This window comes from Acinetobacter sp. SWBY1, assembly GCF_002946595.1.
Classification (GTDB): domain Bacteria; phylum Pseudomonadota; class Gammaproteobacteria; order Pseudomonadales; family Moraxellaceae; genus Acinetobacter; species Acinetobacter towneri.
On sequence record NZ_CP026616.1, the window covers coordinates 2651234 to 2708904 of the forward strand.

Annotated in this window: 47 protein-coding genes and 2 pseudogenes (1 of these 49 cut by a window edge); 22 read left to right on the top strand and 27 right to left on the bottom strand. The window is 42.2% G+C overall.

Annotated features, from left to right (window positions below):
- From smc to ligA, 3 genes are all read left to right on the top strand, one after another.
- Nucleotides 1-3400, top strand: the 3' portion of a protein-coding gene (gene smc, locus C3Y93_RS12775; protein ID WP_104853103.1) for a chromosome segregation protein SMC. Its footprint begins 65 nt before the window's first position; the window shows 3400 of its 3465 coding nt (coding positions 66-3465); the start codon falls outside the window, past its left edge; it ends in the stop codon at nt 3398-3400.
- A gap of 1 nt (nt 3401) precedes the next feature.
- The gene (locus C3Y93_RS12780) at nt 3402-4451 is read left to right on the top strand and encodes a cell division protein ZipA C-terminal FtsZ-binding domain-containing protein (RefSeq protein ID WP_104853104.1); all 1050 of its coding nucleotides are present in this window, start codon (nt 3402-3404) and stop codon (nt 4449-4451) included.
- Between the two features lie 184 nt (nt 4452-4635).
- Nucleotides 4636-6672, top strand: a complete 2037-nt coding sequence (gene ligA, locus C3Y93_RS12785) for an NAD-dependent DNA ligase LigA (protein ID WP_004972359.1) — start codon at nt 4636-4638, stop codon at nt 6670-6672.
- An 86-nt stretch (nt 6673-6758) separates the two neighbouring features.
- On the opposite strand, the gene C3Y93_RS12790 is transcribed toward ligA, so the two are convergent.
- Complete coding sequence (locus tag C3Y93_RS12790; RefSeq protein ID WP_104853105.1) at nt 6759-7820, bottom strand: SDR family oxidoreductase; 1062 nt, start codon at nt 7818-7820, stop codon at nt 6759-6761.
- A gap of 324 nt (nt 7821-8144) precedes the next feature.
- Here C3Y93_RS12790 and ftn point away from each other — a divergent pair, with 324 nt between their 5' ends.
- The 6 genes from ftn (at nt 8145) to bioD (ending at nt 13515) form a co-directional block, all read left to right on the top strand.
- On the top strand, nt 8145-8609 hold the full coding sequence (gene ftn, locus C3Y93_RS12795) for a heteropolymeric bacterioferritin subunit Ftn (RefSeq protein ID WP_104853106.1): 465 nt from the start codon (nt 8145-8147) through the stop codon (nt 8607-8609).
- Nucleotides 8610-8781: 172 nt separating this feature from the next.
- Entirely contained in the window at nt 8782-9513 is a 732-nt protein-coding gene (locus C3Y93_RS12800) for an alpha/beta fold hydrolase (RefSeq protein ID WP_096902085.1), read from the top strand.
- A 99-nt stretch (nt 9514-9612) separates the two neighbouring features.
- Nucleotides 9613-10896 (top strand): adenosylmethionine--8-amino-7-oxononanoate transaminase, encoded by a 1284-nt coding sequence (gene bioA, locus C3Y93_RS12805; RefSeq protein WP_104853296.1) that lies wholly within the window; start codon nt 9613-9615, stop codon nt 10894-10896.
- Nucleotides 10893-12050 (top strand): 8-amino-7-oxononanoate synthase, encoded by a 1158-nt coding sequence (locus C3Y93_RS12810; protein ID WP_104853107.1) that lies wholly within the window; start codon nt 10893-10895, stop codon nt 12048-12050. The genes bioA and C3Y93_RS12810 overlap by 4 nt, the downstream gene beginning before the upstream one ends.
- An 8-nt stretch (nt 12051-12058) precedes the next feature.
- The gene (gene bioC, locus C3Y93_RS12815; RefSeq protein WP_104853108.1) at nt 12059-12868 is read left to right on the top strand and encodes a malonyl-ACP O-methyltransferase BioC; all 810 of its coding nucleotides are present in this window, start codon (nt 12059-12061) and stop codon (nt 12866-12868) included.
- On the top strand, nt 12865-13515 hold the full coding sequence (gene bioD / locus C3Y93_RS12820) for a dethiobiotin synthase (protein ID WP_096902081.1): 651 nt from the start codon (nt 12865-12867) through the stop codon (nt 13513-13515). The genes bioC and bioD overlap by 4 nt, the downstream gene beginning before the upstream one ends.
- Before the next feature lie 368 nt (nt 13516-13883).
- Here bioD and rluB read toward each other — a convergent pair.
- The 5 genes and pseudogenes from rluB to C3Y93_RS12845 all read right to left on the bottom strand — a co-directional run.
- Nucleotides 13884-14804 (bottom strand): annotated as a pseudogene (rluB, locus tag C3Y93_RS12825) (23S rRNA pseudouridine(2605) synthase RluB); the annotation flags it as partial.
- A 41-nt stretch (nt 14805-14845) separates the two neighbouring features.
- Entirely contained in the window at nt 14846-15439 is a 594-nt protein-coding gene (gene scpB, locus C3Y93_RS12830) for an SMC-Scp complex subunit ScpB (protein ID WP_104853109.1), read from the bottom strand.
- Nucleotides 15436-16230, bottom strand: a complete 795-nt coding sequence (locus C3Y93_RS12835; protein WP_104853110.1) for a segregation and condensation protein A — start codon at nt 16228-16230, stop codon at nt 15436-15438. The genes scpB and C3Y93_RS12835 overlap by 4 nt, the downstream gene beginning before the upstream one ends.
- A 233-nt stretch (nt 16231-16463) precedes the next feature.
- Nucleotides 16464-17081 (bottom strand): L-threonylcarbamoyladenylate synthase, encoded by a 618-nt coding sequence (locus C3Y93_RS12840; protein WP_104853111.1) that lies wholly within the window; start codon nt 17079-17081, stop codon nt 16464-16466.
- 91 nt (nt 17082-17172) lie between these two features.
- Nucleotides 17173-17835, bottom strand: a complete 663-nt coding sequence (locus tag C3Y93_RS12845) for an elongation factor P hydroxylase (RefSeq protein ID WP_104853112.1) — start codon at nt 17833-17835, stop codon at nt 17173-17175.
- Nucleotides 17836-17933: 98 nt separating this feature from the next.
- On the opposite strand from C3Y93_RS12845, the gene C3Y93_RS12850 reads away from it, so the two are divergent.
- From C3Y93_RS12850 to lysM, 6 genes are all read left to right on the top strand, one after another.
- Nucleotides 17934-18491 (top strand): YceD family protein, encoded by a 558-nt coding sequence (locus C3Y93_RS12850; RefSeq protein WP_104853113.1) that lies wholly within the window; start codon nt 17934-17936, stop codon nt 18489-18491.
- Between the two features lie 76 nt (nt 18492-18567).
- Nucleotides 18568-18753, top strand: coding sequence for a 50S ribosomal protein L32 (gene rpmF / locus C3Y93_RS12855; RefSeq protein WP_000290730.1), 186 nt, complete (start codon nt 18568-18570; stop codon nt 18751-18753).
- A 204-nt stretch (nt 18754-18957) separates the two neighbouring features.
- Nucleotides 18958-19944, top strand: a complete 987-nt coding sequence (gene fabD, locus C3Y93_RS12860; RefSeq protein ID WP_096902067.1) for an ACP S-malonyltransferase — start codon at nt 18958-18960, stop codon at nt 19942-19944.
- Entirely contained in the window at nt 19941-20675 is a 735-nt protein-coding gene (fabG, locus tag C3Y93_RS12865; RefSeq protein ID WP_019837736.1) for a 3-oxoacyl-ACP reductase FabG, read from the top strand. Before fabD ends, fabG begins: the two co-directional genes overlap by 4 nt.
- Before the next feature lie 83 nt (nt 20676-20758).
- Nucleotides 20759-20995 carry an acyl carrier protein gene (gene acpP / locus C3Y93_RS12870; protein ID WP_001279871.1) on the top strand — a complete coding sequence of 79 codons (237 nt, stop codon included), beginning with the start codon at nt 20759-20761 and terminating at the stop codon, nt 20993-20995.
- Between the two features lie 255 nt (nt 20996-21250).
- Nucleotides 21251-21724: a peptidoglycan-binding protein LysM gene (gene lysM, locus C3Y93_RS12875; RefSeq protein WP_070152986.1), complete on the top strand. Its 474-nt coding sequence runs from the start codon at nt 21251-21253 to the stop codon at nt 21722-21724.
- A 558-nt stretch (nt 21725-22282) separates the two neighbouring features.
- On the opposite strand, the gene C3Y93_RS12885 is transcribed toward lysM, so the two are convergent.
- From C3Y93_RS12885 to C3Y93_RS12900, 5 genes are all read right to left on the bottom strand, one after another.
- A complete protein-coding gene (locus C3Y93_RS12885; RefSeq protein ID WP_104853115.1) occupies nt 22283-22774 on the bottom strand; it encodes a pyridoxamine 5'-phosphate oxidase family protein in 492 nt (163 codons plus the stop codon).
- Nucleotides 22775-23055: 281 nt separating this feature from the next.
- The gene (locus tag C3Y93_RS12890) at nt 23056-24339 is read right to left on the bottom strand and encodes a ribonucleotide-diphosphate reductase subunit beta (RefSeq protein ID WP_104853116.1); all 1284 of its coding nucleotides are present in this window, start codon (nt 24337-24339) and stop codon (nt 23056-23058) included.
- A gap of 139 nt (nt 24340-24478) precedes the next feature.
- Entirely contained in the window at nt 24479-24613 is a 135-nt protein-coding gene (locus tag C3Y93_RS14525) for a hypothetical protein (protein ID WP_265087825.1), read from the bottom strand.
- Between the two features lie 36 nt (nt 24614-24649).
- Entirely contained in the window at nt 24650-24964 is a 315-nt protein-coding gene (locus C3Y93_RS12895) for a hypothetical protein (protein ID WP_104853117.1), read from the bottom strand.
- A gap of 106 nt (nt 24965-25070) precedes the next feature.
- Nucleotides 25071-27893, bottom strand: coding sequence for a ribonucleoside-diphosphate reductase subunit alpha (locus C3Y93_RS12900; protein ID WP_104853118.1), 2823 nt, complete (start codon nt 27891-27893; stop codon nt 25071-25073).
- A 589-nt stretch (nt 27894-28482) separates the two neighbouring features.
- Here C3Y93_RS12900 and bfmR point away from each other — a divergent pair.
- Nucleotides 28483-29199: a response regulator transcription factor BfmR gene (gene bfmR, locus C3Y93_RS12905; protein ID WP_004972318.1), complete on the top strand. Its 717-nt coding sequence runs from the start codon at nt 28483-28485 to the stop codon at nt 29197-29199.
- A gap of 62 nt (nt 29200-29261) precedes the next feature.
- Nucleotides 29262-30929 carry a sensor histidine kinase BfmS gene (gene bfmS, locus C3Y93_RS12910; protein ID WP_104853119.1) on the top strand — a complete coding sequence of 556 codons (1668 nt, stop codon included), beginning with the start codon at nt 29262-29264 and terminating at the stop codon, nt 30927-30929.
- A 99-nt stretch (nt 30930-31028) separates the two neighbouring features.
- On the opposite strand, the gene putP is transcribed toward bfmS, so the two are convergent.
- From putP to C3Y93_RS12935, 5 genes are all read right to left on the bottom strand, one after another.
- Complete coding sequence (gene putP, locus C3Y93_RS12915) at nt 31029-32519, bottom strand: sodium/proline symporter PutP (protein ID WP_104853120.1); 1491 nt, start codon at nt 32517-32519, stop codon at nt 31029-31031.
- Between the two features lie 222 nt (nt 32520-32741).
- Nucleotides 32742-33599, bottom strand: a complete 858-nt coding sequence (locus C3Y93_RS12920) for an SPFH domain-containing protein (RefSeq protein WP_004972306.1) — start codon at nt 33597-33599, stop codon at nt 32742-32744.
- 1 nt (nt 33600) lies between these two features.
- The gene (locus C3Y93_RS12925; protein WP_096902094.1) at nt 33601-34086 is read right to left on the bottom strand and encodes an NfeD family protein; all 486 of its coding nucleotides are present in this window, start codon (nt 34084-34086) and stop codon (nt 33601-33603) included.
- Between the two features lie 130 nt (nt 34087-34216).
- Nucleotides 34217-35134, bottom strand: coding sequence for a patatin-like phospholipase family protein (locus C3Y93_RS12930; RefSeq protein ID WP_096902052.1), 918 nt, complete (start codon nt 35132-35134; stop codon nt 34217-34219).
- Between the two features lie 62 nt (nt 35135-35196).
- Nucleotides 35197-35850, bottom strand: a complete 654-nt coding sequence (locus C3Y93_RS12935; protein WP_104853121.1) for a 1-acyl-sn-glycerol-3-phosphate acyltransferase — start codon at nt 35848-35850, stop codon at nt 35197-35199.
- Between the two features lie 227 nt (nt 35851-36077).
- On the opposite strand from C3Y93_RS12935, the gene C3Y93_RS12940 reads away from it, so the two are divergent.
- The gene (locus C3Y93_RS12940; RefSeq protein WP_104853122.1) at nt 36078-37361 is read left to right on the top strand and encodes an MFS transporter; all 1284 of its coding nucleotides are present in this window, start codon (nt 36078-36080) and stop codon (nt 37359-37361) included.
- A gap of 271 nt (nt 37362-37632) precedes the next feature.
- Here C3Y93_RS12940 and C3Y93_RS12945 read toward each other — a convergent pair whose 3' ends face one another.
- Nucleotides 37633-38310, bottom strand: a complete 678-nt coding sequence (locus tag C3Y93_RS12945; protein WP_104853123.1) for a YetF domain-containing protein — start codon at nt 38308-38310, stop codon at nt 37633-37635.
- A 175-nt stretch (nt 38311-38485) separates the two neighbouring features.
- Between C3Y93_RS12945 and C3Y93_RS12950 the strand changes: the two are divergent.
- A pseudogene (locus C3Y93_RS12950) lies at nt 38486-39531 on the top strand (molecular chaperone DnaJ).
- A 216-nt stretch (nt 39532-39747) separates the two neighbouring features.
- On the opposite strand, the gene C3Y93_RS14285 reads toward C3Y93_RS12950, so the two are convergent.
- A complete protein-coding gene (locus tag C3Y93_RS14285; RefSeq protein ID WP_158660402.1) occupies nt 39748-41046 on the bottom strand; it encodes a J domain-containing protein in 1299 nt (432 codons plus the stop codon).
- An 89-nt stretch (nt 41047-41135) separates the two neighbouring features.
- Nucleotides 41136-44030 (bottom strand): valine--tRNA ligase, encoded by a 2895-nt coding sequence (locus C3Y93_RS12960; RefSeq protein ID WP_104853125.1) that lies wholly within the window; start codon nt 44028-44030, stop codon nt 41136-41138.
- Between the two features lie 251 nt (nt 44031-44281).
- Here C3Y93_RS12960 and C3Y93_RS12965 point away from each other — a divergent pair, with 251 nt between their 5' ends.
- The 3 genes from C3Y93_RS12965 (at nt 44282) to C3Y93_RS12975 (ending at nt 46650) form a co-directional block, all read left to right on the top strand.
- Entirely contained in the window at nt 44282-44950 is a 669-nt protein-coding gene (locus C3Y93_RS12965) for a hypothetical protein (protein WP_104853126.1), read from the top strand.
- Between the two features lie 42 nt (nt 44951-44992).
- Nucleotides 44993-45799, top strand: coding sequence for an SDR family NAD(P)-dependent oxidoreductase (locus C3Y93_RS12970; protein ID WP_104853127.1), 807 nt, complete (start codon nt 44993-44995; stop codon nt 45797-45799).
- 116 nt (nt 45800-45915) lie between these two features.
- Nucleotides 45916-46650 (top strand): hypothetical protein, encoded by a 735-nt coding sequence (locus C3Y93_RS12975; RefSeq protein WP_158660403.1) that lies wholly within the window; start codon nt 45916-45918, stop codon nt 46648-46650.
- 27 nt (nt 46651-46677) lie between these two features.
- Here the strand turns inward: C3Y93_RS12975 and C3Y93_RS12980 are convergent, their stop codons facing one another.
- The 8 genes from C3Y93_RS12980 to sdsA form a co-directional block, all read right to left on the bottom strand.
- Nucleotides 46678-47139: a YbjQ family protein gene (locus C3Y93_RS12980; RefSeq protein ID WP_104853129.1), complete on the bottom strand. Its 462-nt coding sequence runs from the start codon at nt 47137-47139 to the stop codon at nt 46678-46680.
- A gap of 31 nt (nt 47140-47170) precedes the next feature.
- Complete coding sequence (locus C3Y93_RS12985) at nt 47171-47527, bottom strand: YbjQ family protein (protein WP_004972285.1); 357 nt, start codon at nt 47525-47527, stop codon at nt 47171-47173.
- A 141-nt stretch (nt 47528-47668) separates the two neighbouring features.
- Nucleotides 47669-49114 carry a multidrug efflux RND transporter AdeIJK outer membrane channel subunit AdeK gene (gene adeK, locus C3Y93_RS12990; RefSeq protein ID WP_104853130.1) on the bottom strand — a complete coding sequence of 482 codons (1446 nt, stop codon included), beginning with the start codon at nt 49112-49114 and terminating at the stop codon, nt 47669-47671.
- Nucleotides 49114-52293, bottom strand: a complete 3180-nt coding sequence (locus C3Y93_RS12995; protein ID WP_104853131.1) for an efflux RND transporter permease subunit — start codon at nt 52291-52293, stop codon at nt 49114-49116. The genes adeK and C3Y93_RS12995 overlap by 1 nt, the downstream gene beginning before the upstream one ends.
- A 13-nt stretch (nt 52294-52306) precedes the next feature.
- A complete protein-coding gene (locus tag C3Y93_RS13000) occupies nt 52307-53569 on the bottom strand; it encodes an efflux RND transporter periplasmic adaptor subunit (protein ID WP_019837049.1) in 1263 nt (420 codons plus the stop codon).
- A 21-nt stretch (nt 53570-53590) separates the two neighbouring features.
- The gene (locus C3Y93_RS13005; protein WP_104853132.1) at nt 53591-54208 is read right to left on the bottom strand and encodes a phosphatase PAP2 family protein; all 618 of its coding nucleotides are present in this window, start codon (nt 54206-54208) and stop codon (nt 53591-53593) included.
- A 134-nt stretch (nt 54209-54342) separates the two neighbouring features.
- Nucleotides 54343-56403, bottom strand: a complete 2061-nt coding sequence (locus C3Y93_RS13010; protein WP_104853133.1) for a site-specific recombinase — start codon at nt 56401-56403, stop codon at nt 54343-54345.
- A gap of 12 nt (nt 56404-56415) precedes the next feature.
- Complete coding sequence (gene sdsA, locus C3Y93_RS13015) at nt 56416-57393, bottom strand: All-trans-nonaprenyl-diphosphate synthase (RefSeq protein ID WP_104853134.1); 978 nt, start codon at nt 57391-57393, stop codon at nt 56416-56418.
- Nucleotides 57394-57671: the final 278 nt, after the last annotated feature.

Genomic DNA, 57671 nt, shown 5'->3' on the forward strand with positions numbered 1-57671 from the left:
TAAAGCCAACCGTACCGCTGTGGTGGGGCCGAATGGTTGTGGTAAATCCAATGTGATTGACGCCATTCGTTGGGTGATGGGCGAATCTAGTGCGCGCCAGTTGCGTGGCGGCAGTATGCAGGATGTAATTTTCACAGGAACTGCCAAACGCAAACCTGTAGGTGTAGCCAGTGTTGAACTGCGTTTTGACAATACCTATGGCAAATTGGGCGGTGCTTATAACGCCTATAATGAACTGTCGGTACGTCGGCAGGTCAACCGTGATGGTAAGTCTGAATATTTTTTAAATGGAACCAAGTGTCGTCGTCGTGACATCACCGACATTTTTCTGGGTACAGGTTTAGGCCCACGTTCTTATGCAATTATTGAACAGGGCATGATCAACCGTTTGGTTGATGCTAAACCTGAAGAAATGCGGGTGTTTATTGAAGAAGCGGCAGGTGTATCACGTTATCAGGCGCGTCGTCGTGAAACTATGCTGCATTTGGATCACACCACACAGAACTTGGCGCGTTTGGAAGATATTGCTTCAGAACTAAAATCGCAATTAAAAACCTTAAAACGTCAGTCAGAAACAGCAATTCAATACAAAGCGCTTGAGAGCGAAATTCGCACCATTAAAGTCGAAGTGTTGTCTTTTCAGTGTGAACAAAGTGCACGTTTACAGCAAGAATATACCCTGAGTATGAATGAGTTAGGGGAAAGTTTTAAATTGGTGCGCTCTGAGCTGACCACTTTGGAACATGACTTAACTGCGACCAGTGAGTTGTTTCAGCGTTTGATTCAGCAATCGACACCGCTACAGCAAGAATGGCAACAGGCAGAAAAGAAACTGGCTGAACTGAAAATGACTTTGGAACAAAAACAAAGTTTGTTTCAGCAAAATACCGCGACTTTATCGCAGCTTGAACAGCAAAAAGCACAAACCAAAGAGCGTTTGCAGTTGATTGAATTGCAGCTAGAGAGTTTGGTCGATCAGCAAGAAAACCAACAGGCAAATCTACAGCAGCAAGATCATTTGGCGCAGCAGCAGAGCCAGCAATTTCAGGATTTAAAAGCACAGCAACAAACCCAAGCTGCACAATATGCCCAAGTCAAAGCGCAAGTAGAACAGCAACAACAAAAGCATGTGCACATGCAGGCGCAAAGTGAGCAGTTAGCCAAAAATATCAGCCGTATTGAACAGCAAAAACAAACCCTGACACAGCAGTTTGCACAAATTCAGCCGCAAGATCAGCAAGAGGGAATGCAACAACTGCAAGACGAAAAGACCCGCTTGCAGGCTGAAATGCTAACACTAGAACAGAATATTCAAGACAGCACTCAGCAACTCGCCACGTTGCAGACCAACTATAATGAGCACAAAGCACAGTGTGCGACCTTAAAATCTGAGATTCAGATTTTGCAGTCAGAACAGAAAAACCTCAATCAATTGCTCATTAAGCAAAGTCCAAAAGCCCAAACCGATGTGGTGCAGTTGATGCAAGTATTACAACTTGCAGATGTGGCGAAACCACATGCCAATTTAATTGAAAAGTTCTTGGCTAAATGGTTATCTGCGCAGGTGGTAGAAGCAGATATTGAATTTCAGGACAGCCGCGCACGTCAGCTAAAAATTCATTTGGCTGTAGATTCAAAAACATCAAAAATACAGCTTTCGGGGTGTGAGTCGCTCAGTGACTGGATTGCTTCACCGCAAAGTAGCTTGTGGCAAAGTGTCGCAATTACAGAAAGTTTATCGCAGGCTTTGGCATTGCAAACGCAATTACAAGCAGGGCAGTCCATCCTCAGTTTAGATGGTTATCATGTGGGAGCAGACTGGGTAATCGGGCTGTTTTATGATGAAGCCGCACAGGCAGGGCAAGGGGCATTAAGCCATCGGATTCGCTTGGATGAAATTGAAAAGGCGTTGGCGCTGCAACTGCCACAATATGAGCAAGCAGAACAGCAACTGCCTGAATTGCAGCAACAGGTAAAACAGTTGCAGCAGCAATTGCAGCAACAACAGCAACAGCTCAAACAGCAACAGCAAGCCTTGCAAACGCTAGATGTGCAAATGGCGAAAGCCGAAAGTGCGGCACAGGCTTTTGCAGTACAGCAACAGCAATTACAGTATCAATTGGCACAATTAGATGAGCAGCTTGAAGAAGATGCCATGCAAAAAGATGATCTGGAAATTGATTTACATGCTTTGGCTTTTAAACTTGAGCAAGCCTTACCGCAGTATAAAATCTTGCAATTTCAGGTCGAGCAGCTGAATGAGCAGCTGGATAGTTCACAGCAACAGTTTCAGCAGCAACAACAAGAAGTGGAGCTGTTACGCCGTCAAGCGGTACAAACTCAGCAGCAAATTGAACTGTTAGAAAAAGATGCCACTTTCTTAAAAGCACAATATCAACAAATTGTGGCGCAAATGGAACAAGCCAAAAAGTTTGTCGATCCTGTTCAGTTGGAATTGCCTGACTTGGAAACTCAGTTTTCAGAGCAGCAGCAGCAGACTGAAAAGCTGCAAAAAAATTGGCAGGAATGGCAAGTGGAATTGAACAGTGTGCAGTCCAAACAGCAGCAACTGACCGAGCAACGGCAGCAGCAACAGCAGCAAGATGAACAATTACGTGCCAAACTCGAAGAAAAGCGCTTGGCATGGCAATCGGCAAAGTCGGACTATCAGCATTATTCTGAACAGTTAAAAGATTTAAACAGCGAGATCATCACAGGTTTACAGATTGATGTCACTGCGCATCAACAAAAACTGGCGAAAGCACAGCAACAGTTTGATAAATTGGGTGCGGTCAATTTGGCGGCTTCGGAAGAATATGAAGAAGTATCTGCCCGTTTTGCAGAATTAAGCCATCAAATTGAAGACTTGGAAAATACTGTTTCTCAGTTGCAGGCGGCAATGAAAAGTATTGATCAGGAAACTCGTAAACTGTTTATGAACACTTTTGATCAGGTGAATACCGAATTGCAGGAGCTGTTTCCTAAAGTCTTTAATGGCGGTGAAGCGAGTCTGAGCTTGGAAGATGACTGGCAATCTGGGGTGAAATTGATGGCGCGTCCACCGGGTAAGCGCAACAGTTCTTTGGCCTTACTTTCAGGGGGTGAAAAAGCACTGACAGCTTTGGCTTTGGTTTTTGCAATCTTCCGTTTAAACCCAGCGCCATTTTGCGTACTCGATGAAGTTGATGCACCGTTAGATGATGCTAACGTGGGGCGCTTTTGTAATTTAGTAAAAGAACTTTCTGAACAAGTGCAATTCATTTACATTACACATAATAAACTTGCTATGACGATGGCAACCGACCTCTTAGGTGTTACCATGCCTGAACCGGGAACCTCAAAATTAGTAACCGTAAATTTAGAAGAAGCCGCAGAATACGGCCTAGTCGCGGAGGCATAATATGGAAATCACCACAATCGTTGGAATTGTCATCGCTATTGTGATCATGGCGTTTGGTTTGAAAATGATTCTAAAAAAACCTGTAGATTCAGCGCCATCCTTAGATTCGGAACTGCAATTTAATGCAGAAAGCCAAAAACCGATTATTCCACGCCATGTACGTGACCAATTGCAAAGCGACGCTACGCCACCGCGTGTGGAGCCGACTTTAACGGTAGATGAAGTTACGCAAGATGCGCCTACCAAGTCTGAACCACAGGCTTTAACGGATGATGTCGTGGCTTCTTCAAGCACAGAAACTGACAAAGTTGAACCGAGTTTGCAGGCAAATACAGAAAATTCTGAGCTTGATCCATCCACAACGATATCGAAGTCTGAAGTTGCACAAGACACGCCAAGCCCGACAGCGACAACTTCAGAATATTCATTATCGGATGAAATTCAGCAAGTGATTGTAGAAACTGAACCGAATGCGCAGACTGTCGAGCAAAACAAAGCTTCGACTGAATACAGCCTGAATCAACACATTGAAACTGCTGAAATTTCAGAATTTAATGAAGAAAGCAGCATTTTAGATTCGCATTTGCATGAACAAAAAATCATGGATGAAGAAAGTGCCTTGGCAACCGCTGAATCTTTTATCGCGCTGAATGTCTTCCCTGAACGTCGCATACTTTCGGGCGATAAAGCCTTAAAAGTCTTGATGAAATATGGTTTACGTTTCGGTGAAATGTCATGTTTCCATCGCTATAACGAAGATGGCACTAAATTATTATTTTCAGTTTTACAAATTAATGATGAAGGCGCAGATGGTTTTGATTTAGAAACTTTATCGAGCGAACAAGTTAAAGGTTTAGCGTTCTTCCTCGCTTTGCCGCACAGCGATGTGCAAAATGCCTTTGATACCATGGTCAGCATTTCAGGACTGATTGCACGTGAAATTGATGGAACGGTCTATGACCAAAACCATTTAGAGTTTACTCCACAATTACGTGAACACTGGCGTCATCAGGCGATAGATTATCGTGCTGGTCAGGCAAGTCATGTCTAGAATTGCGATCTCGTACTGGGTATAAGCTACGTCAAGTGTTTGGCAAATGAACTGAGTGCAGTAGGATAAATTGCAACTTTGCAGCCGCATTTTTATAATGTGCGCAGCAATACAAGCTGTAGCATGCGCTACATAGAAAAAATTGAAGGGCGGAACAAGACCGCCCTTTTTTATGGTGGAAAATATGTCTGTAGATTTAACCGTCGTGGCGCAAATGCGTCAATTGATTCAACTGCTTGCCAAGCACAATCATGCCTATTATGTGATGGATCAACCGACAATTGCAGACAGTGAATATGATCAGCTTTTCCATCAACTAAAAGCGTTGGAACAACAGTATCCAGATTTAGTTCAACCCGATACACCGACCAATAAAGTCGGTGGCACACCTTTGGCAAAGTTCACCACGGTTACACATGCTGTGCCAATGTTGTCTTTAGGCAATGTGTTTAATCAGGAAGAATTATTTGCCTTTGCAAGACGTGTCGAAGAGCGTTTGCCCAACCAAAATATTGAATACGATGTCGAACTCAAATTTGATGGTTTGGCGATTTCACTTTGGTATGAACATGGTGTTTTAGTGCGTGGTGTGACCCGTGGTGATGGGGAAACAGGGGAAGACATTACCCACAACGTCAAAACTATCCGCAATTTACCGAAAGTTTTGAGTGCGACAGAAACGGCTATTCCTGAATTTTTGGAAGTGCGTGGTGAAGTGTTGATGCCAAAACTTGGTTTTGAAAAACTCAATGCGGCCAATACAGCCAAAGGTGAAAAAACCTTTGCCAATCCACGCAATGCAGCAGCAGGCAGTTTGCGTCAGTTAGACCCGAATATTGCGGCTTCACGTCCTTTAGCATTCTATGCTTATGGCATTGCGCAATGTGTGCCGCCTCATGGACAAAGCACCATGTCCGACAGTTTGGCATGGTTGGGGCAGTTTGGTTTTGAAATTGGCGAACGTCATTTTGTCTGCAAGAGCATTCAAGATGTTCAGGCGGCCTATGAGCAAATTAACCTTGAGCGTCCGAATTTAAGCGTTGAAATTGATGGCATGGTGGTCAAGGTCAATGACTTGAAACAGCAACAGCAATTGGGCTTTTTAAGTCGTGAGCCGCGCTGGGCGACTGCCTATAAATTCCCTGCAGTTGCCGCTTTAACCACCATTGAAAATATTGATTGGCAAGTGGGGCGCACAGGTACGTTGACGCCTGTGGCACGTTTAAACCCCGTTGCGGTAGGTGGTGTGACGGTATCCAATGTTACTTTGCATAATATTGGTGAAATTCACCGTTTGGATGTGCGTTTAGGCGATACGGTCAGTGTTTACCGTAGTGGTGATGTGATTCCCAAAGTTGAAAAAGTCTGGCCTGAATTTCGCCTTGCCGATGCGCAAGAAGTGCATTTACCTGAACAATGCCCTGTGTGTGATTCGCCTGTGGTGATGCCTGAAGGTGAGGCTTTGGCGCGTTGTTCAGGCGGTTTGTATTGTGCGGCACAGCGTATTGAAGCGATTCGTCATTTTGTGTCACGTAAAGCCATGGATATTGAAGGTTTGGGTGATCGTTGGGTGGAGTCATTACTGCATCTGAACTTGCTACAAAATGTGGCTGATATTTATCATTTACACGAACACCGCGACACTTTGCTCGGCATTGAAAAAATGGGTGAGAAGTCGGTTCAAAACTTGATTGACTCGATTGAAAACAGCAAAAAAACCACGTTGGCTGCGTTTATTTATGCCTTGGGAATTCGTGGTGTGGGCGAAACCACCGCGCGGATGCTTGCCAATACTTTTCAGACTTTAGAGGCTTTGCGTGAAGCTGATTTAGAAGCGTTAAAGAAAACTCCAGATGTGGGAGATATTACGGCAGAATGGATTTTGGACTTTTTCCAAGCGCCGCATAATTTAGAAGTGTTGGATCGTTTATTAGCTGCAGGCATTCATTGGGATGCTCCGATTGCACCGACACGTCAGCCTTTGAATGGTGAAAGTTGGGTGATTACAGGGACGTTGAGCCAAATGGGACGCGATGAAGCGACTCAGTTGTTGCAGGCTTTGGGTGCACGGGTGAGTGGTAGTGTTTCGGGTAAAACCAAATGTGTCGTGGCGGGTGAGAAAGCTGGCTCAAAGCTGGAAAAAGCCGAGAAGTTGGGTGTGCAGGTCATGAATGAAGCTGAGTTTATTCAGCTGATGCAGGAATATGGTGTGCTTGAATAAGCATCATCCTACATTTTATCCACTAATAGGTACAAAGGCACTTCAACGATGAAGTGCCTTGGTTTTTACTGAGAGAAGTCGAAGGTTTAACGTTTCTTCACAATGCCATCATCAATCAATTGCTGAAAGTGCTCTACCAAGCTGGTTTCAATATTGCGGTAGCGCATGTTTAATTCACGCTGACTTTTTTCCGCATGAAAATAAATCGGGTAGCCCATATTCAGTTCCACAAATTTACGGGAAAAACCAAGTAAAGGGCCAAAGGCTTTAAAGGCAAATTTAGGCAACTGATTACGTGGGAACGGATATTTACGGCCAAAATGCAGCGCTAAAATTTTGCCCATTTCCAGCAAGCTGAATGTACCACCACTAATAATATAGCGACCTTGCGCTGCAGGGTTAAAAGCGGCTTGAATGTGGGCATCGGCAACATCTCGTACATCTACAATACCATTCCACATGGCTGGCACACCTGCTAGCGTTAAGCCATTGGCAAATTGCAAGAGAACCTCCACGCTGCCCGATTGCGTGTTTTTGGTTAAGGATGGCCCGAGCACCAAAGCAGGGTTAATACAGACCAAATCCCAGCGTTGCTGTGCTTGTACCATTTCCCAAGCTTTACGTTCTGCTGCTACTTTTGAATAAGGATAAGGCTGATGTTCAGGACTACTGGTCGTATTCCAATGGCTTTCATCAAAGCGATTATTGGCCGTATTTAAAATATCAATCGCATCGCCATAGGTTGCAGCAATACTTGAAGTCACCACTACACGCTTTACCGATGCAGTACGATTAACGCTGTTTAATACATTTTCGGTGCCTATGACGGCAGGTTCAATAATGTCTTTAACTGCATCTTTATAATTGGTGACCACAAAAGGCGAGGCCATGTGCAGCACGATTTCACAACCTTGCATGGCGGCATCAAAAGCACCTTCTTCAAGTAAGTTGGCTTGGAATAATTGTAAGTTGCCTGTGCTTTTTGCCGCGATATCAGTCAGATGTTGAAAACTGTGGGTTTTATTCAGATCACGCACCGTCGCGTGTACGGTATGTCCTTGTTCAAGCAGGTTTTTAATGACCCAACTGGCAATATAGCCTGTTGCGCCTGTGACTAAAATGGGTGCAGATGTATTTAGATTTGTCATTATTTTAAGAAAGTGATGGAACTCGTGACTATCATAAAGCAGCTGGGTTTTAAAATCCGCTTTTTAGGCGTTTTTTACGATACTTGAGCGTCAAAGTATGGTTTCTTTCAATATTTACAAAATGATGCAAAATCATTGTATTGTCATTTTTAAAGCTAAGTTTTGCCAAGCAGTTGTTTTATATATGGGAATTTTTAAGTTATATTGCAAATGCGTATGTTTCTCATTTTAATTTTATAAAAATCATGGGTTTACAATAATTAACTTTTGCAATTTTGCCTGAATGTGTCCATAATGACTGGATTAAGAAAGGGAGTACAGCAAATGCGTGGCAATCCAGAAGTCGTAGACTATTTAAATATGTTGATTGGTGGCGAACTGGCTGCTCGCGATCAATACCTGATTCATTCGCGTATGTATGAAGATTGGGGTTTAAGCAAAATTTTTGAGCGCATTGACCATGAAATGCAGGAAGAAGCGCAGCATGCCGATGCTTTGATTCGTCGTGTATTGTTCCTTGAAGGCACTCCAAATATGCAGCGCGATGACATCGACGTGGGTGAAGATGTGGTGTCTTGCTTAAAAGCCGATTTAAAACTGGAATACGAAGTACGTGAAAAATTGGCGCAAGGCGTAAAATTGTGTGAAGCAAAAGGCGATTATGTCAGCCGTGATATGTTGCGTCAGCAAATGACCGACACAGAAGAAGATCATACGTACTGGTTGGAAAAACAATTACGTTTAATTGAATTGATTGGTTTACAAAACTACATTCAATCGCAAATGTAATCTGATCAAAGCAAATTAAGCCAAAACCCGATTTATGATAAATCGGGTTTTTTTATAGATCGGCTTTTATATTTAGATTCGTTTTGATTGACGTATCTTGGTGCTTTGCAGATGTTGATTGAGCCGATTCAGTATTATACTGAGGTGATTTTCTAACTTGAGAGCAAGCCACGTGCAACAACAGATTTTATTGATTACAGGCTGGGGCGGTGGTACTGCACTCTTAAATCCGTTACAGCAAGCCCTGACTGCACAAGGTTTTCGGGTTGAGCTCATCAATATTTTTAACGCTACTGATGCTCAAGTCATGCAGCAACAGGTTGAATTTGCACGTCAGTTTGATGTAATTATGGGCTGGTCACTGGGTGGGCAATTGGCAACGCTACTGGTCGATGCGATTGCCAGCCAATATGCAGGATATAAAACCTTAATTACCATTGCATCCAATCCGTGTTTTGTTGCACAAGCCGATTGGGATACCGCTATGCCACAAGCCACGTTTGCCCAGTTTAAACAATCTTTTGCACAAGACCCAATTCTGACCCTAAAGCGTTTTGGTTTTATGGTGTGTCAGGGTGTCACTAGTAGTAAAACCGACCTATTACAATTACAAAGTTTGGTTCAGCCACAGCCGCAATCTTTGCTTCAACACGGTTTGGATTTATTGGAAAACTTAAACTTGGTGACTAAGCTTAAAAATTATACAGGTCTGCAGTATCATCTTTTTGCCGAGCAGGATGTTTTAGTTGATTGCAAAGTTGCAGCTAAACTGCAAAATTTAGCTGCAAAGTTTTTAAGCGTAGATGTTTTGCAAGGCTCGCATGGGCTGCCATTGTTCCATGCCGATGAGTTGACTAGCAAAATCTGCCAATATTTACAGAAAAACCCGCCAACAGGTCCATAAGTGACAAATCTCGCAATTTATTTTATCTGTAGACAGGTTTAAGATTTAGCACATCAAGTTTTTTACAAGATCAAGGATGATGGTGGGATGACAGAACAGATGGATTTGGCTTTTGATCGTGAACATCTTTGGCATCCTTACACCTCTATGACTCAGCCCTTAACAACCTTTAAGGTTAAGCGGGCATTTGGCAGCACCATTGAACTTGAAGATGGTCGCCAGTTGATTGACGGCATGTCATCGTGGTGGTGCGCGATTCATGGCTATAACCATCCTGAGCTGAACCGTGCTGTGACTGAGCAACTCGACAGTATGGCGCATATCATGTTTGGTGGATTGACCCATCGTCCTGCTATTGAGTTAGGGCGTTTGTTGCTCGAAATTACCCCACCGAGTTTAGATAAAATTTTTTATGCAGATTCAGGCTCCGTCGCCGTTGAAGTGGCGCTGAAAATGGCTGTGCAATACTGGACTGCACAAGGCAAAACTGAAAAAACCAATTTTATTACCACCCGTTCTGGCTATCATGGCGATACATGGAATGCCATGTCGGTTTGTGATCCTGTTACAGGGATGCATCAGGTTTTTGGCTCAAGTTTGGCGCGTCGTTATTTTGTATCTGCACCACAAACAGGTTTTGACCAAGAGTGGAATCCTGCCGATATTGCAGAATTGGCGCAAAGTTTGGTAGAGCATCATCAGCAGATTGCCGCCATGATTATTGAACCAATTGTGCAAGGTGCAGGCGGCATGCGTTTTTATCATCCTGAATATTTGCGTCAAGCCAAATTGCTTTGTGAGCAATATGACGTGTTGTTAATTTTTGATGAAATTGCCACAGGTTTTGGGCGTACAGGCAAGTTGTTTGCATGGGAACATGCACAGGTCGAACCCGATATTATGTGTATCGGCAAAGGGCTGACAGGCGGTTATATGACCTTGTCTGCCACATTGACCACGAAGCATGTTGCAGAAACGATTTCGCAAGGTGAGGCAGGTGTGTTTATGCATGGCCCGACCTTTATGGCAAATCCACTGGCCTGCGCGGTTGCAGTAAAAAGTACCCAATTATTATTAGAACAAGACTGGCAAGCCAATATTCAACGTATACAACAGCAACTTGAACAGCATTTAACACCATTGGCTAATTTGGCATGGGTGCAGGATGTGCGAGTTTTAGGTGCAATTGGTGTGGTAGAACTTAAACATGCTGTCGATATGCAAAGCCTGCAACAAGAATTTGTGCAACGTGGTATTTGGGTACGTCCTTTTGGTAAATTGGTCTATGTGATGCCGCCGTATGTGATTACAGCAGCAGAACTAAATACTTTATTGCAGCAATTGGCTGAGGTGGTGACAGGTATGCAAGGAGCGAGCGCATGAGTTTACTCGATCACTATGCAGAACAGCTTGATCAGCTTCGCCAACAGGGCAATTTTCGTCAATTTCGCAGCAATCAGCAGCAAGGTAAAACAATTGAAATTCAGCAACAGCAGATGCTGAATTTATCTTCCAATGATTATTTGGGTTTAGCCTCTGATTTGCGCTTACGTGAACAGTTTTTTGATGAAACGCCCAATGCACAGCGTTTAATGAGTGCATCTTCATCACGTTTGCTGACTGGAAATTTCCCTGCCTATGAACAGCTTGAAGCCACATTAACGCAATTATTTCATGGGCGAGCTGCCTTGCTGTTTAATAGCGGCTATCACATGAATATTGGTATTTTACCTGCATTGGCAGATGCGAAAACCCTAATTTTGGCCGATAAACTGGTACATGCCAGCATGATTGATGGCATTCGTTTGTCATCTGCAAAATATTTGCGTTATCGGCATAATGATTTGGCACATTTGCAGCAATTGCTGACGCAATATCATGCCGATGATAATTATGAACGCATTATTGTGGTGACTGAATCCATTTTTAGTATGGATGGTGATGAAACTGATTTAGCCGCATTGGTCGCGCTGAAACAGCAATTTGCCAAAGTCATGTTATATGTCGATGAAGCACATGCGATTGGCGTACGTGGGCAGCAAGGTTTGGGCTGTGCCGAACAGTATGGCGTAATTGATGCCATTGATTTTCTAGTTGGGACGTTTGGCAAAGCCGTTGCTTCAGTTGGGGGATATTTGATCTGTGATCCGATTATCCGCGATTACCTGATTAATCGGATGCGTCCGTTAATTTTTAGTACCGCACAGCCACCTATTTGCATGGCATGGACACACTTTATGCTGAATCAGATTGTGCAGATGCAGACACAGCGTCAGCATTTGGCTACTTTGAGCCAATCTATGCAGCAGGGGATTCAGGCCAAAGGTTTTGTTTGCCCATCAACTTCGCAAATTGTACCTGTGATTATTGGCGACTCTACTGCAACTGTAAGCAAAGCCCGACAGTTACAGACTGCAGGTTTTTATGTGATGCCTGTACGTCCACCGACTGTGCCGCAAGGCAGTTCAAGACTGCGGATTTGTTTAAATACGCAATTTGAAACGGCAGATTTAACACAGTTACTGGATTTGCTTTGAGTGTGCGTATGCGTATAGATAAGGCACAAGTGGCACAGCGTTTTGCCCGCGCTCATCAGAGTTATAAAACGCATGCCGTGGTACAGCAGCAAATTTGTCAGCAGTTAATGGCAAAAATGCAGCAATATATTGTGCAGCAAAAGTTGTCAGATCAACCTCAGCCTTGCTTTAAAAACGTCTTGGAAATTGGCTGTGGTTCAGGGAATTTAACCGACTTGCTACTGCGTGAATTTCAAATTCAACAGCTGACTTTAAATGATTTATATGCCGAAGTGTTGCATGCGTATCTGCATCATCCTCAAACAACTAGTACGCAAATTCATGGCTTAATTGGCGATATAGAACAGCTCGATTTTCCGCAGTCTTTGGATTTAATTTGTTCGAGTTCGGCTTTGCAATGGGTGGAAGATTTTGGAGCATTATTGCGTAAGGCGAATCAAGCGTTAAAGCCGCAAGGGTATTTGTGCTTTTCGACGTTTGGCCCTCAAAACTTGACTGAAATTAAGCAATTAACAGGTCAAGGCTTACATTATTTGAGTATGGATGCGTTACAACAACAGCTTAAACAGCAGGGCTTTGAAGTATTACACTGTTCAGAGCAGCTTGAATCATTAAGTTTTGAACATCCCAAACAGATTTTGCAGCATTTAAAAGCCACAGGTGTCACGGGTACAGCACAAGGGCAGCGTTGGAACAAAACGACTTTAACCGAATTTTATCGGGGCTATGAACAGTTTAGTCAGCAGCATAGCTCACAGCAAAAAAGTTATACGCTCACGTATCATCCTATTTATTGTCTTGCACGGAGAATGCCATGACAGCTCAAGTCTATTTTGTGAGTGGTATTGATACAGGGATTGGCAAAACCTATGCCACGGGTTATTTAGCCAAGACCATGAATGAACAGGGTATTCAGACCATTACCCAAAAACTGATTCAAACAGGCAATCAAGACGTTTCAGAAGATATTGAGCAGCATCGTAAAATTATGGGCAGTGAATGGTTGCCTGAAGATGATGACAAACTCACCATGCCTGAAATTTTTAGCTATCCTGCTTCACCGCATTTGGCTACACAAATTGATGGTCGTGAGATTGACTTTGCTAAAATTGAGGCTGCGACTGCGCAACTGGCAGCAAAGTATGATGCAGTATTATTAGAAGGTGCGGGTGGACTCATGGTGCCGCTGACCACAGACCTACTCACCATCGACTATATTGAGCAAAAACAATATCCTGTTATTTTGGTGAGTTCTGGGCGTTTGGGCAGTATTAACCACACTTTGCTCAGTTTGGAAGCTTTAAAAACACGTGGTTTGAATTTACATGCATTGGCATATAATTTGAACGATGAATCACAAGACCCTTTAATTTCGCAGGATACTGCCAAATATTTAAAAAATTATTTGTCAAAAAGCTTTCCAAAAGCACAGTGGATTGAAATTCCTGTATTGCCAAATATTTAATTTTTATTATTTTTTGTCCAACCAATTTGCCCAATAAAAAAGCCACACATGAACGTGTGGCTTTTTATCAATTTGGCGTATTTCAGCTTTTAGAATTTTTTAAAGCTTTTATTGCCAAACGGTTTGCGTGGTGCATTTTCGTCACGGCGTTCACGGTTGCCGTAGCTGTTACCATCCTGACGTGGTTCTCGGTTGCCGTAGCTATTGCCATCTTGATGACGTTCACGGTTGCCATAGCTGTTACCATCTTGGCGACGTTCACGGTTGCCATAGCTGTTGCCATCTTGGCGACGTTCGCGGTTGCCATAGCTGTTACCATCTTGACGACGCTCACGGTTGCCGTAACTGTTACCGTCTTGGCGTGGTTCGCGGTTGCCGTAACTGTTACCGTCCTGACGACGTTCACGCGGTGCAAAACCTGTGTTTTGTGCAGCTTCTTCGGTGTCACGACGTTGCTGACGCAAGAAACCACCACGACGTGCTGCCAACGGTTTTTCCTGCATACGCTCATTGCGACGTTTTGCCATGCCGTACAAACCTGTGCCTTGACGTGGTTTTAACTCAACCGCTTTGGCAAGGTTATCGATGTCATTTTTATCCAATTCCATCCAGCGACCTGTACGTAATTCACGCGGTAAAATTACCGTGCCGTAACGGGTACGCAATAGACGGCTGACTTTCAGACCTTGTGATTCAAAAATACGACGAACTTCGCGGTTACGACCTTCTTTTACCACCACTTGATACCAGCGGTTAATACCATCACCGCCAATTTCAGAGAAAGATTCAAACTTGGCAGGGCCATCATCTAGCACTACGCCGCGCAGCATGTTGTTTTTCAGTTGTGGTGTCACTTCACCCATCACACGAACTGCATATTCACGTTCAATTTCGTTCGATGGGTGCATTAAACGGTTGGCGAGTTCACCGTCATTGGTAAACAACAATAAACCTGTCGAGTTAATATCCAGACGACCAACCATCACCCAGCGATCATTTGCAATTGCAGGTAGGTTGTCAAATACAGTTGGGCGCTGTTCTGGGTCATTACGTGAGCAAATTTCGCCTTCTGGTTTGTAATAAATCAGAACACGACGACGAATTTCATCTTCAATTTGGAACTGAACTTTACGACCATCGATGCGAAGCTCATCACCTGGTTCGATTCGTTCACCCACTTGGGCAACTTGGCCGTTGACACTCACACGACCAGCGGCAATGACTTCTTCCATATAACGGCGAGAACCCAAGCCTACTCGTGCGAGTACCTTTTGCAACTTTTCACTCATGACAGCACAACCTTAGAAATGATCATCAACAGTTTACCTATTCAAGACACAGACGCAGATGCATCGAGTGCCATGAAAGCTTCCTTGGCATCCTGTAGGGGAGGCAATTGGCTTAAGGAATTCAAGCCAAACGCATTTAAAAATTGGGGCGTTGTAACTAACAACGCAGGTCTTCCTGGGAGTTCTCGAAAGCCAGATTCCTTAATCCAGTTCCAATCAAACAATGTGCGTAAAATTTGACTATTGTTTGATACTCCACGAATTTGTTCAATATCTGCTCGGGTCACAGGTTGGTGGTAGGCAATCACCGCCAGTATTTCTAGCAGTGAGGGCGAAAGTCGGGTCGGACGTTCAGGCCACACCTGTGTAATAATTGTACGATACTTTGCCCGCACCTGAAAACGGAAACCTTGTGCGGTTTCGATCAGTTCAATCGAGCGACCATGTTGTAGCATGGCAAGTTGTTGTAAAAACTGACGTAATTGTGTTTTGCTATATTTATCCTGAAAGGCTTCTTTTAGGCGCGCCAAAGACACTGCGCTATCACTGGCAAAAATAATAGCTTCAAGTTGCATCAGCACTTCATGCTGTTGCTCACCTTCAGACAGGTTTGAAACAATCTGTTCTGAGTTCATGCCTGCGCCCCTTGAATACTCAATGGTGCTTCAATACCACTGCTGATAATGCACACTTTTTGCTGGCGAGTCAGTTCTAAAATCGCCATAAAGGTCACAACCATGCCCATGCGTCCCTGACTTGGTTTTAGCAACGCATCAAAACTCAGTACTTCACCCGATGCGAGTTTGGCTTCAATAAATGCAATCCGTTCTTCAAGTAAAACAGGTTCTTGCAAAATTTGATGGGTCACAGGTTCAGGACGGTTAAAAATGCAGAACAACGCATCACGTAATTGATCGGCCGCATAGCCGACATTATTCACAGCAGTGTGTCCTAAGCCAACATTGGTGGCAAAGGTATCACGTTCTAAAACTGGCATTTGCCCAAGGCGTTCCGCCGCTTGCTTGACTCTTAAATATGTTTCTAGGCGGTCAATCAGCTCTTGTTTCGGGTCTTTCTCAATTGCACTGGCGCTTGGTGCTTTTGGCAATAACAGCCGTGATTTTAAATCGGCCAATAGTGCAGCCATCACCATATAGTCAGCAGTGAGCTCAATATTCAGTGATTTCATGGCATCCATATACGACAGATATTGCGATGCAATCGGGGCAATATCTAACTGGAGTAAATCGAAGCCATTTTTTTGAATCAGGTAAATTAGAAAGTCGAGTGGTCCTTCGAAATGCTCTAACAGAATTTCAAATGCTGCAGGAGGAATATATAAATCCTCTGGAATCGACTCTTGCCATTCATCTAACACACGAATGTGTTGGGCAGGTTCCATCGCATTGTGGAGGGATTGATTCATTACAGTATTGGGCCACGCGAATTTTCAAAAGCATGCAAACGCTATTTCCGCTTTAGATAGGAGGAGCGGTAGAGAAATAGCACAAAATTAATAGCGGCTAGTCTAAAGGATATCGTGGTTGAAATAAATCTGTTCTACAGCCAAATGTCAAAAAAAGCCAAAAATAAATAGGGGTATTTTCTTGGGTGATGATGTTACAAAGATAACAAATACAGCGTGAATAAAAGGAGTGCTTATTCAAAAGCACTCACATCACCCACACCACGACGTACAATTTGCGGGCTGTCACCCGACAAGTCCACAATACTGGTGGTGCTGAGTGTGCCTAAGCCACCATCAATCAGTACGTCTATGCGTTTGCTGAGCTGTAAATCAATCTCGTAAGGATCATCTAAAGGGTCTTCCTGACCTGGTAAAATCAGGGTGCTGGTCAGTAAAGGTTCACCCAGCTCTTTCAGCAGCATGCGGCAAATTGGATTGCTTGGAATACGCAAACCAATGGTTTTTTTATTCGGATGCATTAAGCGACGTGGCACTTCACTGGTCGCAGGTAAAATAAAGGTCGTCACCGCTGGGGTATTGTTTTTTAGTAGACGATACATGGCATTGTCTACTTTGGCGTAGGTGGCAATGTCAGATAAATCGGCACAAATAATGGCGTATTGGTGTTTAGCACCTAAACCACGAATTTGTGAAATACGCTCCATCGCATTTTTGTTACCAATCTGGCAACCAATTGCATAGGCAGCATCGGTTGGATAAATCACCACATCGCCCGCGCGTATGCGTTCAACCGCTTGGCTGATGAGACGCGGCTGCGGATTTTCAGGATGTACTCTTAAATGCAACATATGAATTCCCTCAGTGCGTAATTGTGTTCGTCGCTTCATTATGAAAGGGGATGGATGTCACTTGCAATCATTGCCCCATGCTTTATTGCATTTAATCTAGATTTTTACGTTCAAATTCTTCAATTTGTAATGTTTTGCCACCTCGGGTACAGTAACAAATACATTCAATCAAGCGTTTTGCATCGCGTGGTAATTTGGCTTCGCCATTAAAATAACGCTGCACTTGTGCAAAGACATTGTCTTTAAAAGTGCTGCCATCTCCACCTTCACCCGTCAGGTTGTCTAAAGACACGCGGAATTTACGCCCAAACGCTTGAGCAAACAGCCATTCTATTGCCTGCGGCTTTATTTCGACTTGTTCAAACAAGGCTTGTTGTTCTTGAGTGCGACCATCGGGGGCATACCAATAGCCTAAATCGGACAATAGGCGGCGTTGTTCACCTGCAATGGTCCAGTGGCTAATTTCATGCAGTGCACTATTAAAGAAGCCATGCGCAAATTGAATTCGTGCAGGTTGGTCTGTTGTTGCAGGAAAGTACTCAGGTTCAAAGTCACCTTTGACCAAGTTCACATTTAGGTGGGAAAACCAGTGATTAAAGTGTAAGATGAGCCAGTCCACCTGTTCCGCTTCTGTATTCAGTTTGGCCCAGTCCGAGAGTTGCACTTGGGGGGGCGAAGTGTCAGAATTGGTGGTTGGAAGTGTGCTCACAAGTGATGAAAAATTCACTTCTGTTTGCGGCTGCAACAGATGCATGACTGTGTTACCCAAAATTGGTCTGTCTAAATAAGTACAAAATTGTATCTTAATCTTTGACAGAGTACTGATGAATTTGTAGAATTGCCGCCTTAATTATGTCAGCAAATACCTTTCCGGCACAGATTGAGCCGTTTAAATGGGCTGAACAGGGCTTTACATGGTCAGGTAACCTGCCATTGTCTCGCTTTGCTCGTATCGCCCGTGAAGCTGTTGGATCAATTGATGATCAATTGGTTAACATAGACTGTAAGCTATCAATGGATGCGTATCATCGCATTGCATGGCTAGATGGTCATATTGAAACGAAAGTTCCAATGGAATGCCAGCGTTGCTTGGGTTCTGTAGAAATAGACCTCGTTTCAGATTTTCATCTAGCTCTTGTGGATGATGAGTCACTGATAGAGCGCTTGGATGAGGATGCTGATTTCATTGTATTAGGTGAAAGTGAAGCCACCAGCAAAGGCGATTATGACTCGCCAGCGACGGCTAATTTACTGACACTTATAGAAGATGAATTGTTATTGTTGTTGCCTTTATCTCCTAAGCATGATGCTTGCGAGCATAAGCATCAACCTGCCATTCAGAACATTGCTGAAGAAAAACGTGATAATCCGTTTGATGTTTTGGCAAGTTTGAAAGGTAAACTTAACTGAAAATTATGTTATAATTTCCAGTTAAGACAACTCAATTTGTTCTGATCCATTTTTTCGATCTTTGTAAGGAGCCATCATGGCCGTTCAGCAAAACCGTAAAAGTCGCTCTCGCCGTGACATGCGCCGTTCACATGACGCTTTAACCGAGAATGCATTAACTGTAGACCAAGCTACTGGTGAAACTCATCGTCGTCACCACGTAACTAAAGATGGTTTCTACCGTGGTCGTCAATTATTCGCTAAAGCAGCAGATGCTGAATAATTGGTGATGTATTAAGCGTCAAGCTTAGTAGAAAAAATGGGAGCGTAAGCTCCCTTTTTTTGTGCCCGATTTTTGTTGTATTTGGCAATTACTAAAAGCAAAATTAAGTGTTAAATTTTCGCTCCATAACTGAGCTTACATGAGAAGGTGTGGATTGTAGCTGCTAAAAACTACAATTTGCGCATCTTAATTAAAGGATTTTTTATGTCTGCTAAACGACTCGAGCAAGCAGCTCAAGCCACTAAAACTGCATTTGTCTTTCCTGGTCAAGGCTCACAAAAAGCCGGTATGTTGGCTGAGCTTGCAGAACAGTTTAGCGGTGTGCGCGAAACATTTGCAGAAGCCTCTGAAGCAATTGGCTTTGACTTATGGCACATTGCACAAAGTGGTGAAGGTTTAGACCAAACAGAATTTACTCAGCCGGTATTACTCACTGCAAGTATCGCATTATGGCGTGTGTGGTTAGAGCTGGGTGGTGTTGCACCAAAATACTTGGCAGGGCACTCATTAGGCGAATACAGCGCATTGGTTGCAGCAGGCAGCCTAAGCTTGGGCGATGCAGTCAAATTGGTGAACTTACGTGGTAAGTTAATGCAAAATGCTGTACCACAAGGGCAGGGCGCTATGGCGGCTATTTTGGGTCTTGAAGATGCCAAAGTGCTAGAGCTATGTGAACAAGTTAATGTGCAAGGTCGTGGCTCGGTAGAAGCAGCGAACTACAACGCGCAAGGCCAAGTCGTGATTGCAGGCGATAAAACTTTAGTCGAAGCTGTGATGGCATTGGCTAAAGAAAATGGTGGTAAAGCTATTGCACTGCCTGTATCTGTACCTTCGCACTGTTCATTGATGAAACCTGCGGCAGAACAGTTTGCACAAGCTTTGGAACAAACTGCCATTGAGCTACCGCGTATTCCTGTAATACAAAATGTCAACGCTGGAATCGCGGCAGATGTTGCGCAATTAGGTCAGGCACTTACTGCGCAATTGTATCAATCGGTGCAGTGGACACAAACTATGCAATATCTACAAGATCAAGGTATTGAATATATCGTGGAATGTGGGCCAGGCAACGTATTGGCGAATCTTGCGAAGCGTTTACCGAATATCGAAAAAGCATTCCCACTCGACACACAAAGTCGTATGGAAGATGCGCTAAATGCCATTTTGGTGGCAGAAGGGAAAATTGCATGACACAAGAACGTAAAGTTGCATTAGTCACAGGTGCAAGCCGAGGGATTGGTGCAGCCATCGCTCAGCAACTTATTCAAGACGGTTTTTTTGTGGTAGGTACTGCCACTTCTGAAGCGGGCGCAGAAAAATTATCGGCAAGTTTTGCAGAAAACGGTGCAGGTAAAGTTTTAGATGTTCGTGATGGTGCTGCCATTGATGCCTTAGTTTCTGACATTGAACAAAGCTATGGTTCAGTTTTGGTATTGGTCAACAATGCGGGTATCACCAAAGATAATTTGTTACTGCGTATGTCAGAAGATGATTGGGATGACATTCTCAACATTCACTTAAAGGCAGTTTACCGTTTATCTAAACGTGTCTTGAAAGGCATGACCAAAGCACGTTTTGGACGCATTATTAATATTAGTTCTGTGGTGGCACATTTTGCGAACCCAGGACAAGCCAACTATTCTGCGGCAAAAGCCGGTATTGAAGCATTCAGCCGAAGCCTTGCCAAAGAAATGGGCAGTCGTCAAATTACAGTAAACTCGGTTGCGCCGGGCTTTATTGCAACTGAAATGACAGATCAGTTAAGTGAAGAAATTCGCAAAAAAATGAGTGAGCAAGTGGCATTAAACCGTTTAGGTGATCCACAAGATATCGCAAATGCAGTGAGTTTCTTGGCTTCTGACAAAGCTGGTTACATCACTGGTACAGTGTTACACGTAAATGGTGGTTTATACATGAGCTAAGCTCAAGTATAAACTTTCAAAATTTTATAGATTCAATTAAACTAACGGCATTAAAAACGCCACAAGCAATGAGGAGAATTCCTGTGAGCGATATCGAACAACGCGTTAAACAAGCGGTTGCAGAACAACTTGGTCTTAAAGCTGAAGAAATCAAAAACGAAGCATCTTTTATGGATGACTTAGGTGCTGACTCTTTAGACTTAGTAGAGCTTGTAATGTCTTTCGAAAACGATTTTGACATCACAATCCCAGACGAAGATTCTAACGAAATCACAACAGTTCAATCAGCAATCGACTATGTAACTAAAAAACTTGGTTAATTGTTGATTTCAGCTCTGCTGAAATGAAAGCCACCGCAAGGTGGCTTTTTTATGCGCTGTCATTTTTGCAAATTTGCACGCGATCATGAAAAAATGCATCTTTTTGAATGTGTGATGTGATTTACACTTTGTTACCAAGCTCGTGTCTAATCACAACCGAAGCGGCTTATTTTTTGGTTATAAATGAATGAGAACCGCAAAGTGCTTATGTAAATGAGCGACGATTTATAACAGCAGAAAAAATAGGAGCACCTCATGGGTCTTTTTGATTTTGTAAAAGGGATTGGTAAGAAAAATACAGCAGCTGCAGAACCACAAGCTGCACCAAGTACACCAGTAGAACCTTCAGCACAAGAAATTGCAAATAAGCTTTTGGGGCATGTGAAAAGTTTAGGTTTACCTGTGACAGGTTTATCGGTGAGTTATAACTCAACCACGGACTTAGCGACAGTGCGTGGACAGGTCAACAGTCAGGCAGATCGTGAAAAAATTATTCTTGCTGTGGGTAATATTGACCACGTTGCGCAAGTGGATGATCAACTCACCGTTGCAACCCCAGAACCAGAAAGTAAGTTCTATACAGTAAAATCAGGCGATACCTTATCTAAAATTTCTAAAGAGTTTTATGGGGATGCCAACCAATACAACAAAATCTTTGAAGCTAACCGTCCATTATTGAAAAATGCCGATGACATTTTCCCAGGGCAAGTGTTACGTATTCCTGCTTAATTTTCAGTGGTTTGAATAAAAAAAGGCGCGCGATGCGCCTTTCTTTATTTTGTTTATAGCACTGTTCTGTCTGTAGTTGTTCTGCTGCGGGATATTCAGGCGCAGTGGTCTGGTACTCCAATCCATCTTCAGGCTGCATATATGACAACATGGCTTTATAAATTTGACGTCCAAACTGTAAAGCGGTGACTTGTATGGTGCTAAAACTTGTGCTGTCACGTAAAAGTTCTGTGTGATACAGAATAGGTGCGGTGGCATCGCCAGTATAGAGAAATAAGCATGCAGGTTATACAGAGACTTAGCTGTCAAGTTTGCTGCAGCCATAATACTTTACGCCAGTAATTGCCTGCCATATACACGCGTGCCAAAGTGCGTTTGGCTTTGTCCAATAAAGTAATGTTCACTTTTTTGTTCTAACTGTAATAAGGCCAATAAATTTTGGGTGAGGGTGGTCATATTGAGTGGTGCTTTTTATAGATTAAAATTGGGTTTTAGGGCGTTGAGTGGCTTTTTAAGTTGCTGTTTTTATGCCAATATGTGGCTATATTGTGACCACTATTATGTTAAATGATCCATCATATTAGGGTAGCTAATCCATCTGTAGCTCTTAATTTTAAACTCTCTGACATTTGTAAAATCAGACCAAATTAATTTACTGCCCTTAGTCCATTTTAGCGATTGGATACGTCGATTAACTTTTAATTTTTCTTCTTGTGTTGCAGGTCTCAAGTCCCCAAGTTCCCCATAGAGCCTTACACCAGGATAAGAACTAAATTGACCTTGAATAAATGAAGATAACCAAAATAGCTTGCTTGAATTTACAGCACTGATGCAAATATTGTTATTTGTTTGGAGATTTTCTGCGAGTTGTTTAGAGAATGAATCGAATAGAAAGCCTGTTCCATCATCATTTAAGAAAACTGTTCCTATTGGGGTGATGTTAGGTATGCCCTCTATAGAAACACTCGCAATATTTACATGCATATTTGCTTTTTGTGCTTTAGAAAAAACATTTTTAACTAGACTCCATTTACTTAAGTCAAGATTCATTTTTATAACCCCTTATTCTATTTATTTTTAACTTACATATAATTTTAGTTCATTGATCAATAGAACTAATTTTATATTTTATAGAGTTTTTAAATTTAACATAATACAGCTTTAACTCCAAAAGCTGTTGGATATTATCCTTTTTGATTTTTTAAAGTAAATAAAAAATAGAGCCATTAGGCTCTATTTTTTTTTAGCATCATATGTCATTCAAGTTTTGCTTTCGAGTGACACGGATGTGCTGCAAATGTCATTGGATGTGTCGTTTACCGCGGTAATTATTACCAGCTCAACGCACCGCCAGTCTGGTAATCAGTCACACGCGTTTCAAAGAAGTTCTTCTCTTTACGCAAGTCCATCATTTCAGACATCCATTGGAATGGGTTGTTTACGCCAACAAACTGTTCAGGTAAACCGAGCTGACTTAAACGACGGTTACAGATGAATTTCAAATATTCTTCCATCATGCCTGCGTTCATACCCAATACGCCACGTGGCATGGTGTCACGTGCATATTCAATTTCAAGCATAGTACCTTCAAGAATCATTTGAATTACTTCTTGCTGGAATTCTGCAGTCCATAGATGCGGATTTTCAATCTTGATTTGGTTAATCATGTCGATACCAAAGTTCAAGTGCATTGATTCATCACGTAAAATGTACTGGAATTGCTCTGCAACACCATTCATTTTGTTACGACGACCCATCGATAAGATTTGGCTAAAACCACAGTAGAAGAAAATACCTTCAAGTACACAATAGAATGCGATCAAGTTGCGCAGCAAAATTTGGTCGTTTTCAGGTGTACCAGTTTTGAAAGTTGGATCACTTAAAGATTGTGTGTATTTTAAGCCCCATGCTGCTTTACGTGCTACCGATGGTACTTCACGGTACATGTTGAAGACTTCGCCTTCGTCCATACCCAAAGACTCGATACAGTATTGGTAGGCATGAGTGTGAATTGCTTCTTCAAATGCTTGACGCAAAATGTATTGGCGGCATTCTGGGTTGGTGATATGGCGATAAATAGCCAATACCAAGTTGTTTGCAACCAATGAGTCTGCAGTAGAGAAGAAACCGAGTGAACGCATTACAATAGTGCGCTCATCTTCAGTTAAGCCATTTTCAGACTTCCACAATGCGATGTCGTGGTTCATGTTGACTTCTTGTGGCATCCAGTGGTTTGCACAACCATCTAGATATTTTTGCCATGCCCATTCGTATTTGAAAGGTACAAGCTGGTTTAAGTCTGCACGACAGTTGATCATGGCTTTATCATCAACCTGTACGCGTGACGCACCCATTTCCAGTTCTTCAAGACCTGGAGCAACATCCAGTTGTTCTAGAGCGTTAGATGCTCTTGCCAACGGATCGGTTGAATCTGTTGTTCCACTTCTAAGGGTTGCAGCGGGTTGTGCAGTTGCCACAGGCGTCTGTGGTTGCTCTGCATCAGATACCATCTGCGGATCATGCGCTTTTTGCGGCTCGACGGGCGCAGACTTGTGTTCAGGAGCAGCCGGTTTTTGCGAATCATCTTCGAAATCGTCCCAACTTAGGATAGACATATCAATTCTCTCTTCGTTGCTTTATATCTTTTATGGACATCCAGCCACGCTGAGATGTCTTACTATACGCTTAATTTGTGAAAGCAAAATTAAGTTTTGCTCATCTTGCTCTGAAAAATGTACGTTCTGATCAAGCTGTTCACGACTTATTTTGCTTTCGCTGTTGTTTCACCGCTTGCACCCAAAAGTAAGCAATCGGTGCGTAAAACAATACAACAAAGGAAATCAGCAAGACCGCAAGTCCTAACATATAGTTGTGGGTCATGTGTGGCATGGTGGTTTCCTTTGATTTTTAATAAATAACTTCCCATTAAAAGAAGTTATTTGAAAAAGTATGAGTTGGAGCTTGAATAACCAACAGGTGATAAATTAATGGGGCAGAAAACAGCCACCAGTACTTTTTTATCAACCTGAAAGTAATTTTAAAAAGCTTTTGGCTCATTTGTTGATTTGGGAATACTAAGCTTCCCAGATCAACCAAGTGGTTTAAATTATCTAACAGTCGTTGAAGCAGAATCCAATATAGAGAAAGAGTTTTAAACTTCTCCATTCGACTTTTATGTTCGCGTTTTTCCTGTTTTGTTAGCTTTAGTTTTTTTCTAAAGACATCTTTCTTCTTAGTCATAATCACCTTTACTTAGATAATTACGCTACATGTAGCCCATGTTTTGAAGATTTATCAGATAGGCCACAGAGGTAGCCTTTATTCTGATGTAGATACCTTTAGTTAATTATTGACAAGCTTCACAATCAGGGTTGTCAATTGAACATGCCATTGGCACTGGCGCTGCTTGAGCAAAATCTTCATCAACTGCTGCAGCTGCTTCTGGTGCAACGGCTGCCACAGGAGCTGCAGTTACGGTTGCAGGTTTTACTGCGTTCAATGCACCTGTGTTAATGGTCGATTTCTCTGCAGAAGTCGCACCCAATGCACGTAGGTAATAAGTCGTTTTCAGACCACGTAACCATGCCATTTTATAAGTCAGGTCAAGTTTCTTACCGTTTGCACCTGCAATATACAAGTTCAACGATTGCGCCTGATCAATCCATTTTTGACGACGTGATGCTGCATCTACAATCCAACGTGGCTCAACTTCAAATGCAGTCGCGAAGATTGCTTTTAACTCTTCAGGAATACGTGAAATTTTTTGTACTGAACCTTCAAAGTGTTTCAGGTCATTCACCATTACAGAATCCCACAAATCACGCGCTTTCAATGCACGAACAAGGTAAGGATTGATTACTGTAAATTCACCAGACAAGTTCGACTTCACATATAAGTTCTGGAATGTCGGCTCAATAGACTGAGAAACGCCACAAATATTTGAAATGGTTGCAGTCGGAGCAATCGCCATCACGTTTGAGTTACGCATACCATCTTTTTGAACTTTGGCACGTAAGCTGTCCCAATCCAAACGCTGTGTACGATCTACTTCAAACATACGTTCTGGACGTGATTTCGCCACAATGTCTAAAGAGTCAATTGGTAAGATACCTTGATCCCACAATGAACCTTTAAATGTTTCGTAAGTACCACGCTCAACCGCCAAGTCGCTAGACGTTTGAATCGCGTAGTAGCTGATTACTTCCATAGATTCATCGGCAAAATCAACTGCAGCATCTGAACCATAAGCCAAGTTCATCTCATAAAGCGCATCTTGGAAGCCCATGATGCCCATGCCCACAGGACGATGTTTTAAGTTTGAATTGCGTGCTTGTGGTACAGCGTAGTAGTTGATGTCGATGACGTTGTCGAGCATACGCACTGCAGTTTTAATAGTACGTGCTAATTTTTCACGGTCTAACACACCACCTTGAACGTGTTGTACAAGGTTGATAGAACCCAAGTTACATACCGCGATTTCATCTTGGTTAGTATTGAGGGTAATTTCAGTACACAAGTTAGATGAGTGCACTACACCAACGTGTTGTTGCGGTGAACGTAAGTTACATACGTCTTTGAATGTGATCCACGGGTGACCTGTTTCAAACAGCATTGACAACATTTTGCGCCATAAGTCCTTCGCACGAAGTTTCTTATGTAGCATGTTGGTTTCTTTGGCAATGCTTTCGTAGTACGCATAACGCTCAGCAAAAGCTTCGCCCGTCAAGTCGTGCAAGTCTGGTGTTTCAGATGGCGTAAACAATGTCCATTCTGCATCTTCAAAGACACGTTGCATGAACAAGTCAGGTACCCAGTTGGCTGTGTTCATATCATGGGTACGACGACGGTCATCCCCTGTGTTTTTACGCAGCTCTAGGAATTCTTCGATGTCTAAGTGCCAGGTTTCTAAGTACGCACATACCGCACCTTTACGCTTACCACCTTGATTGACCGCAACAGCAGTATCGTTCGCCACTTTAAGGAACGGAACAACACCTTGAGATTTACCGTTAGTTCCTTTGATATATGAGTTCAAGGCACGTACTGGCGTCCAGTCATTACCTAAACCACCTGCCCATTTAGACAGCATTGCGTTGTCACGCATTGCGCCATAAATGTTGTAAAGGTCATCGGAAATTGTAGTTAAGTAACAGCTTGATAACTGTGGGCGTAGCGTACCTGAGTTAAACAGGGTAGGCGTAGATGCCATGTAGTCGAAGCTAGACAATAAGTTATAGAACTCGATTGCACGTGCTTCACGGTCATCTTCATTGAGCGCCAGACCCATTGATACACGCATAAAGAACAATTGTGGAAGTTCAAAGCGTACGCCATTTGAGTGAATGAAATAACGGTCAAATAAGGTTTGCAGACCTAAATAGGTAAACTGGTTTGAGCGCTCAGGTTGAATCGCTGCAGCAAGTTTGGCAAGGTCAAACTCAAGTAAGTCTGCAGAAAGCAAATCAAGCTCAACACCTTTTTTCAGGAAAGTTTCTAATGCTTCGCCTTCAGGTGTATCTGTTGCTAAACCTAAAAACTCTAAACCTGTTGCCACCAAGTCATTACGCAATAAACGCGCAGTCACATAAGTATAGTTCGGCTCTTGCTCAATACGGGTACGGGTCGCCATCATCATGGTGGTTGAGATGTCAGACTCTTTTACACCGTTGTAGAGGTTTTTCACGGTTTCATCAATGATGGCATCTACATCAATGCCTTCTAAACCTTCTGCCGCTTTATTCACGGTTGCTTTTAAAGCACCTAAATCTAGTGGTTTAAGCTGACCGTTTGCGTCGGTCACTTGTAAAGTCGGGTGATGGTTTTCACCTGCTTGCTTACGTGCTTCTGAGCGTTGTTCACGGTAGATGACATAAGCACGAGCAACTTTTTGCTCGCCTGTACGCATAAGCGCCAGTTCAACTTGATCTTGAATTTCTTCAATATGAATGGTTCCGCCAGAGGGTAAACGACGGTTGAATGTGTTCAACACCATTTCAGTCAGTTGTTCGATCCGATCATGAATGCGGCTTGAATCGGCGCTTTGTTGACCTTCTACAGCCAGAAACGCTTTGCCAATTGCAACTGCAATTTTTTCAGCATCAAAAGCGGCAACATCACCAGTGCGTTTAATCACTTGTAATTGACCAGGGGTTGAGGTGATTACGCTCATGTCAGCATAGCTCCATTGTCATCTATTGTTATGTTTATGGACCATTAAACTGGGCAAAATTTAGGCCGCAGTGATTGAGGGATAAACACAAGACTTAGTGGTTTAAAATTGAATTGAACACAAGATACGGGAAAATTGAGGGTAGATCAATATTGACTTTTTCTTTTAAATTTTGACTATTTTAGGATTCAAATTTATCTCAAAAATACCGAATTTTGTCCTTTCGGCTATAAGCCTTATCAGACAAGGGCATAGCATAGCAAAGCTCGGAAAAACTGCTTATAGATAACCTTGTGGATAACTTTAAAAGTTGTGAGATAATTTTTCCAAAGGCGGCAAAGGCTTGATCTAGTGCAAAAAATACCCATTTTGTAACTTTATATTTCTTAAATCTGTTTAAAAATCACCAAAACTAGAAAAGTGCTATAAATTCAATGCTTAATAAAAATATAACAAAATAATACGCAGATGTATCAGTTTGGTGAACAGTATCTTGTTTACAATGTAAACGTGTGTATATTGCAAATTATATCAAGACCTATCTCTCAGATTTTAAAAGGATAGGTCGAATCCAATAAAGGGACAGGTTATGAGTCAAGAAGAAAAGTTACCAAAAATTTTAATTGTTGAAGATGATGAACGCCTTGCACGACTTACGCAGGAATACTTAATTCGCAATGGTTTGGAAGTTGGGGTAGAACCAGATGGCAACCGCGCGATTCGCCGTATTATTGCCGAGCAGCCCGACCTTGTGGTGCTTGATGTGATGTTACCAGGTGCCGATGGTTTAACCATTTGTCGTGAAGTTCGTCCACATTATCATCAACCGATTTTAATGCTGACTGCGCGTACTGAAGATATGGATCAGGTGCTAGGTCTAGAAATGGGTGCAGATGACTATGTTGCAAAACCTGTGCAGCCGCGCGTATTGTTGGCGCGTATTCGTGCTTTATTACGCCGTACCGACAAAGTGACTGAAGATGAAGTCGCACAGCGCATTGAATTTGATGATTTAGTAATTGATAACGGCGGCCGTGCTGTGACTTTAAATGGTGAGTTGGTTGATTTCACTAGCGCAGAATATGACCTGTTATGGTTGTTGGCTTCGAATGCGGGGCGTATTTTATCTCGAGAAGATATTTTTGAGCGTCTGCGCGGCATTGAATATGATGGACAAGACCGTTCAATTGATGTGCGTATTTCACGTATTCGTCCAAAAATTGGTGATGATCCTGAAAATCCAAAACGTATTAAAACTGTGCGCAGTAAAGGTTATTTGTTCGTTAAAGAAACCAACGGCATGTAATACGCTTTTTTCTGAGTCAAATACTGGCTCACATATAAAATAAGTCACATAGGACGGATTTTGTGCTTAAACACAGTATATTCTTGCGCATATATGCAGGATTGGTGATCTTAGTTGCAGTAGTTGCCATTTTGGCGTACTTATTGGTGCAAATCATCAACTATCAGCGTGCGCAAGAATATCGTGAGTCTTTAACTGATGGTATGGCTTATATTATTAGTGAAGGGATTGCACGACAACAAAACGAACAGCAAAAGAAAGACTGGATTTCTGATGCATCCGATTTGCTAGAATTACCCATCTATTATGTGCAGGCAGACAAAGTAGATTTGTCGCGCACAGAGCTTCGACGGATTAAAGAACGTAAAGCCGCTGTGCGCTATGATGCCGAAAATATGATTGCCTATATTATTTTGGGTATGAAAGATGATCCAAATCATTATTTATATATCAAGGCAGATAAAATTACAGAACGGCAAATGAAAGCTTTGCCGATTTTTGTTTTAGATTATTTGGTGTATTACCCAGGTCAGGAAAAAGAATATCTAGCCAAAATTCAGCAGCACTTTTCTTATCCAGTCAATATTAAAAATATTCAGGAACTGCCACTCGATTCTGAACAGATTGGGCGTTTAAGACTCGATCACAGCATTATTTTATATCGTGACAATGCCACCGTGCGTGGTACAACCATCTCGATTGTGTCACCGATGCCAAATTCACCCTCAGAAGTCTTGGTTTTAGGGCCTGTGCCGTTATTTAACTGGATGCCATTCCAGTTGGCAGCAGGCATTACCTTGCTCAGTATGTTTATGTTGAGTTTGGGGGTTTATGGTCTGATCTTGCCTATGCAGCGTAAGATTCGCCAAGTGAACTATGCCTTAAACCGTACTAAATCGGGCGATTTAAACATGCGTTTGCCTGTAGATGGCACAGATGAAATGGCAAGTTTGGCATCTAGCTATAACAGCATGTCTGACCATATTCAGCGTTTGATTGAAGCGCAGCGTGAACTGATGCGCGCTGTATCGCATGAGCTGCGCACGCCTGTGGCACGTATTCGTTTTGGTATGGAAATGCTGGCAGAAGAAGATGATTACGAATATCGCTTACAGCAAGTCGAAATGATTGATAAAGATATTGAGGCTTTAAACACCTTGATTGATGAGATCATGACCTATGCCAAACTTGAACAGGGCATGCCATCTTTAGAAATTGAAAAGATCGTTTTGGTTGAAGTGCTAGAGCAGGTGGCTACGGAAACAGAAGCATTGAAAACCCAAAAAGATATTCAATTGCTTGCCCCACCTGTGACTTTGGAAGTGGAAGCTGAACGCCGTTACTTGCACCGTGTGGTACAGAACTTGGTGGGCAATGCAGTCCGTTACTGTGACCATAAAGTCTTGATCAGTGGCGGTATTAACGAACAAGGCATGGCCTATGTTTGTGTGGAAGATGATGGGCCGGGGATTCCCGAACAAGACCGAGAACGTGTATTTGAAGCCTTTGCTCGTTTAGATGACAGCCGCACCCGTGCTTCAGGTGGTTATGGTTTAGGTTTATCTATTGTGAGCCGTATTGCTTATTGGTTTGGTGGGAAAATTGAAGTCGATCAGAGTCCAAACTTGGGTGGTGCACGTTTTATGATGGTTTGGCCTGCCAAACGGTTTAGTAAGGCAAGAAAAAAAGTCGCAGCAGAGAAAGAGAAAACTACAGATTCATTGACTTGATTTGAGTGTACTAAAACTTTTCTCAGACATAAAAACCAGTGCAGTTCAAGGCACTGGTTTTTTATCGCTTTTTTATCTCTATGCAGATCAATCTATAACTTAGTGCGATTCTTTATATAGCTGATCGGCCTGTTCAAAATGGTCTGTCACTTCATGACTTGGCGCTTTGCCCAATAAACTCACTACGACAATCGCAATCCAAGAACAGACAAAGCCCGGAATAATTTCATAAATACCTGTATCTGCCCAAAGGTTTTTCCAAAGAATGACCATAAGTGCGCCGACAACCATCCCCGCCAATGCACCATTTAAAGTCATGCGTTTCCAGAACAAAGACAAAATGATTAGTGGACCAAATGCTGCACCGAAGCCTGCCCAAGCATAAGAAACCAATCCCAAGACTTTTGATTCAGGATTACCCGCCATCCAAATAGCAAGCAGCGCAATCATGAGTACCATGCCGCGTCCGACCCACACCAATTCATTTTGTGAGGCATTTTTGCGTAAGAATGATTTGTAAAAATCTTCAGTTAAAGTACTTGAGCAGACCAAAAGTTGACAGCTTAGGGTACTCATAACGGCAGCTAAAATTGCAGCCAGTACCACACCTGCCACCCACGGATTAAACAGGATTTTGGTCAGTTCCATAAATACTGTTTCAGGGTTGGCATTGACCACACCTGCCAGTTCAGGATGTTGCTGGAAGTAGGCGATACCAAAAAAGCCCGCAGCCACCGCACCGCCTAAACATAGTGTCATCCATGTCATGCCAATACGACGTGCATTCGGAATAGACTTGACTGAATCAACCGCCATAAAACGCACTAAAATATGCGGCTGTCCAAAATAGCCTAAGCCCCATGCCATGAGGGAAATGATCGCGACCCAGCTTAAATCACTGACTAAATTCAGCGCCTGCGGACGAGCCGCTTCTAAAGCAAGTGTGACTTGGCTTAGGTCAGAAAAGCTGAGTAGGGTAATGATAGGGGTCAGCAAGAGCGCAAAAATCATCAAGCCAGCCTGAATGGTGTCCGTCCAGCTGACTGCCAAGAAACCACCAATAAACACATAGCTGATGGTGGCAATAGCACTAATCCACAATGCAGTGCTATAAGGCAGATCAAACATACTTTCAAATAAGCGCGCACCTGCAACCATGCCCGAAGCACAATAAATCGCAAAGAAAATTAGAATTACGCAGGCAGATACAATCCTTAAAATTTTTCTTTGATCATTAAAACGGTTAGAAAAATAATCAGGCAAAGTCAGTGCATTGTGCTGTACTTCGGTGTGTACTCGTAAACGACCTGCCACCAAAAGCCAGTTTAGCCATGCGCCAATAATCAGACCAACGGCAATCCACATTTCAGACAAACCTGAAAGATAAATGGCACCGGGCAAGCCCATCAGCAACCAACCACTCATATCGGATGCGCCTGCAGAAAGTGCGGTGACAAAACTGCCAAGACGACGACCACCTAAAATGTAGTCCGAGAAATTTCGAGTCGCGCGATAAGCCAATAAACCAATGACAATCATGGCGACAATATAAAACAGGAAAGTAATAATGGTGGGGTTGAGTGCGCTCATACAGTATCCATTTGGGTTTTGGACAGTCGATCAAAATACAGACCGCTGCTAGATGTGAGTCACTCAATTTGGTGAGTGCAGACATCTCATTTGCGGTACTGATTTCATCAATAAACGCGAAATTTAAACATACATTAAAAAATATTTCAGACTTTTTTCTGAATACGCATAAAAATAGGCAGCTTGAAAGCTGCCTATCTTCTTGATGTTTTGCTGATTTGCTTATGGATTATTGCGACCCATAACACCACGAATGGTATTCAAGACATCTGCAGGTAAGACCACAGTTTTGGCATTGTTCGATTTCGCCATATCTTGCATAGCTTTCACGTATTGCTCACCCAATAAGTACGCCACAGGAATTTCTTTATCACCTACCGCAGAGCTGACCATTTCAATAGCGCGTTGTGAAGATTCTGCCAATACAACTTGTGCTTCAGCATCACGACGCGAAGCTTCTAAACGACCATCGGCTTCTAAAATAGCCGCTTGTTTTTCACCATCGGCTTTGGTTACGGTAGCACGACGCTGACGTTCTGCTGCAGCTTGTTCTTCCATCGCTGCCTGCATGGTATGTGATGGTTTAATATCCTGAATTTCTACAGTTTTAAGGGTAATCCCCCAGTCTGAAATATCATCAGAAATGGCTGCTTTGAGTTTGGCTTTAATATGATCACGAGAAGACAAGGCGTCATCTAAATCCATTTCACCCACAATAGAACGCAATGAGGTTTGAACCAGGTTTTGAATTGCCCAAGTATAGTTTTCAATACCATACACTGCTTTTTCAGGAGTCGTGAGGTTAATGTACGCCACCGCATTCATAAGCAGAACTGCGTTGTCACGGGTAATGACTTCCTGAGATGGAATATCTAATACAATATCTTTGGTGGTGACTTTATAGGCCACTTCATCGACATAAGGAATGACGAAGTTAAGTCCCGGTGCAAGCGTGGTGTGGTATTTACCCAGACGTTGCACAATCCACTTATAACCTTGCGGAACAATTCGCACGCCTTTAAAAATGGTAATTCCAACAAAGGCTAAAATCGCTAAAACAATAATAGATCCACCAGACATTTTAATTTCTCACTTTTTCGTTGTCATGTGCGCTGTGATGCGGCTGCACCACCAAATCATTACCCAAAATATCAATCACGCGAATACGATCTCCCACTTGCACAGGGCTTGTGGTGCGGCAGTTCCATTCGTCTGAACCAAGTACGGGCATCGGGAAACGGACTTTAATTTGATCATGTTCCAAGTTGGTTTGAATAACCATGCCAATTTGTCCAATAGTGGCTTCGCGTGACAAGCCTGCTTTGGTTTTATCGGTAGATAAGGGTTTGATAAATTTAAACCACGCCAAGGTACACAGTACCGACAAGATAATCCACATCACCAATTGGGTAGTGGTACCCATCATGGGGAACATCCAGTATAAAATACCGACCATGACTGCCCCAATACCAAACCATAAAGCGGCAAACGCAGGCAAGACCAGTTCTGAAAGCATTAACAGAACGCCTAGTACAAACCAGTGCCAAGGTTCAAGAACGAATTCCATACATCTACTCGCGTATTTTTTACGATTGGTTAATTCTAATTGCTTAGAGAAACGCATCGACTTAAAAAGATGCGCTCTCATCACTTTAACAGATCAATAAGTTTATGAATATTAAAAAAATCACTGAATCCTAAAATTTCGGACGCGGTGCAGGTTTCAGCGCGGCAGGTGATTTTTTAAAGTTATTGATGGCTTGCAGAATTGCTTTGACCTGTAATTGTGCGGCTTTTTCACCTTCTAAAATGGTTTGGTTACTGGCTTTTAAATCTAGAGTACCAATATGTCCAACTTTAGGTTGAATCACGATATTGGCCTGCGCCAATTCCTGATTGATGCTTTGCTGCCCCATAATATTGAGGGTTTGATCGAGTAAGCCCCACATGCTGACAGGTTGATTGCCTGTTGGACGTGCAGAAATATCCACTGCAATGACTAAGTCGGCACCCATCGCTTTAGCCGTCTGTACGGGAATTGGGCTGACCAAGCCGCCATCCACATATTGTGTTCCGCCAATGGTGGCAGGTACAAAAACATTCGGAATACTGCAAGAGGCACGTACGGCTTGACCAGCATTGCCTTTAATAAAGTCGGCTTTACGTCCATTATCTAAACGTGTGGCAACGGCAGCAAAACGAATTGGAAATTTTTCAATCGGTTTATTGGCTACGTGTTGATTGACAAAGTCTTGTAACTTTTGACCTGCAATAAAACCCTGACGGTTTAAGGTTAAATCACGAATGTCGGATTCTTTAAAGGTTAGGGCAATATGTTGGAGCTGATAAGGACTTTTACCACTGGCGTATAAACTGCCGACAAAGCTGCCTGCACTGGTGCCTGTGACAATTTTTGGTTTAATCCCGTGAGACTCTAAAACTTTAATGACGCCAATATGTGCAAAACCTTTAGCACCACCGCCACCCAGCGCCAGTGCAATTACAGGTTCACGTGCTTGGATAGGTGTGGTGCTTGGCGGTGTTTTTGTTGTTTTGTCGCAGCCAGCCAAAGTTAGAGCTAGTACGCCCACTAAAGAATAACGAATCAGTTGCATATCAAATCTAAATTTAGATCAAAGAATATTGCGCCCATCTGAACAAAAAATAGAAACTTTGACTAGCCCTTTTTCAAAAGCTTTTGTAACGGTTTTGCCAACCAATGTGGATTTTTAGCCGAAAACTTGCCGTGATATTGCGTATAAATTGCATCTAAATCTTGAGCATAATCGCCCGTAGGATGAAACACGCCCAAAATATGAATGGTTTTGTGTGCATAATCAAAAGAGAACATCACAATTGGGATATTGGCGCCGTAGGCAATATGGTAAAAGCCACTGCGGATATTTTCGGCTTGTTTACGTGTGCCTTCGGGCGCCATACCAATCCAGGTTTTTTCTTTTTTTCGTACAATATCAATAATATCTTGGGTATGTCCTTGAGGAGAATGGCGCACCACAGGAATTACCCCAATCCAGTTTAAAAGTGGCTTGAGTGGGGTTTCAAATAAAGTGTGCTTACCAAAAATAGTAATTTGAATACCTAAACCGAGTAGGGCGGTAAAACCATGCCACGCATCAATATTTGACGTATGCGGTGAGATAATAGCAACTGCTTTGGGCAAGTTGGGAAATTCGCCCACCATTTGCCAGCCTTGCGCCAAAAAAATATTTTTAAATAAAGCACGACTGCTGGCTGTTCCACGTTGTGGAACTTGGTCGGGTAACTGTGGAAATTGCCGTGCACTGCGTGCAAAAGGATTGGTGATTTTCATGAATGCGATGTCATCCTGACGTGCGTGATTAACAACAATAAATACCCAATATCATGACGCATGAATCTAAATCTATTCAAGATATTAGACTTTCGCTTTGTCTGATTCATTGGCAAAATAGTCGAAATCTGAATGTGAAAGTGATGAAAAATAACAATCCATTATTCAAAATTTTAGTGTAGTACTGCGTTTTTTTGATCTTTTGCCCATATCTAAATTGAGATGCTATGCCCAATTTGCGCCAAACTTATTTGTTGTTATTTTCTCTGTATTGGGCGCAGGGCTTGCCTGTTGGTTTTATGACCCATGCCTTGCCTGTGATTTTACGTGCGCAAGGTGTGTCTTTGGCACATATTGGCGGTTTCGGTTTGTTAATGCTGCCATGGTCAATCAAAGTGTTTTGGGCACCTTTGGTGGATCGCTTTGGACATTCATATTTTGGGCATTATCGTAGCTGGATTTTGCCGTGCCAGTGGCTGAGTGTTTTGGTGCTGATTGGGCTGTCCTTTTTACCGATTGAGTCCTTAAATCATCCTATATATTTGTGGGTGTTTTTTGTGGCTTTGCTCGGTATGAACTTGGTCGGTGCAACCCAAGATATTGCCACCGATGGTTTGGCGGTCAATATTTTACAAGCCAAACAGCAACATTGGGGTAATACCTTTCAGGTGGTTGGTTCACGACTGGGCTTTATTGTGGGTGGTGGTGCAATTCTGTGGGCATTGGATTGGCTAGATTGGCAAAAAACTTTCTTAATTTTAGCGGGATTGGTGTTTTTAAATACCTTGCCAATTTTAATGTTTAAAGAGCCACAACATGCTGCTAAACAAGTGCTTGTTCAAGCTCAAAGTAAAATGTCATTTCACGCACGTCTTGCTGCGATTCGTGAATATCTGCGCTATTTTGTGGAAACGCCTGTACTGTACGCATGGCTATGGGTGTTACTCAGCTTTAAAATTGCCGATGGTTTGGCTGGCCCTTTATTAAAACCTTTAATGGTAGATTTAGGCTTAAGTTTTTCTCAAATTGGCATTTACGTGACCATGTTGGGGGCAATGGCCGCTTTGTTAGGTGCAGGCATCGCAGGGTTGATGCTGAAATGGTGGTCTAGAGCGCATGCCCTCATCATTTTTTCTGTGCTTAAAATTTTGAGTTTAGCGGCCTATGCTTATTTGGCTAACTTATATGAACAGCAAGTTGATGTGGCACATTGGCTGATTTATAGCATTAATGCTGCGGAAGATTTATGTTCTGCCATGTTACTTGTGGTGATGCTGACCTTGATTATGCAGTACAGCCGTAAACAATATGCAGGGACCGACTTTACATTTCAGGTTGCGATTATGGCGACTGTGAGCGGGGTACTCTATACCCTGAGTGGAATGTTGGGCGATGCTTTAGGCTATGCGAATTACTTGCTGTTGATTTGTGTTGTTGCGATTTTATGCCTTGTCACGATCTGGAAATGGGCAAAGCTTGCGAAAAGCGCTCACTCATCCACGCTCGAATAAGAAGATAGATCATCAAGACAGAATGACAGGCTTAAACCATTTTAAAAAATTCATTGAGTGGAAAAAATAAAAGCGACCTTTAAAGAGTCGCTGGAGTATAAAAGGTATCCACATTGAAGCAGATACCGATCTCGTTTTTGTATTTTCAAAAATTATTATTTGCGCTTTCAGTGCTTCACTTCGGCAGCGCAGGCAGTATAACTTTGAATTATGACAATCCTGCGACAATTTAAGTCGCATAGAGGTGTGTTGCAGCTAAAATCAACATATTCTAGCTTCGATATGCAGTATTGATTGCCAGTGTCCATTGTTGGTGATTACAACGCGGACAGGCTTCATTGGCGTGTTCAAGTAAACGGACATGCCCACAATACATGCAGGCATAATATGTGTTTGGAGTTGTGCGGTACACGGGTTGGCAAGCTTTAGGAAATAAGGGTAAACCATAGCGTGTGGCACCGTCATGAAAAAATAACATGCTGAATTTGCCATCAGTTTCTAGTAAACCGACACGTACTTGTCCCAAATGCTCCACACCTTGTTCGCGCATTTCGGCAAAGAATTCATCATGCGACATTTTGCCGTATTTAATTTTTTCTAAGACCAGTTCACCATTTTCTACAATATACAGCGATTTACCTTCAATCAAATCTTCAAAGGGTTGGTATTTCATCATGAGCCATGTAGTCAGACGATACATTCCAATCACTACTGTCATCACCACCAAGGCGTGTACCAAAGGTAAATCTTCAGTGAACATGGGGTCGCCCGCAATAGAACCGAGCGATAAAATAATAGCCAATTCAAAAATGGAAAGCTGGCGTACACCACGTTTACCTGTTAGCCGTAAAAATATAATGATCATGCCAAACATGAGTGCGGCACGAATAATCAATTCGGCAACAAAGACCCAAGTGGTGTCGTGAATAAAAATCTGCTGCACGTCCATGCGTTATACTCATTAAGATGCTTTTAGCAATGTAGCAACTTTAACTTACTCATTTTTTTGTGATTTTGTGAAGTTTATAAGTGGCTCTGCTACAGGAGAATCCAATCAAGCCATGGCTATGCGAGTTGCATACTTGGCGGCATAATACAATTTACCTTTTTCGCTAATTTTGACCATGACCTTTGCATTAAGCGCTACACCTCAAACGGTGCTTGAAGTTACACCACAGCATAAAAACTCAAAGTGTTGATTGAGCAGATTGAACAGCAAAAACGGGTATTGCTTGCATGGCAAAATGCCAAAGATGAAATTCGTGCTTATAGCCAAAAGGCGTTGATGCCTGCTTATCGTGAGTTATATAGCACGCTGTATGAGCAGATGCAGACGCTGTGGAATAGCCTCAGTCATTACCATTTAAGCAAGTCAGATACTGCAATCGTTGAAGATAAAATTCAGGCACTCACTCGCTTGTTGCAAGGTTCGCATTTGTTAACCCAAATGCAGGTAGATGAAGTGGAAAAGATGTATATTTACTATGCACAGGCAAGTGAATATAGCCAGAATAAAAAAGCTAAACAGAAATCTAAAATGAAAAAGCAAACGTCTTTTGATGCGCCTGAAACTTTAGATGCTGAAAATGAAAGTTATGAGGAAAATTGGCATAGCGAACAATATCAACAAGTACGAGAGCAAGCGAAGCTTAAACGTCAGCAGGATAAGCAAGCACAAGCCGAAAAGTTAGTGAATCAATCACTCAAAACCGTCTATTTAAAAATTGCCTCGATCATTCACCCTGACCGTGAGCCGGATGAGTCTAAAAAAGCGGAAAAAACCGAACTGCTACAACGCGTCAATAAAGCTTATGAACAGGAAGATTTGTTCTTTTTACTCAAACTTCAGCTTGAAGTGGAGCAAAGTAAAAACGGTTCAAACAAAGGATTAAGCACCGAGCAAGTTAAGTTTTACCAACAGGCTTTAGAAGCGCAAAGCCAGTCTTTGAAAAAGCAAATTCAGGAATTAATTGATTCACTTGTTTGGTCAAATAAAGCCAAAATTGGCGTGAAAAAGTCAAAAGGGCAATTGAATATTAAGGACTTATATAAGCAGATTGATGCGGATGTGTCTGCGGTGAAGCAACAGGTAAAAGCTGAAAAACAGAGGCTCATGTATATGGGGAAAGAGAGTGGGTTGGAGATGTTGTTGGAGCATGGGGTTTTGTGATTTTTTAAAAGCACCTCTCCCCGACCCTCTCCTGAAAGGAGAGGGAACATCCATTATTAAATTGATATCGTCATAACATCCAATGAAATATGCTTTTTAATAGTTAATCAATATTCAAATGTTATAACTATATTTGATTAAAAGAATAGCTCTATATGGGAATATATTAATTAATAGTTCAAAGTAGAAACATAGATAATTCGGTAAAAGTAAATTTTAAGAATTAGGCTTTTTTATACTATTTAAAATTATGTCTCTAGCTTCTTGTATTTCTCTGGCTTTCTGATTTAGAAGTTCTTTAACTGATTCTGTAACATGAGGATTTTTGTCAGGATGAAAATCTTTAATTTTTAATCTATAGGCTTTTATTATTTCTTCGTATGTACAATTCGGTTTCACCTCTAGTAATTCATAAGCTTTAATAATTTCTGAGTTACCTGAGTTACCTGAGTTACCTGAGTTACCTGAGCTAATGTAGTTTTCGATAATGGGAATAAAGTGTGCATATGCTAAATTTAGTTTGAGTGCTAAAGCTGTTAAAATATCTTCGTGTTGTTTTGGATTATAATTATTTAATAAATGTGCTTGAACACAATATTCAAATAATTGAATTCTTAATGAATACTCAAGATTCATAGAATCTATCTTTTTGAATACAGTAGTTAAATCTGAGGGTGTTGATTTTATTATCTCTCTCAGTGTATAGATTTCATTATCATTTTTACACTCTTTCATAAACATTTCTTTGACAAAATTAACTTTTTTTGAATTCCATGTTTTATTTTCAAAGATTACATAATAACAAATTAAATGTATAAAAGGCTGAATAAGAATTATATCATTTGATTGATTTGATTGATTTGATTGATTTGATTGATTTGATTGATTTGATTGATTTGATTGATTTGATTGATTTGATTGATTTGATTGATTTGATTGATTTGATTGATTTGAAAAGTTATTGTATTTGTTAATTATAGGTAAAAAATGGGTATAAGCTAAATTTAGTTTTAGACCTAAGTCACATAAGGAATCTTCAAAATCTTGTAGGTTTTGATTATTATATGTATTAGCTTCAGCACACATATTGAATAACTTTACTCTATATTCGTAAGAAGGTTTATTAGCTAAGACAGATTTAATGATAAAGTCTAGATCAGTTGGTGTTTTTTTAATGGCTTCAATAAGTAAGCTTCGCTCTTTTTCATTTGAGAAGTAGTTATGAAATTTTTCATATATAAAATACGAATTTTGGTCATTCCAATGTTTCTCAGTTAGTATCCTATAGTAGGAAACAAGATGTATGTAAGGTATTGAAATATTTGAGGTGTTTTTTTGATTTGACGTGTTTTTATCTTTATTAACTTGATAAAATGAATATATAGAAATAATTAATATAAAACCTATTAGACCTCCGATAAAGCCATAAATTAAAGCACCCAAAAGAGTAAATAGTGCTATGTACCAATATTCAGAAAATATTATTTTTAAGTGATGTATTAAATTGTCAAACATTGTAATGAAAACTCTTTTTCTAATTTTATTAAAATAAAGGGCTGAATAATTAGCCCTTTATACACAAATTAGATCAAACTAACAACACCTTAAAGCGCTGCAATTTGCTCCATATTCGCTTTAATCTTCGCTAACTGGTCTGCAAACTCAGCAAGTTTCACTTTCTCGCCTTCAACTACAGCAGCAGGTGCTTTCGCCACAAAACCTTCATTCGCAAGTTTAGTTGCAATTTGATCGTGCTGCTTTTGAACCTTGTCTAAGTCTTTTTGCAAACGCCCCAATTCCGCTTTCGGGTCAATCAAACCCTTCATTGGAACGAATACAGACACGTGACCGACTACAGAAGAAGAAGACAATGGTGGTTGTTCACCATCTGCCAAGAAGGTAATGCTTTCAACTTTCGCCAATGCTTTAAACAACGGTTCAATACGAGAAATTTGTGCTTTTTCTGCTTCAGTCGTGTTCTGTAAAAGTACAGGCAATAAACGTGCATTACCTAGACCCATTTCACCACGAATGTTACGCACCGCACCAATCAAACCTTGTAGCCATTGCATATCTGCTTCGGCTTGTTCATTGATTTTGGCTTCATCTGCAACAGGGTAGTTTGCCAACATAATGGTTTCGCCACCCAAGCCAATCATTGGCGCAAGGGTTTGCCAAATTTCTTCCGTCAAGTACGGCATGATTGGGTGGGCAAGACGTAAAGAAGCTTCCATCACCGCAAGCAATACACGACGCACTTCGGCTTTACGTTCTTCTGAAACGGATTCATCATTCAGAACAGGTTTGGTTAGCTCTACATACCAGTCGCAGTATTCATTCCAGATAAAGTCATAAATTGCTTGCGCAGCCAAGTCTAAACGATACGTTGCAAATGCTTGATGAACGGCTTGTTCTGCCTTTTGTAAACGGCTCACAATCCACTGTTCAGGCAATTCCCAAAGGTCTTGACGTGCTTCTTGACCGACAGTCTGACCTTCAACATTCATCAATACAAAACGAGTTGCATTCCAAATTTTGTTGGCAAAGTTACGGTAACCTTCCACACGTTTCATATCAAACTTGATGTCACGACCTGTGTTTGCCAATGCACAGAAGGTAAAACGAACTGCATCTGTACCATACGCCTGAATCCCTTCTGGGAATTCTTTGCGGGTCGATTTTTCAATTTTTGCCGCTTGTTTCGGGTTCATCAAACCAGTTGTACGTTTTTGTACTAAAGTTTCAAGATCAACACCATCAATCAAGTCTAATGGGTCAAGCACGTTGCCCTTAGACTTCGACATTTTCTGACCTTCACTGTCACGTACCAAACCGTGAACGTAAACTGTTTTGAACGGTACTTGTGGCGTGCCATCTTCATTCTTCATGAAGTGCATGGTCATCATGATCATACGCGCCACCCAGAAGAAGATGATGTCAAAACCTGTCACCAATACATCAGTGGAGTGGAAGGTATTTAAGAAGTAGTTTTCTGCATCTTTCTTGGCATCACCCGTCCAACCTAAGGTCGAGAATGTCCAAAGTGCAGAGGAGAACCATGTATCCAGTACGTCTTCGTCTTGGTTCAATTCAACGTCAGCGGGTATGTTGTTTTTCGCACGAACTTCTGCTTCGTCACGACCTACGTATACATTACCTTCAGCATCGTACCAAGCGGGAATACGATGCCCCCACCACAATTGACGCGAGATACACCAGTCCTGAATGTTGTTCATCCACGCCATGTACATGTTGCTGTACTGTTCAGGCACGAACTTGATGCGACCATCTTTCACTGCTTCAATTGCAGGCTGCGCCAACGGTGCAATTTTGACATACCATTGGTCGGTCAATAATGGCTCAACAATCACGCCCGAACGGTCACCGCGAGGTGGTTTTAGCGTGTACGGTTGGATCTGATCTAACCAGCCTTCAGCTTCAGCTTGCTCAACCAATTTCTTACGTGCTTCAAAACGCTCTAAACCAATGTAGTCTGCAGGTGCAGGAATGGTTTTAGAAATTTGTTCGCCTGCTTTCGCAATATATTCAAACTCAGCCAATACTTCAGCATTTTTGTTGAAGATGTTGATGATTGGCAATTCGCAGCGTTTACCCACTTCATAGTCATTGAAGTCGTGTGCAGGGGTAATTTTTACACAACCTGTACCGAATTCTTTATCGACATACTCATCTTTTACGATTGGAACGGCACGACCTGTAATAGGCAGGATGATGTTTTGACCTACCAAGTGTGCATAACGTTCATCATCTAGCGCAACAGCAACTGCTGTATCGCCAAGCAATGTTTCAGGACGAGTGGTTGCTACTACAATGTGATCTTTACCATCGTGCGTACGAAGCGACTTATCTTCAAAGAAATATTTGAAGTGCCACAGTGAACCTGCTTCTTCTTTATCTGATTCAACTTCTAAGTCAGAAAGCGCAGTTTGTAATTTTGGATCCCAGTTCACCAAGCGTTTACCACGGTAAATCAAGCCTTGTTCGTGTAGTTTCACAAACACTTCTTTCACGGCATTGGATAAACCATCATCCATCGTAAAGCGTTCACGTGACCAATCTACCGAAGAACCTAAACGGCGGATTTGACGGGTAATGTTACCGCCAGATTGTTCTTTCCATTCCCAGACTTTTTCGATGAATTTTTCACGACCTAAGTCATGGCGGCTGATATTTTGCGCGCCCAATTGACGCTCTACTACCATTTGTGTGGCAATACCCGCGTGGTCTGTACCCGGTTGCCATAAAGTATTTTTACCCGACATACGGTTAAAGCGCGTGAGGGCATCCATAATGGCGTTGTTAAAACCATGACCCATGTGCAAGCTACCTGTGACGTTTGGCGGCGGAATCATGATACAGAATGATTCGCCTTTTTCAGACGGCTTAAAGTAGCCGTTTTCTTCCCAAGTCTTGTACCATTTTTTCTCGATCTCGGTAGGATCGTAGGTTGTAGCAATATTTTGCGCTGAATCAGTCATAGTAAGAACAGGTTAAAAGTGAATAAAAAATTGTAACTATTGTAGCAAAAAAATTGCCCGCTAAGCGAGATTCAACTCAGCCAAACTTATCGCAATTGGCAGTTGGGCAAACTCATCGTATGATGGGCGACAAGTATGATAAAAACTTCAAGTTCTCCGTTGCCTGTAACACTGTTTTAAACTGGGTTTAAGCAATGGATTTTAAAATAGATGAAAACACATCAATACGGTCAAAATAGGCAAGTTCAGTTATGACTTATGCTGTATCTTTAAAATTAAAACCAGAAACATATCAAAGATTTCAACACATTCATCAACAACTCAATGCAGGTGAATCGGAAAGTTTATCTAAAGCTTTGGGGGCGGTACTGACCGATATTTCTTGTGAAATTATTGAGCAACTTTTTGGTGAATTGTCACGTTCTAGTCATTCACTGGATGGTGAATCTGAAAAAATTATTCAGCAAGTCATACAAACCATGCAAAAATATATGCCATGGTCGGTGTCGTTTTTTGGCAATGAACGCTTAACGCCTATGGTGAATTATCTGGCAAGCATGATGTATCAGCAGGAAGGGCAAGGTTTTGTGACTTATCCTGTCGATAGTATTGTTATGAAAGAAACGTTGGGTTGTATTGAGCAAATTCGGCAGGGCAACAGTGCATGTATTGCGCCTGCATTTAAAGGGTTTACTCAAATTATTGATCAGGGCGTGGGTTATTTAATTCGTGATCCGAAAAAAATGCTGAAATTTAATTTGGTGGTCGATAAAACTTTAAACGGCGTGATTCATTTGACTACGCAACTGGGGTATAAACGCCTAGAAAAAATGGGTGCGCAATTCGATTTGGAAAGTGCAGAGATATATTTAAACCATTTTCTTGGGTTTTTGCAGCATCCTGTAAAACCTAAGACTTAAATTTTGATGACTTAAATTTTTAAATAACGCGGACAAACGGTTATGGCAAAACGGGAAAACTTGGAACATAAAGTGGTGTGGATTACAGGTGCATCTTCTGGCATTGGTAAGGCATTGGCAAAAGAGTGTGCTTTACAAGGTGCACAAGTGATTTTAACCGCACGTCGTTATGAAGAACTTGAAAAAGTACGCGTGAGTTTGCTGAATCCTGAACGTCATCTTGCTGTATGTGCAGACATCACCAATGAAAGTCAGGTGTTACATGCGTATGAACAAGTTTTGGCACGTAAAGGACGCATTGACTGGCTAATTAATAATGCAGGTTTAAGTCAGCGCGCTTTAATTGCCGATACCACTATGCAGACTGAACGCACCATTATGGAAGTGGATTATTTTTCTCAGGTCTTTCTGACCAAAACTGTCTTGCCGACCTTTTTACAGCAAAAACATGGTCGCATTATTTTTGTATCTAGTGTTGCAGCATTATTGGGTACGCAATATCGCGCGTCATATTCTGCAGCGAAAAGTGCTATTCACATGTGGGCGAATAGTTTGCGTGCCGAAGTAGCGGAGCAGGGCGTACAGGTTTCAGTTGTTTTCCCAGGATTTGTAAATACCAATGTGTCTTTTAATGCATTAAATGGTGAAGGCAAACCACAAGGACATCAAGATGAAGCCATTGAAAATGGTTTAGATGCTGATGTTTTTGCTAAAAATACAGTTGAAGCACTCATGGCAGGCGATGAATATATCGTGGTCGGGGGCGCTAAAGAAAAACTGGGCGTGTTGGTGTCGCGTTTATCGCCAAGTACTTTATATAAAATGATTCGTAAAACCAAAGTGAAGTAATTTTTAATCAAAGTGACTTCAAAATAAAATAATAAAAACAAAAAGAAGGATGAGCCATGCGTTTAATAATGAAAGGTTTTTTTTTTATCAGCGCGTGGCTTTTCGCTTTCTTAGGGATGACTCAAACGACATTTGCCAAATTACAAACAAACGATGATTCGTTGTGTAAACAACCTGAATATATTGAAAAGATTTTACGACAGCACACAAATACAACCACAGTGAATGAGGACTTTTTGGCTTGTGCAGATTTCCCCAATGTTCCTGAACAAACTTTAATTGCTTATGCTGAAACTCAGACAAAAGATGATCAACCTGTAGATGATTATCAGCTGACTTTTTTAACCGTAAATAGTAAAACGCAAAAGCTTCATTCAATCTATCACGTGAAAGAGCTTTTGCCTTCAGATGCAATTGAACTGCGTTCTATCCATTTAGATTTGGCGCCGTATCAAGTTTCTGAAAGCTTAAGGGCAATTGGTTTAATAAGGAATTATGCAGGACGTTCAAGTGCCAATCCATTTTCGGCGCAAGTACTCGATTTATATAATTTACAACATAACAAGAAAATTTTAAACGGCTTAATCGTAGCGCGCTATCAGGCAGAAACCGATACACGTTGTAATGCCAAAGTAATAGAAAGCAAAGCTATTTTAATGATCTTGCGAAATACCACTCGACAATATTTTGATATGCAATTACGTGATCGTATTCAACATTATGAAATGTCGGGAGATTTAGAAAATTGTAAAGAAACTAAACGCGTGTCTACTCAACAGCGTTTCACTTTAAAATTTGATGGTCAGCAATATCAAATTCCTCAGCCTTATCGAGATCAGTATTTATACTAAATTCTTTATAAACGCTGAAAGACGTACTCAGCGTTTTACAGATGATTGATTGATGTTATTTTGAACCGCCGTTCCATAAGCAAAGACTTCGACCATGCCGCCTTGCATCCCCAATTCTGTGGTGCTTAAACGCAGCCCCATAATATGATTTGCGCCCATTTTTTCAGCTTCTAATTTTAAACGGACGATGGCTTCACGACGCGCCCGCTCGACAATACTTTCATAACTGGTCAAGCGCCCGCCAAAGAAGTTCTGAATATTGGCAATCACAAACTTAAAATAATCATGAGAAATGACCACATTGCTGTGTATCAATTGCCCAAAATTGAGACTGGTCTGGAAGCGGTTATTATCAATCTGAATATAACTTAAACGCAGTTCTTGCTCGGCTAAATATTTGAAATGTTTGCGTTCGTTGTGTCGCCCAAAACCAAAGCCTACGGCAAATAAAATCGCAAAGACAACAATTTGCAGAATTAAATTATCCATGTGATGTTATTCCTGTTCAATAATCTTTGCTTCAGTGTGATGCTGGAAATGGGTCTGGAAGTTTAGGAATATCTGCCTCGACCACCACTGCTGTACCATAAACAAACAATTCCGAAGCACCTTGAGCGATATTTGAAGTAGAAAAGCGAATCCCAACAATAGCATTGGCACCTAAACCACGTGCTTTAGCAATCATACGATCCATCGCTTCTTGGCGTGATTCTTCTAGTAATTCGGTATAAGCCGTTAATTCACCACCGACAATATTTTTGAGTCCTGCCAAGAAGTCACGCCCCACATGCTTACTGCGTACGGTGCTGCCATAGACCACATCAATTTGCCGTGAAATACGATGACCTGGTACAGATTCAAGATTACTAAGCAACATAAGATTCTAATATTTAAAAACAAGACGTATTGAAGATATGAAATGTGCTTGCAAAAAGCAATAAAAAAGCCCACCGAAGTGAGCTGATTTAGTCTTTATATCTGAGCTGTTAAGCAGCAAATTTAAGGTAGACGCAAAGACTTATTGCGCTTTACGTTCTGCCGATGATGCAGGTTGTGATGTGGCATCTGAAGTATTGGCTTTCACACCGCCACCCAAAGATTTATACAACTCCACCTGATTGTTCAAATTGGCTTGTTCCAACAACAATAAACCTTGTTCTGCTGCATAAGACGTACGCTGTGCATCCAACACGGTTAAATAGTTGTCAATGCCTGCGCGGAAGCGTGCATTAGATAATTTATAAGTGGTATTGGTCGCATCAACCAAGCGTTTTTGTGCCGCTAAACGATCACCAATATTTTGACGAACTGCCAAAGCATCATTCACTTCACGGAATGCAGACTGAATTGATTTTTCATAGTCAGCCAAAGCAATTTGTTGATCCGTTTCTGAAATTTTGATGTTGGCTTGGCGTGTGCCCCAATCAAAAATTGGCAAGTCGATGCTCGGGCCCACTGCCCAAACAAAACTGCCCGATTTAAACAAATCACTCAAGTCAGTTGATGCATAGCCTGCATTGCCCGTGAGGCTAATGCTTGGGAATAAACGTGCTTTTGCTGCACCAATATTGGCACCCGCAGCCGATAGTCGATACTCTGCAGTACGAATATCAGGACGGTTATTCAGCAAGTCACTTGGTAAGCCAGCGCCAATTGCGGTAGTTTTGGTAATGTGCGTCACACGCTGCGTTGGCAATAACGCACTTGGAACTTGTTCGCCCACCAACAAGTTCAGCAAGTTTTGTGCTTGCGCGACTTGGGTTTTGTAGTTGGCGACATCATTACGTGCAGTTTCAACTGAAATTTGTGCCTGACGGACAGGTAATTCACTATCAATGCCGACATCAAAACGCTTTTTGTTGAGGTTATAAGACTCAAGCTGTGTTTTTAAGGTTTGGTCTGCCAGTTTTAAATTGGCATTGGCAAAAGAGTAGTTCAGCCATGCTTGTGCAACCTGACCAATCAGGGCAATTTGCGTGGCATCACGTGAGCTTTGAGTTGCCAAGAAGTTATCTAAGGCATTGTCTTTTAAGCTACGCACACGTCCCCAAAAATCCAGCTCATAGGCAGTAACACCTAAGCCGACGTTATAACGGGTATGTGTACCTAATCCATTGCCCTGATCTTGACGTAGTACGCCACCGCTAGCACCAATGGTAGGCAATTGGTTGTTTTCTGTAATTTGATAAGCTTGCTGCGCACGCTGGATGTTCAGGGTTGCAGTGCGCAAATCACGGTTATTGTTCAGTGCCATATCCAGCACTTGCAATAAGCGCTGGTCGGCAAAGAAATCTTTATAGCCTTGTTCGGCAACCGATGTACCCGTTGCTGTTGCAGTATAGCTGCTCGGAATACTCGCCTGAGCGACGGGCTCTGGCCCACGCATGCTTTGACAGGCTGTCAAAGCAAGCGCAAGGGCAGAAACCGCAATGCCACGGCCTGTAAGAGACCATAAGTTTTGCATCACGATACATGCTCCTGTTGATTTTGTTGTTTTGGTTTGTATTTAAAGATACTTCTGATCCAAACGTAGAACACTGGAATAAAGAAGATACCTAACAAGGTTGAGCTAATGACACCACCTAAAACACCATAACCGACCGAGTGTTGGCTACCTGCACCCGCACCTGATGAAAGTGCAAGCGGCAATACACCAAAACCAAAGGCCAACGTGGTCATAATGATTGGACGTAAACGCATTTTTGCAGCATGCAAAGTCGCTTCAAACAGGTCTTCACCTTTTTCTTGTAGCTCTTTGGCAAATTCTACAATCAAAATCGCATTTTTAGCAGATAAACCAATCACGGCAATAATTGCCACTTGGAAGTAAATGTTGTTGGATAGGTTCGGGTTTTTGAACAAAATCATGCCCCCGAAGGTGAGCAATAATGCTCCGACAATACCCAACGGTACTACCAACAGCACCGAAAATGGAATAGACCAGCTTTCATACAAGGCTGCCAAACATAAGAATACAATCAGTAATGACAGTGCATAGAGGAATGGTGCCTGATCGCCAGATTCACGTTCTTCAAGCGATAAACCTGTCCATTCATAATCAAAGCCATTTAAGCCCATAGACGGTAGTTTTGCGACAATTTCTTCCATCGCTTGCATGGCTTCACCAGAGCTGACACCTGGCGCAGGTGAACCCTGAATGTTCTTGGCAGATACGCCGTTATAGCGTTCCAAACGCGGTGAACCATAAGTCCATTCACCTGTTGCAAAGGCAGAGAATGGCACCATATCACCACTATTGTTGCGGACATACCACTTGTTCAGGTCTTCAGGCATCATGCGTGAGTCTGATTCAGCTTGAACATAGACTTTTTTCACACGACCACGGTCAATAAAATCATTGATGTACGAACCACCCCAAGCCATGCTCATGGTGCTGTTGATTTCAGCAATGCTGACACCTGCCGCACCTGCTTGCGCTTGGTCAACAATAATACGGTACTGTGGTGTATCTTCCTGACCATTTGGACGCACCCCCATTAGGCGTGGGTCTTTCGCTGCTTCACCCAATACTATATTGCGTGCCATGGTGAGTTTTTCGTGGCCATTGCCCGCAGCATCTTTCAGTTGCAAGTTAAAGCCTGAGCTGACCCCTAATTCTGGCATCGCAGGAAGCTGTAATGGCATGATGTAAGTGGCATCTTTCACAATCATGTTCAGTGCCATACCACGCTGGATGATTGCACCGACTTGTGATTCGGGGCTCGTACGCTCACTCCAGTCTTTTAGCTTAATGAATGCCATACCTGCGTTTTGACCAATCCCTGTAAAAGAGAAGCCAGAAACACTAAATACCGACTCCACATGCTCTTTTTCATTTTCTCTGAAAAAGTTGCTCATGCTGGTCATGGTGGCTTCAGTACGTTCCAGAGTTGCATTTGGCGGGAGTTGAACCAATGTCATCACCACACCCTGATCTTCATCAGGTAAGAATGATGATGGTAGTTTTTGGAACAATAACACAATAATGCCCAGTACCACTGCGTATAAAACCCCCGAGAAGATTTTATGATGTGTCATGCGGTTAACACCGCCTTGATACTTAACCGAGAGCTTATCAAAACTGCTGTTAAACCAGCGGAAGAAACGCGCAAAAATACCGTTGCTTTCAGGTTTGTTTGGATCGTGCTGTTTGAGAATTGTGGCACACAGGGCAGGGGTAAAGGTCAACGCCACCACCAGTGACAACACCATTGCAGTCACAAGAGTAATAGAGAATTGACGATAAATAACGCCTGTTGTTCCACCAAAGAATGCCATAGGTATAAATACCGCAGACAATACCGAGGTAATCCCGATCAGTGCGCCTGAAATCTGTTTCATTGACTTTTCAGTCGCCGCTACAGGGTCAAGATGTTCTTCGACCATGACACGTTCTACGTTTTCCACCACAACAATTGCGTCATCGACCAATAAACCGATCGCCAGTACCATGGCAAACATGGTCAGAGTGTTAATCGTGAAGCCAAACATATTGATCACGGCAAAAGTACCCAGTACCACCACAGGCACGGCCATAGTTGGAATAATGGTGGCACGCCAATTCTGTAAGAACAGGAACATCACAATAAAGACCAAAATGATCGCTTCAATTAATGTTTTAACAACACTCTTAATCGAAAGTTCAATAAATGGCGTGGTATCAAAGGCCAATTCATCCTTTAAACCTGTAGGGTAGTTTGGACGTAATTGTTTGAGGCGTTCTTCGACAGCTGCAGCAGTATCTAGGGCGTTAGCACCTGTAGACAATTTAATTGCGACACCGCCTGCAGGCTTACCGTTGTATTTAGAAATAAACTGATAGTTGTCTGCACCAAGTTCAATTCGTGCCACATCACCCAAGCGCACTTGAGCGCCCGAAGCGGTATTTTTTAGGAAAATATTGCTAAATTGTTCAGGTGTTTGCAGCAAGCTTTGCGCAGTAACCGTCGCATTCAAAGCTTGACCTTGAATTGAAGGTGCGCCGCCCAATTGACCTACCGCAACCTGTGCGTTTTGGGTGCGAATGGCTTGAGCAATATCACTTGGTGTGACTTGCAAACTTGCCATTTTGGCAGGATCCATCCAAATACGCATAGCGTATGAGCCACCAAAGACTTGCACTTCACCCACACCTGCAACACGGCTCAGCGGTTCAGAAATGTTAGAGTTAACATAGTCTTTAATGTCATCGGCAGAAAGGCTTTCATCAGGTGAGTAAAAAGCGAGAACCTGTAAGAAGCTTGCGCCTGATTTGGTGACTTTTACGCCCTGACGTTGCACATCATCAGGCAACAGCGCCGTAGCAGATTGTAATTTATTCTGTACTTGAACCTGTGCAATATCTGGGTCGATGCCTTGTTCAAAGTTTAATGTAATCGATGCAGAACCATTACCCGCACTGTTGGATGAAATATAGCGCAGTCCATCCAAGCCGTTCATTTGCTGTTCAATGATTTGTGTTACCGTGTTTTCCACAGTTTCAGCAGATGCACCCGGATAGGTTGCAGCAATGGTGACCGTTGGCGGTGCAATGGTCGGATATTGGGCAATTGGCATATTGGTGAGGGTAATAATCCCCGCCAACATGATCACCAATGAAATCACCCATGCAAAAATGGGGCGATGAATAAAAAAGTGAGCCATTAACGTCTACTCCTTATGTATTTGAAGTAGTTTTTGGTTCAGTGGCTTGGGCTTCTGAGGCTGGTTTTGCATCACCCGATTTTGCTGGTGCAGCAGGTGCGGCTTGTGGAGCAGCGCCTTGAGGTTGATACGGCTTAGCAACCACTTGCTGATCAGCTTTTACTTTAGCAACACCGTCTACAATCACTTTATCGCCGGTTTGCAGACCTTCAGTCACAATCCAGTTGCTGCCTTGCGTACCAACTGTGGTTACAGGGCGCGGTTCAACGATACCTTTAGCATTCACAATCATCGCCATTGCCTGACCAGTAGGTGTACGGCTAATCGCAGCTTGTGGAATTAAGATCGCGTTAGGAATTACACCTTGCACAATTTGCGCAGTGGCAAACATACCAGGCAACAATAAGTGATTTGAATTAGGGAACACGGCGCGTAATGTCACCGTGCCTGTTTCTGGGTTCACACTGGCATCAGAAAAAGCCAAACGACCTTCAACAGGGTAGTAGCTACCATCTTCAAGTTTTAACTTCACTTTGGTGTTGTTGCTGCTGTTTAAACTGCCCTGACTCAGTTGCTGACGTAAGCGAAGTAATTCTGCACTAGACTGATTGATGTCTACATAAATTGGATCTAAGCGCTGAATAGTCACTAAGGGTTCCGCTTGACTCGCCGTAACCAGTGCACCTGCAGTTACCGTAGAGCGGTTAGTTTGCCCTGAAATTGGTGCGCGTACAGTCGAATAACCTAAGTTAATTTCGGCATTTCGTACTTCTGCTTGAGTCGCAGCAACATCGGCTTCGGCAAGTTTGACCTGTGCCACAATGTCATCATATTCTTGTTTAGAAATGGCATTGCTACCCACCAGTTGGCGGTAACGACCTTCTTTAACCCGCAACACATTCAGTTGTGCTTGTTGACGGGTGAGTGCTGCACGGCTACTGTCTAAACTGGCACGGTTGGTGCGCGAGTCAATTTCATAAAGTGCCTGACCTTCGCGTACGTAGCTGCCTTCAGTAAATAAGCGTTTCAGAACCACACCACTCGTTTGTGGGCGAACTTCTGAAATTTCAAAGGCTGTGGTACGTCCTGACAGTTCTACAGACTGTTCCACACTTTGTGGCTGTGCCACTAGTACACCAACCTCAGTCGGTGGCATTTGCTGAGCTGCACCTGTTTGCTGTGCATCTTTTGGATCTTTGCTACAACCCACAAGCGCTAAACTTGTGGCTAATGCGCAAGCAGTCAGGGCGGGTGCCCAAAGCTTTGCAGACATCATTCTTTCACCTCTATTAGATTTTTATCTAAACTTATGTATGGGTTTGTCTTGCAAATAATGAGCGCAAAACAGATACCATAATGTGATCCAAATAAAACTTATGCTCCAACCGGAGAGGACATCTGAAGGATAGTGCACTCCCAAATACACACGGGAAATGCCCATCAGCAACATCCATAACCATGCACACACAGATAAATTTTTATGTGCTGGATGTTGCAAACTCAGGTAAATCACCAAACAACCTAAAGTTGCAGCATAAAAACTATGGCCACTAGGAAATGAATCGCCAAAAGTTTCCACCAAATGCAATGCTTCAGGCGGGCGGGGTCGCGCGAATAGGTATTTGAGCAGCCACGACAGCGCAATACTTACGACCAGTCCTACACTGATAAAAACAATTTTTGCGTATTTTTTATACCATGCCAAATAGAAAAAGCATAGGCATGTTAAAAATAATACAAATGGCAAGCCCCCTAATACAGAAAGTGTGATTGCCAATTGATTCAAATGTGCGGTGCGTTGAGTACTTACAAACTCCAAAATGGCAAAATCAAGCTGTTGCCAACTTGGAATATTTAGCACTATAACACTGATTATAAATAGTAAACCACCGAGATAAAGCAGTATTTTGGGCATGCTGAAATCCCTGAAAGTTTAACCGATTTACGCACGGTTCATGAATGGAATAAAGTGTACTAGTCAGTACACTTCATTTCAAGCCAATATAAACAAGAAGATTTTTTTTACTTGTTGCGCAGCTTAAATCTACACTAAATTTTATCATTCTGATCAGTATTTGAGGATGAATCATCATCTAAAGTTAAGGGTTGTTTCGGTGGCCAAAAGAAATCACTCGGACGGGTTAAAAAGTGAGTCATCACTAATTTTGCCAGAGGTTTCCACTGTTCAAAACGCACCCGACGTGCACGTAATGCCACGATAATGGTTAAACTAAAACTGACAAATAAGTTTGTTAAACCAATCAGTAGCACCCCTAAAAATGACACAATTATCAGGCCAATTTCAGGTGAGCCATTAATATTCATTAATCCCTGAATAAAGTTGGCAGAAGCGAAGGCAATATGGCGAATATCTATAGGTAAACCCAAAATATATCCCAGTGTGGCGGTACTACCGAGCATAATCCCGAACAGGAAATTACCTGCCAAAGCCCCTAAGTTTCGTTCTATATAGGTGGCAAATGTATTGAGACGTTCTTGTCCGAGTAACTTTTTTAAATGCAGATGAGCTTTTAGGCGTGGCCCGACTTTACGGTATACGGCCATGTTATCGAAATAACCCGCAATCAAACCAGACAGAAATAAAAATACCCCGGCAATGGCGGCATGCGGAATGGCAAGTGACGTAAACGGATTCAAGTCGTGTAGCAAATGGGATGCTTTGGCGTGTGACATCAACGGTTCATGTAACATGGCATCCCAACTAAACGCAATTAAGGCTGCAACTGGAATCGCAATCGAAATATTGCCCAAAATAGCGACGAATTGCGTACGGATAATATTAATAATTAAGGCTGCAAGTTCGGCGATTTGCGCCATCTTAGAGCCTTTGCGGTGTTGAACCGTCGAGGCGAGTGCTGCTGCTGTCATTGCGGGTTGTTTAGTGGCAACGGTAAAGTGCAAGACATGAATTAGCATAAAACCAAATGAATAAATCATGCTGTTGATGATAGCCTGCATCATCGGGGCAAGGACTAAACGCGAGGCGAGGGTTTTTAAAGTCGCCATTATGGCAATTAAAACACCTGCACCTGCTGCAGCTTTATACATGCTCCAAAAACCGTCTTTATCGGTACTAACATAATGCTCACCCGTTTTACTGGCATTTTCAGTAACTTGTAAGGCAATTAACTCACTATTTTCTGCAAGCAAGGAACGTACACTGCGTTCGCTATACAGTGCCGCAGTGACATCTACAAGTAACTGTCCTGCGGAAACATAAGCGACATTGTTTTGCGCCACGATTAAATTTAGCAACAGCTCAATTCGCTCTAAACATTGTTCCAGTAAAGACAATAAATAGGTCAGGCTGATACTGACGCCAGTACGTTTAGTCGCACGACGAATTTTACTGCTGACATCATGACATTGGTCAATCATTACCAAAGCTTGAGAGGCATCGGGTGGTTGAATGGCACTGATTTGATCGTGTTGTTGATCGGCAACTTTATAAAGCTGAATAAACTCGTTGATTTCGCGGTTTTGTGCCAAAAAAGGTGAATCATATTCACTTAGTTCAGAATAGGCACTAATAAATTCAGGATATAAACCAATGCCGCTGACCCGATATGACAGCACTGTTAGAGCTTTAATAATTTCACTGCGAATCAGGCGTTTTTGTGTTTGTCCGCCATGTCCGCGATTCAGTAAAGTAAATAATTGCTGCCATTCGGTATCTTCAATATTGTCGAGCCAGTATTTATCACTACGTAGTGGAAAAACTCGACGGACTAAATCTTGCAGTTGGCTTTCATCATTAATCAGCGGTAAAAAGTGCGCGCCCAAACGCTGAAACAACTGATTCCAAAAACCATCGAGCGATAAAATTCCCGTGTCGGCATATAAACTGGTTTGTTTGTATTGATTGATTAGACGTAAAACAAAATGTTGCAAGGTTGAGCTGGCATCGGGTGTCAGCAGCAAGGCTTGTAAGAAAGCTTGAAACTTTTGATGAGTTTCTTCTAAATCTTGAGTGTCACTTGGACGGATACGATTGACCAGTTCAATCAGCAGATTTTCATCCAGAACAGCTTTTGGTGTATCCAGCTGTTCTTGCATTTTTCTAAATAAATCGTTGAGTTTTATATGCATAAGCTGCTTAAATTATTGAATGCGATGTAAAGCCAATAAGGCTAAATTCTTTAAGGCCTGACGATACTCCGAGTCTGGCAGTGCTTCTAAAGCGGCAATAGCGGCTTCTGTTTCTTCTGTGGCACGTTGGCGGCAATAATCGAGAGCGCCAGAGGACTGCACAATGGCAATAACCTGATCGAGGTCAGAAGTACCACCTGTCGCAATACTGCGACGAATAATTTGATGTTGTTCGCCAGTGGTATTTCTTAATGCAGAGATTAAAGGCAAAGTTGGTTTGCCTTCCATTAAATCATCGCCAATATTTTTACCTAATGTTTCAGCGTCTGATGTGTAATCTAAAATATCATCAATAATTTGGAAGGCATTGCCAAAGTGTCCTGCAAATAAACGCAACGGCTCACGGTACTGTGGCGTGCCTGTTAAAATTGCTGCACCTTCAGTGGCAAGTTCAAATAAACGTGAAGTTTTGCCGTGAATAATGTCTAAATAAATTTGTTCTGTAGTGTCAGGTTGATGCTGTGCCTGTAATTGTAAAACTTCACCTTCGGCAATTTCACAAGTCCCTGTAGAAAAGTCTTTTAGCAACACCAAATCGTTTAAATCGACCAATAAGTCAAAGGCGCGTGAAATTAAAAAGTCACCGACTAAAACCGCTGTTTGGTTATTCCAAGTGGCGTTAGCAGTAGGTCGACCACGACGTAAGCCAGACTCATCCACCACATCATCATGCACTAAAGTTGCGGTATGCAGCATTTCAATAATTGCAGCCAGTTTGCGTTGACGTTCTAAATCTTCTGCACCACAAGCTTTGGCAGCAAGTAGGCACATAATTGGACGCATGCGCTTACCGCCAGCTTCGACTACATGTTTGCTGACTGCCATCACCAACGCGACTTTAGAAGTAATCCCTTCATTAATAAATGTATCCATCGCGGCAAAATCAGAAGCAACAGGGGCGAGAATGTCTTGCTTAAAGTCGATGGTCATGTGAAGAGAAACCTCAATAATATTGAATGACAACTTAGTTGAATCAGTTGTAACTTATGTTACAGCCAAGAAAACTGCTTAAGTCTGCGAAAATAACGCAATGAATGCAATAGTTAGGCAACTGCCAAATGCTGTAATTGTTAATTCTACTAGAAAATGAAGTCAATAACTTTGTGGGTAAATTCAGTTATTTGCTCAAGTTGGGCCTGATTTTAACAAGCACAGCAGTTTACGCCAACACAATCTGTCTATATTGATTGATCCATTGAAGATGGATA

Coding starts and splice junctions, on each gene's coding strand:
- C3Y93_RS12895 (WP_104853117.1), bottom strand. CDS start 24,964: ATGACTAAGAAGAAAGATGTCTTTAGAAAAAAACTAAAGCTAACAAAA.
- C3Y93_RS14525 (WP_265087825.1), bottom strand. CDS start 24,613: ATGCCACACATGACCCACAACTATATGTTAGGACTTGCGGTCTTGCTG.
- C3Y93_RS12985 (WP_004972285.1), bottom strand. CDS start 47,527: ATGTTGCTTAGTAATCTTGAATCTGTACCAGGTCATCGTATTTCACGG.
- fabD (WP_096902067.1), top strand. CDS start 18,958: ATGTCTGCTAAACGACTCGAGCAAGCAGCTCAAGCCACTAAAACTGCA.
- C3Y93_RS12925 (WP_096902094.1), bottom strand. CDS start 34,086: ATGGAATTCGTTCTTGAACCTTGGCACTGGTTTGTACTAGGCGTTCTG.
- bioA (WP_104853296.1), top strand. CDS start 9,613: ATGGATTTGGCTTTTGATCGTGAACATCTTTGGCATCCTTACACCTCT.
- C3Y93_RS13010 (WP_104853133.1), bottom strand. CDS start 56,403: ATGCATATAAAACTCAACGATTTATTTAGAAAAATGCAAGAACAGCTG.
- fabG (WP_019837736.1), top strand. CDS start 19,941: ATGACACAAGAACGTAAAGTTGCATTAGTCACAGGTGCAAGCCGAGGG.
- adeK (WP_104853130.1), bottom strand. CDS start 49,114: ATGCAAAACTTATGGTCTCTTACAGGCCGTGGCATTGCGGTTTCTGCC.
- C3Y93_RS12885 (WP_104853115.1), bottom strand. CDS start 22,774: ATGAATCTTGACTTAAGTAAATGGAGTCTAGTTAAAAATGTTTTTTCT.
- bfmR (WP_004972318.1), top strand. CDS start 28,483: ATGAGTCAAGAAGAAAAGTTACCAAAAATTTTAATTGTTGAAGATGAT.
- bioD (WP_096902081.1), top strand. CDS start 12,865: ATGACAGCTCAAGTCTATTTTGTGAGTGGTATTGATACAGGGATTGGC.
- C3Y93_RS12945 (WP_104853123.1), bottom strand. CDS start 38,310: ATGGACGTGCAGCAGATTTTTATTCACGACACCACTTGGGTCTTTGTT.
- C3Y93_RS14285 (WP_158660402.1), bottom strand. CDS start 41,046: ATGTTTGACAATTTAATACATCACTTAAAAATAATATTTTCTGAATAT.
- C3Y93_RS12980 (WP_104853129.1), bottom strand. CDS start 47,139: ATGGATAATTTAATTCTGCAAATTGTTGTCTTTGCGATTTTATTTGCC.
- C3Y93_RS12845 (WP_104853112.1), bottom strand. CDS start 17,835: ATGCATCTGTTGCAGCCGCAAACAGAAGTGAATTTTTCATCACTTGTG.
- C3Y93_RS12900 (WP_104853118.1), bottom strand. CDS start 27,893: ATGAGCGTAATCACCTCAACCCCTGGTCAATTACAAGTGATTAAACGC.
- C3Y93_RS12790 (WP_104853105.1), bottom strand. CDS start 7,820: ATGACAAATCTAAATACATCTGCACCCATTTTAGTCACAGGCGCAACA.
- C3Y93_RS12960 (WP_104853125.1), bottom strand. CDS start 44,030: ATGACTGATTCAGCGCAAAATATTGCTACAACCTACGATCCTACCGAG.
- C3Y93_RS12810 (WP_104853107.1), top strand. CDS start 10,893: ATGAGTTTACTCGATCACTATGCAGAACAGCTTGATCAGCTTCGCCAA.
- C3Y93_RS12840 (WP_104853111.1), bottom strand. CDS start 17,081: ATGTTGCATTTAAGAGTACATCCTGAAAATCCGCAGCCGCGTCTCATC.
- C3Y93_RS12920 (WP_004972306.1), bottom strand. CDS start 33,599: ATGTCTGGTGGATCTATTATTGTTTTAGCGATTTTAGCCTTTGTTGGA.
- C3Y93_RS12935 (WP_104853121.1), bottom strand. CDS start 35,850: ATGAAAATCACCAATCCTTTTGCACGCAGTGCACGGCAATTTCCACAG.
- ftn (WP_104853106.1), top strand. CDS start 8,145: ATGCGTGGCAATCCAGAAGTCGTAGACTATTTAAATATGTTGATTGGT.
- ligA (WP_004972359.1), top strand. CDS start 4,636: ATGTCTGTAGATTTAACCGTCGTGGCGCAAATGCGTCAATTGATTCAA.
- C3Y93_RS13000 (WP_019837049.1), bottom strand. CDS start 53,569: ATGATGTCTGCAAAGCTTTGGGCACCCGCCCTGACTGCTTGCGCATTA.
- lysM (WP_070152986.1), top strand. CDS start 21,251: ATGGGTCTTTTTGATTTTGTAAAAGGGATTGGTAAGAAAAATACAGCA.
- C3Y93_RS12975 (WP_158660403.1), top strand. CDS start 45,916: ATGACTCAAACGACATTTGCCAAATTACAAACAAACGATGATTCGTTG.
- C3Y93_RS12780 (WP_104853104.1), top strand. CDS start 3,402: ATGGAAATCACCACAATCGTTGGAATTGTCATCGCTATTGTGATCATG.
- sdsA (WP_104853134.1), bottom strand. CDS start 57,393: ATGACCATCGACTTTAAGCAAGACATTCTCGCCCCTGTTGCTTCTGAT.
- putP (WP_104853120.1), bottom strand. CDS start 32,519: ATGAGCGCACTCAACCCCACCATTATTACTTTCCTGTTTTATATTGTC.
- C3Y93_RS12890 (WP_104853116.1), bottom strand. CDS start 24,339: ATGTCTATCCTAAGTTGGGACGATTTCGAAGATGATTCGCAAAAACCG.
- C3Y93_RS12930 (WP_096902052.1), bottom strand. CDS start 35,134: ATGCAACTGATTCGTTATTCTTTAGTGGGCGTACTAGCTCTAACTTTG.
- C3Y93_RS12970 (WP_104853127.1), top strand. CDS start 44,993: ATGGCAAAACGGGAAAACTTGGAACATAAAGTGGTGTGGATTACAGGT.
- bioC (WP_104853108.1), top strand. CDS start 12,059: ATGCGTATAGATAAGGCACAAGTGGCACAGCGTTTTGCCCGCGCTCAT.
- rpmF (WP_000290730.1), top strand. CDS start 18,568: ATGGCCGTTCAGCAAAACCGTAAAAGTCGCTCTCGCCGTGACATGCGC.
- C3Y93_RS13005 (WP_104853132.1), bottom strand. CDS start 54,208: ATGCCCAAAATACTGCTTTATCTCGGTGGTTTACTATTTATAATCAGT.
- C3Y93_RS12835 (WP_104853110.1), bottom strand. CDS start 16,230: ATGAATCAATCCCTCCACAATGCGATGGAACCTGCCCAACACATTCGT.
- C3Y93_RS12850 (WP_104853113.1), top strand. CDS start 17,934: ATGTCAGCAAATACCTTTCCGGCACAGATTGAGCCGTTTAAATGGGCT.
- C3Y93_RS12965 (WP_104853126.1), top strand. CDS start 44,282: ATGACTTATGCTGTATCTTTAAAATTAAAACCAGAAACATATCAAAGA.
- scpB (WP_104853109.1), bottom strand. CDS start 15,439: ATGAACTCAGAACAGATTGTTTCAAACCTGTCTGAAGGTGAGCAACAG.
- C3Y93_RS12940 (WP_104853122.1), top strand. CDS start 36,078: ATGCCCAATTTGCGCCAAACTTATTTGTTGTTATTTTCTCTGTATTGG.
- C3Y93_RS12995 (WP_104853131.1), bottom strand. CDS start 52,293: ATGGCTCACTTTTTTATTCATCGCCCCATTTTTGCATGGGTGATTTCA.